The sequence below is a fragment of the Nonomuraea sp. NPDC000554 genome (assembly GCF_040300065.1).
GTDB lineage: Bacteria > Actinomycetota > Actinomycetes > Streptosporangiales > Streptosporangiaceae > Nonomuraea.
In genome coordinates this window covers 57672-114036 of the sequence record NZ_JBEPDC010000013.1, presented here as the reverse complement: position 1 = coordinate 114036, position 56365 = coordinate 57672, and the positions used below count along the sequence as shown (strand labels likewise).

52 protein-coding genes and 1 tRNA gene (2 of these 53 only partly in view) are annotated in these 56365 nt (G+C 71.4%); 26 read left to right on the top strand and 27 right to left on the bottom strand.

Annotation, left to right across the window (positions count from 1 at the left end):
* Positions 1 to 765: the 3' portion of a sugar kinase gene (locus ABT294_RS24510; protein ID WP_350808576.1), read on the top strand. 183 nt of this gene lie to the left of the window's left edge; only the last 765 of its 948 coding nucleotides appear in the window; its start codon lies beyond the left edge, outside the window; its stop codon occupies positions 763 to 765.
* A gap of 117 nt (positions 766 to 882) precedes the next feature.
* Here ABT294_RS24510 and ABT294_RS24505 read toward each other — a convergent pair whose 3' ends face one another.
* Together ABT294_RS24505 and ABT294_RS24500 are read right to left on the bottom strand one after the other, a co-directional pair.
* On the bottom strand, positions 883 to 1356 hold the full coding sequence (locus ABT294_RS24505) for a DUF4232 domain-containing protein (RefSeq protein WP_350808575.1): 474 nt from the start codon (positions 1354 to 1356) through the stop codon (positions 883 to 885).
* Between the two features lie 284 nt (positions 1357 to 1640).
* On the bottom strand, positions 1641 to 2546 hold the full coding sequence (locus tag ABT294_RS24500) for a dihydrodipicolinate synthase family protein (protein WP_350808574.1): 906 nt from the start codon (positions 2544 to 2546) through the stop codon (positions 1641 to 1643).
* Between the two features lie 119 nt (positions 2547 to 2665).
* Here ABT294_RS24500 and ABT294_RS24495 point away from each other — a divergent pair, with 119 nt between their 5' ends.
* Positions 2666 to 3952: an RNA-guided endonuclease InsQ/TnpB family protein gene (locus tag ABT294_RS24495; protein WP_350808573.1), complete on the top strand. Its 1287-nt coding sequence runs from the start codon at positions 2666 to 2668 to the stop codon at positions 3950 to 3952.
* Here ABT294_RS24495 and ABT294_RS24490 read toward each other — a convergent pair.
* Genes ABT294_RS24490 through ABT294_RS24475 form a run of 4 tightly spaced genes read right to left on the bottom strand, consistent with a single transcriptional unit; the run spans position 3895 to position 9387 of the window.
* A complete protein-coding gene (locus ABT294_RS24490) occupies positions 3895 to 4884 on the bottom strand; it encodes an ABC transporter ATP-binding protein (protein WP_350808572.1) in 990 nt (329 codons plus the stop codon). The two genes, ABT294_RS24495 and ABT294_RS24490, sit on opposite strands and share 58 nt — an antisense overlap.
* Positions 4877 to 6814 carry a dipeptide/oligopeptide/nickel ABC transporter permease/ATP-binding protein gene (locus ABT294_RS24485; RefSeq protein WP_350808571.1) on the bottom strand — a complete coding sequence of 646 codons (1938 nt, stop codon included), beginning with the start codon at positions 6812 to 6814 and terminating at the stop codon, positions 4877 to 4879. The genes ABT294_RS24490 and ABT294_RS24485 overlap by 8 nt, the downstream gene beginning before the upstream one ends.
* On the bottom strand, positions 6814 to 7773 hold the full coding sequence (locus tag ABT294_RS24480; protein ID WP_350808570.1) for an ABC transporter permease: 960 nt from the start codon (positions 7771 to 7773) through the stop codon (positions 6814 to 6816). Before ABT294_RS24480 ends, ABT294_RS24485 begins: the two co-directional genes overlap by 1 nt.
* 3 nt (positions 7774 to 7776) lie before the next feature.
* Positions 7777 to 9387, bottom strand: coding sequence for an ABC transporter substrate-binding protein (locus tag ABT294_RS24475; protein WP_350808569.1), 1611 nt, complete (start codon positions 9385 to 9387; stop codon positions 7777 to 7779).
* A 140-nt stretch (positions 9388 to 9527) separates the two neighbouring features.
* Between ABT294_RS24475 and ABT294_RS24470 the strand changes: the two genes are divergently transcribed.
* Positions 9528 to 10244, top strand: a complete 717-nt coding sequence (locus ABT294_RS24470) for a FadR/GntR family transcriptional regulator (RefSeq protein ID WP_350808568.1) — start codon at positions 9528 to 9530, stop codon at positions 10242 to 10244.
* 287 nt (positions 10245 to 10531) lie between these two features.
* A complete protein-coding gene (locus ABT294_RS24465) occupies positions 10532 to 11563 on the top strand; it encodes a TOMM precursor leader peptide-binding protein (protein ID WP_350808567.1) in 1032 nt (343 codons plus the stop codon).
* 216 nt (positions 11564 to 11779) lie between these two features.
* Here ABT294_RS24465 and ABT294_RS24460 read toward each other — a convergent pair whose 3' ends face one another.
* Genes ABT294_RS24460 through fxsA form a run of 4 tightly spaced genes read right to left on the bottom strand, consistent with a single transcriptional unit; the run spans position 11780 to position 17066 of the window.
* Positions 11780 to 14284: an FxsB family cyclophane-forming radical SAM/SPASM peptide maturase gene (locus ABT294_RS24460; RefSeq protein ID WP_350808566.1), complete on the bottom strand. Its 2505-nt coding sequence runs from the start codon at positions 14282 to 14284 to the stop codon at positions 11780 to 11782.
* A 50-nt stretch (positions 14285 to 14334) separates the two neighbouring features.
* Positions 14335 to 15984 (bottom strand): nSTAND1 domain-containing NTPase, encoded by a 1650-nt coding sequence (locus ABT294_RS24455; RefSeq protein ID WP_350808565.1) that lies wholly within the window; start codon positions 15982 to 15984, stop codon positions 14335 to 14337.
* Between the two features lie 10 nt (positions 15985 to 15994).
* Entirely contained in the window at positions 15995 to 16867 is an 873-nt protein-coding gene (locus tag ABT294_RS24450) for an SIR2 family NAD-dependent protein deacylase (RefSeq protein WP_350808564.1), read from the bottom strand.
* 34 nt (positions 16868 to 16901) lie between these two features.
* On the bottom strand, positions 16902 to 17066 hold the full coding sequence (fxsA, locus tag ABT294_RS24445; RefSeq protein ID WP_350808563.1) for an FxSxx-COOH cyclophane-containing RiPP peptide: 165 nt from the start codon (positions 17064 to 17066) through the stop codon (positions 16902 to 16904).
* Positions 17067 to 17253: 187 nt separating this feature from the next.
* Here fxsA and fxsT point away from each other — a divergent pair, with 187 nt between their 5' ends.
* Positions 17254 to 19749: an FxSxx-COOH system tetratricopeptide repeat protein gene (gene fxsT / locus ABT294_RS24440; RefSeq protein WP_350808562.1), complete on the top strand. Its 2496-nt coding sequence runs from the start codon at positions 17254 to 17256 to the stop codon at positions 19747 to 19749.
* Positions 19750 to 19804: 55 nt separating this feature from the next.
* Here the strand turns inward: fxsT and ABT294_RS24435 are convergent, their stop codons facing one another.
* Entirely contained in the window at positions 19805 to 20386 is a 582-nt protein-coding gene (locus ABT294_RS24435) for a helix-turn-helix domain-containing protein (RefSeq protein WP_350808561.1), read from the bottom strand.
* 51 nt (positions 20387 to 20437) lie between these two features.
* On the opposite strand from ABT294_RS24435, the gene ABT294_RS24430 reads away from it, so the two are divergent.
* A complete protein-coding gene (locus ABT294_RS24430) occupies positions 20438 to 20953 on the top strand; it encodes a GNAT family N-acetyltransferase (RefSeq protein ID WP_350808560.1) in 516 nt (171 codons plus the stop codon).
* A gap of 87 nt (positions 20954 to 21040) precedes the next feature.
* Positions 21041 to 21802 (top strand): alpha/beta hydrolase, encoded by a 762-nt coding sequence (locus ABT294_RS24425; protein ID WP_350808559.1) that lies wholly within the window; start codon positions 21041 to 21043, stop codon positions 21800 to 21802.
* A gap of 14 nt (positions 21803 to 21816) precedes the next feature.
* On the opposite strand, the gene ABT294_RS24420 is transcribed toward ABT294_RS24425, so the two are convergent.
* Both ABT294_RS24420 and ABT294_RS24415 read right to left on the bottom strand, forming a co-directional pair.
* A complete protein-coding gene (locus ABT294_RS24420) occupies positions 21817 to 22734 on the bottom strand; it encodes a 2'-5' RNA ligase family protein (RefSeq protein WP_350808558.1) in 918 nt (305 codons plus the stop codon).
* Between the two features lie 169 nt (positions 22735 to 22903).
* On the bottom strand, positions 22904 to 23446 hold the full coding sequence (locus ABT294_RS24415; protein ID WP_350808557.1) for an RNA 2'-phosphotransferase: 543 nt from the start codon (positions 23444 to 23446) through the stop codon (positions 22904 to 22906).
* A gap of 175 nt (positions 23447 to 23621) precedes the next feature.
* Between ABT294_RS24415 and ABT294_RS24410 the strand changes: the two genes are divergently transcribed.
* Positions 23622 to 23939 (top strand): hypothetical protein, encoded by a 318-nt coding sequence (locus tag ABT294_RS24410; RefSeq protein ID WP_350808556.1) that lies wholly within the window; start codon positions 23622 to 23624, stop codon positions 23937 to 23939.
* A gap of 60 nt (positions 23940 to 23999) precedes the next feature.
* On the opposite strand, the gene ABT294_RS24405 is transcribed toward ABT294_RS24410, so the two are convergent.
* The 3 genes from ABT294_RS24405 to ABT294_RS24395 form a co-directional block, all read right to left on the bottom strand.
* Positions 24000 to 24073: transfer RNA gene (locus ABT294_RS24405), tRNA-Lys, on the bottom strand.
* Positions 24074 to 24119: 46 nt separating this feature from the next.
* Entirely contained in the window at positions 24120 to 25040 is a 921-nt protein-coding gene (locus ABT294_RS24400) for a nucleoside hydrolase (protein WP_350808555.1), read from the bottom strand.
* Between the two features lie 463 nt (positions 25041 to 25503).
* The gene (locus ABT294_RS24395) at positions 25504 to 25896 is read right to left on the bottom strand and encodes an OsmC family protein (RefSeq protein WP_350808554.1); all 393 of its coding nucleotides are present in this window, start codon (positions 25894 to 25896) and stop codon (positions 25504 to 25506) included.
* Between the two features lie 52 nt (positions 25897 to 25948).
* Here ABT294_RS24395 and ABT294_RS24390 point away from each other — a divergent pair, with 52 nt between their 5' ends.
* Positions 25949 to 26647, top strand: a complete 699-nt coding sequence (locus ABT294_RS24390) for a ferric reductase-like transmembrane domain-containing protein (protein ID WP_350808553.1) — start codon at positions 25949 to 25951, stop codon at positions 26645 to 26647.
* A gap of 142 nt (positions 26648 to 26789) precedes the next feature.
* The gene (locus ABT294_RS24385) at positions 26790 to 27521 is read left to right on the top strand and encodes an FAD:protein FMN transferase (protein ID WP_350808552.1); all 732 of its coding nucleotides are present in this window, start codon (positions 26790 to 26792) and stop codon (positions 27519 to 27521) included.
* Here the strand turns inward: ABT294_RS24385 and ABT294_RS24380 are convergent.
* Positions 27518 to 27793: a hypothetical protein gene (locus tag ABT294_RS24380; protein WP_350808551.1), complete on the bottom strand. Its 276-nt coding sequence runs from the start codon at positions 27791 to 27793 to the stop codon at positions 27518 to 27520. The genes ABT294_RS24385 and ABT294_RS24380 overlap by 4 nt on opposite strands.
* Positions 27794 to 27914: 121 nt before the next feature.
* Between ABT294_RS24380 and ABT294_RS24375 the strand changes: the two genes are divergently transcribed.
* Together ABT294_RS24375 and ABT294_RS24370 are read left to right on the top strand one after the other, a co-directional pair.
* Positions 27915 to 28295, top strand: a complete 381-nt coding sequence (locus ABT294_RS24375) for a phage holin family protein (protein WP_350808550.1) — start codon at positions 27915 to 27917, stop codon at positions 28293 to 28295.
* 6 nt (positions 28296 to 28301) lie between these two features.
* Positions 28302 to 29633, top strand: coding sequence for an aromatic amino acid ammonia-lyase (locus ABT294_RS24370; protein ID WP_350808549.1), 1332 nt, complete (start codon positions 28302 to 28304; stop codon positions 29631 to 29633).
* Here ABT294_RS24370 and ABT294_RS24365 read toward each other — a convergent pair.
* Complete coding sequence (locus ABT294_RS24365) at positions 29620 to 30468, bottom strand: alpha/beta fold hydrolase (protein WP_350808548.1); 849 nt, start codon at positions 30466 to 30468, stop codon at positions 29620 to 29622. The two genes, ABT294_RS24370 and ABT294_RS24365, sit on opposite strands and share 14 nt — an antisense overlap.
* Positions 30469 to 30533: 65 nt before the next feature.
* Here ABT294_RS24365 and ABT294_RS24360 point away from each other — a divergent pair, with 65 nt between their 5' ends.
* Positions 30534 to 31130: a TetR/AcrR family transcriptional regulator gene (locus ABT294_RS24360; protein ID WP_350808547.1), complete on the top strand. Its 597-nt coding sequence runs from the start codon at positions 30534 to 30536 to the stop codon at positions 31128 to 31130.
* Here ABT294_RS24360 and ABT294_RS24355 read toward each other — a convergent pair.
* On the bottom strand, positions 31096 to 32085 hold the full coding sequence (locus tag ABT294_RS24355) for a LacI family DNA-binding transcriptional regulator (RefSeq protein WP_350808546.1): 990 nt from the start codon (positions 32083 to 32085) through the stop codon (positions 31096 to 31098). The genes ABT294_RS24360 and ABT294_RS24355 overlap by 35 nt on opposite strands.
* A 169-nt stretch (positions 32086 to 32254) precedes the next feature.
* On the opposite strand from ABT294_RS24355, the gene ABT294_RS24350 reads away from it, so the two are divergent.
* Positions 32255 to 33115, top strand: coding sequence for an amidohydrolase family protein (locus ABT294_RS24350; protein ID WP_350808545.1), 861 nt, complete (start codon positions 32255 to 32257; stop codon positions 33113 to 33115).
* A complete protein-coding gene (locus ABT294_RS24345; protein WP_350808544.1) occupies positions 33112 to 33642 on the top strand; it encodes a cysteine dioxygenase in 531 nt (176 codons plus the stop codon). The genes ABT294_RS24350 and ABT294_RS24345 overlap by 4 nt, the downstream gene beginning before the upstream one ends.
* Here ABT294_RS24345 and ABT294_RS24340 read toward each other — a convergent pair.
* Positions 33620 to 34267 (bottom strand): (2Fe-2S)-binding protein, encoded by a 648-nt coding sequence (locus ABT294_RS24340; RefSeq protein ID WP_350808543.1) that lies wholly within the window; start codon positions 34265 to 34267, stop codon positions 33620 to 33622. The genes ABT294_RS24345 and ABT294_RS24340 overlap by 23 nt on opposite strands.
* A 27-nt stretch (positions 34268 to 34294) precedes the next feature.
* Positions 34295 to 35467 carry a CynX/NimT family MFS transporter gene (locus ABT294_RS24335; protein ID WP_350808542.1) on the bottom strand — a complete coding sequence of 391 codons (1173 nt, stop codon included), beginning with the start codon at positions 35465 to 35467 and terminating at the stop codon, positions 34295 to 34297.
* Positions 35468 to 35536: 69 nt separating this feature from the next.
* Between ABT294_RS24335 and ABT294_RS24330 the strand changes: the two genes are divergently transcribed.
* Positions 35537 to 36517 (top strand): LacI family DNA-binding transcriptional regulator, encoded by a 981-nt coding sequence (locus ABT294_RS24330; protein ID WP_350808541.1) that lies wholly within the window; start codon positions 35537 to 35539, stop codon positions 36515 to 36517.
* Here ABT294_RS24330 and ABT294_RS24325 read toward each other — a convergent pair.
* On the bottom strand, positions 36506 to 37759 hold the full coding sequence (locus ABT294_RS24325) for an MFS transporter (protein WP_350808540.1): 1254 nt from the start codon (positions 37757 to 37759) through the stop codon (positions 36506 to 36508). The genes ABT294_RS24330 and ABT294_RS24325 overlap by 12 nt on opposite strands.
* Positions 37760 to 37889: 130 nt before the next feature.
* Here ABT294_RS24325 and ABT294_RS24320 point away from each other — a divergent pair, with 130 nt between their 5' ends.
* From ABT294_RS24320 to ABT294_RS24280, 9 genes are all read left to right on the top strand, one after another.
* A complete protein-coding gene (locus ABT294_RS24320) occupies positions 37890 to 38873 on the top strand; it encodes an ArsR/SmtB family transcription factor (protein WP_350808539.1) in 984 nt (327 codons plus the stop codon).
* Between the two features lie 126 nt (positions 38874 to 38999).
* Positions 39000 to 39950, top strand: coding sequence for a sugar-binding transcriptional regulator (locus ABT294_RS24315; protein ID WP_350808538.1), 951 nt, complete (start codon positions 39000 to 39002; stop codon positions 39948 to 39950).
* A 349-nt stretch (positions 39951 to 40299) separates the two neighbouring features.
* Positions 40300 to 41379, top strand: coding sequence for an ABC transporter substrate-binding protein (locus tag ABT294_RS24310; RefSeq protein ID WP_350808537.1), 1080 nt, complete (start codon positions 40300 to 40302; stop codon positions 41377 to 41379).
* Between the two features lie 9 nt (positions 41380 to 41388).
* Positions 41389 to 42180 carry an ATP-binding cassette domain-containing protein gene (locus ABT294_RS24305; RefSeq protein WP_350808536.1) on the top strand — a complete coding sequence of 264 codons (792 nt, stop codon included), beginning with the start codon at positions 41389 to 41391 and terminating at the stop codon, positions 42178 to 42180.
* Positions 42177 to 43406, top strand: coding sequence for a sugar ABC transporter permease (locus ABT294_RS24300; protein ID WP_350808535.1), 1230 nt, complete (start codon positions 42177 to 42179; stop codon positions 43404 to 43406). The genes ABT294_RS24305 and ABT294_RS24300 overlap by 4 nt, the downstream gene beginning before the upstream one ends.
* Complete coding sequence (locus tag ABT294_RS24295; RefSeq protein WP_350808534.1) at positions 43406 to 44899, top strand: FGGY family carbohydrate kinase; 1494 nt, start codon at positions 43406 to 43408, stop codon at positions 44897 to 44899. Before ABT294_RS24300 ends, ABT294_RS24295 begins: the two co-directional genes overlap by 1 nt.
* Positions 44896 to 46347 (top strand): FGGY-family carbohydrate kinase, encoded by a 1452-nt coding sequence (locus ABT294_RS24290; protein ID WP_350808533.1) that lies wholly within the window; start codon positions 44896 to 44898, stop codon positions 46345 to 46347. Before ABT294_RS24295 ends, ABT294_RS24290 begins: the two co-directional genes overlap by 4 nt.
* Positions 46344 to 46958 (top strand): histidine phosphatase family protein, encoded by a 615-nt coding sequence (locus ABT294_RS24285; RefSeq protein WP_350808532.1) that lies wholly within the window; start codon positions 46344 to 46346, stop codon positions 46956 to 46958. The genes ABT294_RS24290 and ABT294_RS24285 overlap by 4 nt, the downstream gene beginning before the upstream one ends.
* Positions 46955 to 47971, top strand: a complete 1017-nt coding sequence (locus tag ABT294_RS24280) for a 2-hydroxyacid dehydrogenase (protein WP_350808531.1) — start codon at positions 46955 to 46957, stop codon at positions 47969 to 47971. The genes ABT294_RS24285 and ABT294_RS24280 overlap by 4 nt, the downstream gene beginning before the upstream one ends.
* On the opposite strand, the gene ABT294_RS24275 is transcribed toward ABT294_RS24280, so the two are convergent.
* The 5 genes from ABT294_RS24275 to ABT294_RS24255 all read right to left on the bottom strand — a co-directional run bounded on the left by ABT294_RS24275 (position 47961) and on the right by ABT294_RS24255 (position 54834).
* Positions 47961 to 48830: a carbohydrate ABC transporter permease gene (locus tag ABT294_RS24275; RefSeq protein ID WP_502912118.1), complete on the bottom strand. Its 870-nt coding sequence runs from the start codon at positions 48828 to 48830 to the stop codon at positions 47961 to 47963. The two genes, ABT294_RS24280 and ABT294_RS24275, sit on opposite strands and share 11 nt — an antisense overlap.
* A gap of 20 nt (positions 48831 to 48850) precedes the next feature.
* The gene (locus ABT294_RS24270; RefSeq protein ID WP_350808530.1) at positions 48851 to 49738 is read right to left on the bottom strand and encodes a carbohydrate ABC transporter permease; all 888 of its coding nucleotides are present in this window, start codon (positions 49736 to 49738) and stop codon (positions 48851 to 48853) included.
* A 46-nt stretch (positions 49739 to 49784) separates the two neighbouring features.
* Positions 49785 to 51074: an ABC transporter substrate-binding protein gene (locus ABT294_RS24265; protein WP_350808529.1), complete on the bottom strand. Its 1290-nt coding sequence runs from the start codon at positions 51072 to 51074 to the stop codon at positions 49785 to 49787.
* Positions 51075 to 51190: 116 nt separating this feature from the next.
* The gene (locus ABT294_RS24260) at positions 51191 to 51967 is read right to left on the bottom strand and encodes an AMP-binding protein (RefSeq protein ID WP_350808528.1); all 777 of its coding nucleotides are present in this window, start codon (positions 51965 to 51967) and stop codon (positions 51191 to 51193) included.
* A gap of 506 nt (positions 51968 to 52473) precedes the next feature.
* The gene (locus tag ABT294_RS24255; protein ID WP_350808527.1) at positions 52474 to 54834 is read right to left on the bottom strand and encodes an ATP-binding protein; all 2361 of its coding nucleotides are present in this window, start codon (positions 54832 to 54834) and stop codon (positions 52474 to 52476) included.
* An 84-nt stretch (positions 54835 to 54918) separates the two neighbouring features.
* Here ABT294_RS24255 and ABT294_RS24250 point away from each other — a divergent pair, with 84 nt between their 5' ends.
* On the top strand, positions 54919 to 56365 hold the 5' portion of the coding sequence (locus ABT294_RS24250) for an ABC transporter ATP-binding protein (RefSeq protein ID WP_350808526.1). Its footprint extends 416 nt past the window's final position; only the first 1447 of its 1863 coding nucleotides appear in the window; the start codon lies at positions 54919 to 54921; the stop codon falls past the right edge of the window.

The window sequence follows — 56365 nt, the reverse complement described above, 5'->3', positions numbered from 1 at the left end:
GGCGACCTGATCCGCTCGGCGCTCCTGGGCGAAGGCGTGGACGTGCGCGCCATCCCCGACCCCGACGCGCCGACCGGTCTGATGATCAAGGGCAGGCGCACGGCCGACCTCGTGGACGTCCGCTACTACCGCAAGGGCAGCGCCGGCTCCCGGCTCTCGCCCGACGACCTCGACGCCGACCTGATCAGGGGCGCCCGGGTGCTGCACGTGTCCGCGATCACGCCCGCCCTGTCCGGCTCCGCCCGCGAAGCCGTCCGATACGCGATCGCCGAGGCGCGGGCGGCCGGGGTGCTCGTGTCGCTCGACGTCAACTACCGCAAGGCCCTGTGGACGCCGCAAGAGGCGGGCGCGTGGCTGCGCGACACCATCGGCGAGGTGGACGTGCTGTTCGCGACCGAACAGGAGGGCCGCCTGATCACCGACGCGGCGGGCACCGCCGACGACCTGGCCAAGGCCCTCGCCGCGCACGGGCCGCGCCACGTCCTGGTCAAGTTCGGCGCCGAGGGCGCCCTGGAACTGTCGGACGGCCAGGCCCGCCGCGCGCGCCCGTACCGGGTGACGGAGGTCGACCCGGTGGGTGCCGGGGACGCCTTCGCGGCCGGCTGGCTCGCCGACTGGCTCGCCGGAGCCGACCCTGCGCAGCGCCTGGACACGGCCTGCGCGGCGGGCGCGTTCGCGGTCACCTCGCAGGGCGACTGGGAAAGCCTCCCCCGCCGCTCCGACCTCCGCCTCCTCCAACGCCCAGCGGACGGCGTCAGCCGCTGACCTCGCAGCCCCAGGAGTTCAGCGTGGAATGCCGCGATCAACCTCGGTTGTTCGAGGCCCGGCCGTCATCGGCTCTGCCGTTCTCACCCTGACCGCACCTTAGGATCCGAGAACTCTCTAGGAGAGCGGGGTCACGTCGAGACGGCCGTCGTCGCAGACTCGGCCGGCGGGGAAGCCGATCGTCAGGTACGACCGCTCGTCCGGGGGGATGACCAGGAGGCGCGTCGCGGTCGGGCAGGTCTTCTCGGCGCCGGTCTCGACGACGGTCCAGTGCAGGGTGGCGCGGGCGCTCGCCCCCGGCTTCAGCGTCAGCTCCCGCTCCGCCTCGGTCCCCCTGCGGACGCGGGTACGCAACGCGTCCCCCTTGCCGTCGATCATGACCAGGCCGGGGTGACCGTACAGCGTGCAACTCGCGCCGGACCGGTTGGTGAACACGAGCGGCGCGTATCTGTTGCCCGCCCCCGGGTCCACCCTGTCCAGTCGTACCTGGAGCCGACTCGCCGTGCAGCGTTCCGGGGTCTGCTGCGCCAGCGCGGGCGCGGCGCCGCCCGCCAGCAGCAGGCCGCCCGCCATCAGGGCGGCAATCCGCATCGTTCTCATACATATATGGACGCCTGGAACGCCCAAAGAGTTATGACGAAATAGCCTCTATCTTCACCAGCTCCGGCGGATCACCACGAACAGTGGAGGGAGCGCCTGGCGGTGGCGGGGGCGGGCTGCCCAACGGAGGGGTGGGCCTTCCGATGGCGGGGGCGGGCCAGGCGATGGCGAGGGTGACCGTCGGACCCGCCCGAAGGCTCGCATTACAGCAGGCCGGCGGACCCGCCCGAAGGCTCGCATTACAGCAGGCCGGCGGACCCGCCCGAAGGCTCGCGTTACAGCAGGCCGGCGGTGGCCAGGTGCTTGCCGATGGCGGCGATCTCGTCGCCGTTCAGCGGCACCTGCGGCAGGGCCGTGGTCGGGTGGGCGATGACGCCGCGCAGGTGGAGCGCCGCCTTGAAGGCGCCGAGCCCGGAGGAGCTGCCGCCCATGCGACCGCCCCCCACCCGGACGATCTCGAAGAGCCTGACCAGGCGCTCCTGTTCCGCCCTGGCGGCCTCCCAGTCGCCCTGCCGTGCCGATTTCACCAGGTTGACGTACCCGTGGGGGTCCACGTTGCCCAGTCCGGGCACCACGCCGTCGGCGCCCATCCACAGCGCGCAGTCGACGGTCACCTCCGAGCCGGTGAGCACGCTGAACGGCGCCTGGCGGCCGAGGATGACCTGGCGCAGGCCGCCGTCGTCGCCGCTGGAGTCCTTCACGCCTGCCAGCACCCCGTCGGCGGCCAGTTCGAGCAGCAGGTCGGCGCTCAACTTGGTGTGGACGGACACCGGCAGGTCATAGGCGTAGACCGGCAGTCCGCTCTCGGCGGCAAGGGTCCGGAAATGGGTGCTGATCTCGGTGGGGTGGGTGCGGGTGTAGAACGGCGCCGTCGCCACCAGGGCCGACACGCCCGCCGCCTCCGCCACCCGGGCGTGTTCCAGCACCCGGGGCGTCGTCATGTCGATCACCCCGGCGAGCACCGGCACCTGCCCGGCCACATGTCCCACCACAGTGTCGAGCACGATCCGGCGCTGGGGGTCGGCCAGGTAGGCCACCTCCGACGACGAGCCGAGCACGAACAGCGCGTCCACGCCGCCTTCCAGCAGGTGGTCGACCAGCCGGGTGAGCGACGCGGTGTCCACCTGGTAGTCGGGGGTCATCGGGGTGCACACCGGGGGGATCACACCGGTCAACATCATCGAAACTCCTTGAGCGTGGAGACCGCCGCTTTCAGGCAGGGGCGGAATCGCGGCACGGTGCCGCATACTTTGGTTCGAACTTGTGCACGAAGCTTTACTGACCGTAGTAACTTGTGCGCGTGGCGCAGTTGGTCAAGCGGGCGTTCAAGTACCGCTTCTATCCGACCCCCGAGCAGGCTGAGGAGCTTGCCCGCACGTTCGGCTGCGTCCGCCTGGTCTACAACAGGGCGCTGGAGGAACGCACCCGCGCCTACGCGGAAGGCCGCAAGGTCTCCTACGTGGAGTCCTCGGCAACACTCACGCAATGGAAGCGCACCGAGGAACTGGGCTTTCTGACGCAGGTGTCGTCGGTGCCACTGCAGCAGGCGCTGCGCCACCTGCAGGCGGCCTTCGCCAACTTCTTCGCCAAACGAGCCAAGTACCCGACCTTCAAGTCCCGCAAGAAGTCGCGCCTGTCGGCCGAATACACCCGCTCGGCCTTCACCTACCGGAAAGGCCGGCTCACCCTGGCGAAGATGGACACGCCGCTGGCCGTCGTGTGGTCGCGTTCTCTCCCAAAGGGGGCACAGCCGTCCACCGTGACCGTCTCCAGGGATGCGGCCGGACGCTGGTGGGTGTCCCTGCTGTGCGAGGACACGATCCACCCACACGACCCGGCCGAGAACGCCGTGGGCGTGGACGCGGGCATCACCGCCCTGGCGACACTCTCCACCGGCGAGAAGATCGCCAACCCCCGGCACGAGCGGACCGACCGGCGCAAACTGGCCAAAGCCCAGCGGGCGCTGGCCCGCAAGGAGAAGGGATCGGCGAACCGGGCCAAGGCCAGACTCCGCGTCGCCAAGGTCTACGCCCGGATCGTCGACCGCAGGCGTGATCATCTGCACAAGGTCAGCACACGGCTTGTTCGCGAAACCCAAGTGATCGCCGTGGAAAACCTGACCGTCCGCAACCTGCTCAAGAACCACCGCCTGGCCCGGGCCATCTGCGACGCCTCCTGGCGGGAACTGCGCTCGATGCTGGAGTACAAGGCCGCCTGGTACGGGCGAGAACTCGTGGTCGTCGACCGCTGGTTCCCCTCCTCCAAACGGTGCTCGGCATGCGGCACCATCCAACCGTCCATGCCGCTGAACGTCCGGACCTGGCAGTGCGCCTGCGGCGCATCCCACGACCGAGACGTCAACGCCGCAAAGAACATACTCGCCGCCGGGCTGGCGGAGAGGCGAAACGCCTGTGGAGCTGATGTAAGACCTCAGCAGGAGAGCACCTCCTCGACGGGGCAATCGGCGGTGAAGCAGGAACCCTCACGGGTGACTGTGGGGACTCCCCCTCGTTCACGAGGGGGAGGATGTCAAGCGCGCTCCTGGATCAGTTCGAGGTCGGTCGCTCCCGCCGCCACCGGGTGGTAGCAGTGGAAGAGGTGGTCGTCGGTGGTCTGGGCGGCAGGCCAGGCGGCCGCGCACTCGTCGTCCGCGCGCCAGCAGCGGGTGCGGAACGGGCAGCCGCTCGGCGGCCTGGTCGCCGAGGGCACGGAGCCCACGAGCGGGATCGGGTTGATCGGCGAGAGCAGACCGGGAGTGGCGGAGAACAGCGCCCGCGTGTACGGGTGACGGGCCTGGTGCGGGACGGCGTACGCGGGCGTCTGCTCGACGATCCTGCCCAGGTACATGGTCACCACCCGATCGCTCATCCGGCGCACGGTCTGGATGTCGTGGGAGACGAACACCAGCGCCAGTCCGAGCCGCTCCTTCAGATCCAACAGCAGGTTGAGGATCTGCGCCCGCACCGACACGTCCAGGGCGCTGGTCGGCTCGTCGGCGATGAGCAGCGCGGGTTCGAGCGCGAGCGCCCTGGCCACGGCGACGCGCTGGCGCTGGCCGCCGGAGAGCTGGCTCGGCAGCAGGTCGGCGACGCTGGCGGGCAGGCCGACGAGGTCGAGCAGCTCGCGCACGCGGGCGTCACGCTGCTCGGCGGTGCCCCGCCTGTGGACGGTGAGCGGGTCGCGCAGCACCTGCCTGATCGGCAGCCGCCGGTTCAACGCGGTGGACGGGTCCTGGAACACCAGCCCGACGCTGGAGCCGATCAGCTCGCGCCGTTCCCGCTCCGACAGCGCCCACAGGTCCTTGCCCTGGAACAGCACCGTCCCCGAGGTGGGCCGCTGCAGCCCGACCAGCACCTTGGCCAGCGTGGACTTGCCGCACCCCGACTCACCCACGACCCCGACCGTCTCGCCGGGGCTGACGGTCAGGTCGGCGGCGGTCAGGGCGTGGACGCGGTCGCGCGAGAACAGCCCGCCCGAGCGCGCCTTGTGCACGACGTGCACGTCTTTCAGCTCAAGCACGTTGATCACTTCCCACGAGGGCGACCGCCGGGTGATGGCAGGCGACGGCGTGCCGGTGCGTGTCGCCTTCCAGCGGCGGGGGGTCGGTCCGGCAGAGGTCGGTGGCCATCGGGCAGCGGTCGGCGAACCGGCACCCGGCGGGGAAGTCGGCGGGCGACGGCACCACGCCGCGGATCTGGGTGAGCCGCTCGGCCCCCGACTCCAGCGACAGCACTGAGCCGAGCAGCCCGCGGGCGTAGTGGTGGGCCGGGGCCCCGACCAGGGTGGCGGTGACCCCGGCCTCGACGATCTGCCCGCCGTACATGACCACGACCCGGTCGGTGACGTCCGCGACCAGCGCGAGGTCGTGCGAGACGAGGATGAGCGCGAAGCCCAGCTCCTCGCGCAGCCGCAGCAGCAGCTCGATGACCTGGGCCTGGACGGTCACGTCCAGCGCGGTGGTGGGCTCGTCGGCGACGATCAGCTTGGGGTCGCGCGACAGCGCCATCGCGATGAGCACCCGTTGCCGCTGGCCGCCGGACAGCTCGTGCGGGTAGGACGACAGGGTGCGCTTGGCGTCGAGCCCCACCAGTTCGAGCAGTTCCTCGGGCGAGCGCCGACCGCCGCGCCGGGTGACCTGCTTGAGCTGGGCCTTGATGGTCATGGCGGGGTTCAGGGACGACAGCGCGTCCTGGTAGATCATCGCCATCTCGTGGCCGAGCAGGCGGCGGCGGGCCCGGCGCGGCAGGGAGAGCAGTTCCTTCTGGTCGAAGCGGATGTGGCCGCTGACGCGGGCGCCGCGGGGCTGCAGGCCCATGACGGTCAGCGCGGTCAGCGACTTGCCGCAGCCGGACTCGCCCACGAGCCCGAGCACCTCGCCCGGACGTACCTCGAAGGCGATGCCGTCGACGATGTCCACGCCCTCGGCGAAGCCGATCCGCAGCCTTTCGACCGCGAGGATCGGCGGGCCCGAGGGCAGCGGGCGGGCCCGTTCCGCCAGCCTGCTGGCGGCCTCGGCCAGCCCTGGCAGCTCGACGACCTCGCCGGAGCCCGGCCGGGCCTGCTCGAAGGCGTCGTCCTTCTTCGCGGCGGGCGCCCGGCGGGCGGCAGGGGCGGCCCAGGCGTCGGAGATGCCCTCCGACAGGATGTTCAGCGCGAGCACGGTGATCAGGATGAGCAGGCCGGGGAAGACGGTGGCCCACCAGCCGCCCACCAGCACCATGTTCCTGCCGTCGGCGATGACGCTGCCCCACGACGGGTTCGGCGGGCGCACCCCGGCGCCGATGAACGACAGCGACGCCTCGAAGACGATCACGTCCGCCACCATGACGGTGCAGAACACCAGCACGGGCGCGGCGCAGTTGGCGGCCACGTGCCTGAGCAGGATGTACGGGGTGCGGGCGCCGATGATCCGTTCGGCCGCGACGTAGTCCTCGCCGTACTGGGCGAGCACGTTGGCGCGGACGACCCTGGCCACGGGCGGCATGTTGAGGAAGGCCATCGCCATCACGAGCACCGGGATGCTGCCGCCGAACACCGCCACCAGCACCGCGGCCAGCGCGATGCCGGGGAAGGCCATGAACACGTCGAGGACCCGCATGATGACCTCGTCGACGGGTCTGCGGGAGGTGGCGGCGACCGCGCCGACGACCGCGCCCGCGACGAGGGCCAGCCCGGTCGCGCCGAGGCCGATGAGCAGCGACCAGCGGGCGCCGTACAGCAGCCTGGACAGGATGTCGCGGTTGGCGCTGTCGAGGCCCATCCAGTGCGAGGCGGACGGGCCGCCGCCGGTGACCTCCTGGAAGTACGGCGAGTGCGGCGCGATCAGCGGCGCGAACAGTGCCGCCAGCACGACCACCGCGAGGATGCCCACGGCCAGCCACGACAGCGGGCGCAGCCTCCTGAAGCCGATGCCCGGCCTGGACAGGCGTTCCGTCAGTCTGCGTCTCATCAGGCGGCGCTCCTGAGCCGGGGGTTGACCAGCAGGTAGAGGACGTCGACTACGAGGTTGACGACGATGAAGCCGATCGCGACCGTCAGCACCACGCCCTGCACCACCGCGGGGTCGCCGTCACGCACGGCGTTGATCATGAGCTGGCCCATGCCGGGCAGGCCGTAGATCTGCTCGATGACGACCGCGCCGCCGAGCAGGTAGCCGACGCGCAGGCCGAGCACGGTCAGCGGGTTGATCAGCGCGTTGCGCAGCACGTTGCGTCCGACGACCACGACGGGTGGCAGGCCGCTGCCGATCGCGGTGCGCACGTAGTCGCGGTCCAGCTCCTCCACCATCGAGGTGCGGACGATGCGGGTGAGCTGGGCCGCCACCGGCAGCGACAGCGACAGGGCGGGCAGCGTCATCGAGCGCAGCCAGCCGGACGTCGAGTCGGCCGGGTTGATGTAGCCGCCGGTCGGGAACAGGCCCTGGCCCACCGCCAGCCACTGGATCATCAGCAGCGCCAGCCAGAACGCCGGTGCGGCCACCCCGACCAGGGAGACCACTCGGATCACCTGGTCGGGCCAGCGGTCGCGGAACACCGCCGCGGTGACGCCGAAGACCAGCGCCAGCACCACCGCCACGACCAGGCCGAGGAGGGTGAGCTGGAGGGTGAGCGGCAGCGCGGTCGTCACCGACTCGATCACCGGCTTCTTGGTGAGCACGCTGGTGCCCATGTCGCCCCGCGCCAGGTCCGCGACGAAGCGGACGTAGCGCAGGGGCAGCGGGTCCAGCAGGCCGTTCTCCACCTGGAACTGGTGGATCTGCTCGGGGGTCGGGTTGGCGCCCTGGAAGTAGGCGTACTCCGGCTTGCTGTTGGAGAAGCGCATCACGATGAACACGAACGCGACGACCCCGAGCACCAGCGGGACCAGGATAAGGACCCGCCGGAGCAGCATTCTGGCGATCAGGACCATGACCTACTGGGTTCTCTGGGCCTGGAGCAGGTTGATGCCCGGGTACGGCTGCGCGCGGACGCCCGACAGCTTCTTCGGATCCCAGGCGGTCATCAGCTCGGTGTGGACGACCGGGTACATCACCGCCTTCTCGGCGATGAGGTCGATGTACTTGTGGACGAGCTCGCTCTTCTTGGACTTGTCCGATTCCTTGGTGGCCTCGTCCATCATGGTGAAGAGCTGTTTGGCGTCCTTGCTGCCGTCCCAGTGGCTGTACTTCATCCACAGGCCGCCGGGGACGAAGTTGTAGCGCATGATCAGGTCGGCGTCCATGCCGAACTGGTTGGGGTTGGAGGCGGCGACTACGGCCTGGTAGTCCTGCATCTGGTCCATCTTGGCGAACAGCGCGGCCGTGTCCTGCGGCTCCAGCGTGGTCTTCACGCCGATGGCCTCCCAGGAGGCGGCGATGGTCGGCAGGCAGTCGGCGACCCAGCTGACGTTGACGGCCATCAGGTTGATCGTCAGGTTGGTGACGCCCGCCTCTTTGAGCAGCGCCTTGGCCTTCTCCGGGTCGTAGTCGTAGACGACCGAGGCGGGCTTGTGGTCGGGGTGCCCCTCGTTGAGGAAGGAGCTGGAGGCGGTGCCGTGGCCCTTGAGCGCCACCTCGATCATCTTCTTGGTGTCGATCGCGTAGTGCAGGGCCTGCCTGACGCGGATGTCGTCGAACGGCTTGGCGCTGGTGTTGAACATCAGGAACATGTGGTTCATGCCCTTGCCGCCTTCGACGCTCAACCCCTGCTGCTTGAGCTGCTCCACGTTGGCGTACGGGATGTTGTCGGCGATCTGCGCCTCGGCGGAGCCGCCGGAGATCTTGGCGACGCGGGCCGCGGCGTCCACGATGGTCAGCCAGTTCATCTTCTTGACGACGGGCTTGCGCGGGCCGTTGTAGCCGTCGAACGCCTCGAAGGTGGTGTTCGACTTGGGGTTGTGCGCGGTCTGCTTGTAGGGGCCCGAGCCGACGGCCTTGCCGGTCTTGGCCTGGTCCCAGGCGCCCGGCTGGCTGAACACGTGCTTGGGCATGATCTTGGCGATGGTCAGCCTGGGGGCCGCGTCCGGGAAGGGGAACTTGAAGACCAGCTCGACGTTGCGGTCGTCGACCTTCTTGACCTCCTGCAGCCACGACTTGAAGAAGTTGCCGGTGAGCACGTTGGCCTGGGTGTCGAGGATGCGCTCGAAGGTGAAGACGACGTCGTCGGCGGTGACCGGCTGGCCGTCGTGCCACTTGGCGCCCTCGCGCAGGGTGAACTTCCACGAGGTGGCGTTCAGGTCGGCGGGCAGCGCGGTGGCCAGCGCGGGGTAGGGCTCGCGGGTGATGGGGTCGGTGTCGAGCAGCCCCTCGTAGATGTGCTGGATGCCGGCCATCGCGAAGGCCGAGGCGGTCTGCGTCGGGTCCCAGCTCTGGTCGTTGCCGTAGCCGATGACGGCGGTGATGAGGTCCTTGTTCGATCCTGCCCCGACCGAGCCGGTCGAGGCCGGCCCTCCCGAGCAGGCGGACAGAGTGGCCGCGATCATCGCGGCCGCACCCGTCGCTCCGCTGTAGCGCAGGAAGTCGCGGCGGCTGAACTCAAGGCTCACGGATGCCTCCCAGGGGGTAGAACGTGGGACATCCCATGTCCTATCTTTTGCGTAACGTGGACGCTAGAGGCCGTAGGCGCTTGTGGTCAACAGGAGATTTCCGGAATGTTACACAAGTGCTTACCAGAGAGGGATCATTCATGAGCACTGCCCCGCGCCCTCGGCCCAGCCGAGCCGTCGAGGCCCAAGAGGGCGTCAAGGAGCTCATCCTCCGGCGCGGGTTGGTGGCAGGCGACCCGCTGCCCACCGAGTCGGAGCTGATGGAAGAGCTGGGCATCAGCCGCAACTCGGTGAGAGAGGCGCTGAAGGCGCTCCAGGCCGTCGGCATCGTCGACATCCGCCACGGTTTCGGCATGTTCGTCGGACGGATGTCGCTCGCAGGACTGGTGGACGAGCTGGCCTTCCACAGCCGCATCACCCTGCAGGGCGGCATGAACAACCTCGCGCACCTCACCGAGATCCGCGAGCTCCTGGAGAGCAGCCTCGTCCAGCGCCTCATCGACCTCGGCGACGAGGCGGACCTGTCACCGGCGGCCGAGGTGATCGCCCGCATGGAGGCCGAGGCGCTGCTCGGCCAGGTCTCCCCCGAGATCGACCGGCTCTTCCACGACCTGCTCTACCGCCCCGTCGGCAACCCTCTGGTCAGCCAGCTCCTCGGCGCCTTCTGGGACGTCTTCGACCAGTTGCGTGATCACCTCGGCGCTCCCGACGAGTCGCCCGCCGACGTGGCCAGACGACACCGCGACATCCTCGACGCCGTCACAGCGGGTGACCGGACGGCCGCGGTAAAAGCCGTTTACGCGCACTTCAACGGCGTGCGGAACCGGCTGGCCCGGCTCGGCCCTAAAATTGACTAAAACATGATCTAGGGCTGGACACCAACTTTACTCCACTCTAGTTTCTTACCTTGAGCGGTATTCAGCACCCCCGACCACAAAATGCCGCTGCTTCGCCCGGCCATACCACAAGGGGAGGACAGATGGAGTTCACGATCACTCAGGTCGAGGAAGTGGAACCGACCTCCTGCGGTAACAGCAACAGCTGACAACCGGCGCGGGATTGGCGGCCGAACCGCCGATCCCGCGACTTCCCCTCGACGTGGAGCGCACTATTGTCACGCGTTCTGGTTAATCCGGCTTTCCCCTTGTTCGTCGACGACCGCGAAGAGACGGTTCGACTCGGCGACCTGCCGCGAACCGGAAAGGTCCTGCGGGCGGCGTCCCCGGCACTGCGCGCGTTGCTCCGCCTGTGCGCCTCCTCCCCCGTCGACCGCGACGAGCTGGCCGAGCGCACCCCCGCCCCCGCCGAAGAGGTCGACCAGGCCATCACCGCCCTGCTCGAAGCGCGCGTCCTGGTCGAGGAGCACGACGTCGAGGCCCTCACCAGGGACGAGCGGTCCTCCAGGCAGGCCCTGTTCTTCTCGATGTTCCAGCCGGCCGCCCGCGCGGCCGAGATGACCGCGAGCCTGTCGGAGCGCACGGTGGTGATCCTCGGCGTCGGCGGGATCGGCAGCTCGGTGGCCACGCAGCTCGCCACCGCGGGCGTGGGCACGCTCAGGCTCGTCGACCGCGACCACGTGGAAGCCTCCAACCTGCACCGCCAGTACCTCTACAGCACGGCGGACGTCGGCATGCCCAAGGTGGACACGGCCGCCCGCCGGCTGGCCGAGCGCTGCCCGTCCCTGCGGGTGGAGGCGCGCGACCGGACGCTGGCGGGCGCCCGCGACGTCACCGAGGTGGTGGCGGGCGCGGACCTGGTCGTCGCCACCGCCGACAGCCCGCAGCCGGACATCCGCCGGTGGGTGAACGCGGGCTGCCTGGCGGCCGGGGTGGCGTTCCTGCCCGGCGGCTTCACCCAGCACCTCGGCATCGCGGGGCCGCTGGTCGTGCCGGGCGAGTCCGCCTGCCTGGCCTGCCTGGACGAGCAGCTCCGCGCCGGCAACGGCGGTCACGAACTGCCCGCCGTGGAGAACAGGGACCGGCGTGTCCCGGCCTTCGGGCCGCTCTGCGCGATCGTGGCCGGGCTGCTGGCGGCCGAGGCGATCCGCTTTCTCACCGGAGTGGTGCCGCCCGCGCTGCTCAACCGGATGAGCTACTTCGACCTGCTCGGGATGGAGACGTCCGAGCAGCCGGTCGCCCGCTCGGCCACCTGCCCCGCCTGCGGCGCGGCCTCGTGATGTTTCACGGAGGCAGGCAATTTCGAGTCGCACCCTGCCGGCGAAAACTAATTTCCGGAACAGGGCGGGCACGGGGTTCACACACGCCTTGACCGGCCTTCCCGAGCCCGCTGTCAGTCCGCGAATTCGTCCGCTCCCGGCTGCTTATTCGCGGATATCTCGGCGCATTCGGCGGGCTCGGGAACGGCGTCACGCTCCGTACCGTCGGCGTCCCGGTCAGGACAGGTCGGCCGCGCTCCTGTTGTTGCGCGCCTGCCAGAGCGCGTGGTGACGCTCCGCCGCCTGCCTGGCCATGGCCGTCGCCTCGTCGGGGACCGGCTCGCCCGCCCAGGCGTCGAGCTGCTCGATCATCCGCCCGACGAACACCTCCCCCGGCTCCGTCAGGCCGCCGCTGCCCAGGATGGTGCCGCTGACCATGCGGGCGGCCTCCCGCCAGCGGGCGAACTCGCTGGACGCCCTGATCAGCGCGGCGCCGTCCTCGTGGTGCCGCTGCCGGCGCCAGAAGTCGGTGACGCCGAGATAGGCGTAGGCGCCCTGGAGCAGGCCGGGCACCGGACGCGGGTCGTCGCGCCACGGCGCGTAGTAGCGGGAGCCGTCGTCGGGCCTGGTCAGCGGGACGATGTCGAGCAGCGCGGACAGCTTGGCGTGCTGGGTCTCGTGCGTGAGCGTGACCGCCATCTCGTGCGCGTCGGGCGGCGTGGACAGCGCGATGCAGCCGAACGTCTCGCGCGAGGTGGCGCTCGACAGCCCCTGCGGCGGCGCGGCCAGCGGGGTGAGCACCCTGATGGCGGCGGCCACCTCCTGCGCGACCGTGCCGTGGTTGGCGACCAGCATGCCCCACGCCTCGTCGAGGAGGCCCTGCCAGACGGCGGCCTCCTCGCGGGTGAGCCGGCCGCGCAGGTTGGCCGAGCCGGGCATGCGGTGCGGGTCGAGGTCGTCGATGAGCACCCCGAAGCGCAGCCCGCCCGCCTCGGCCGTCAGCGACCGCAGCCCCTGCCACCCCGGCAGCTCGCTCGCCAGGACGTCGCTGACCTGTAGGAAGATCCCGTTCGCGCTGACCTCGACCGCGTCGCCCGAGCAGTGGACGGTGGCCGTCGAGACCGTGGCGGGCAGCGTGATCTGCCCCAGCGAGGGCAGCGTGATCACGCCGTCGGCGACCGGCACGTCCACCTCGCAGGTGAAACCCGCGCGGATGGCCGCCGCCGCGGCCAGCGCGGCGAGCTGCTCCGGAGCCTCCAGCGTGCGCACCGCGTGGCGGGCCCAGGCCCCGACCGACGGGTGACGGACGACGGTGTCGACGGCCTCCGGGTGCCGGGACTCGATCGTGGCCAGCAGGTCGTAGGCGCGGCGCACCTCGGCCCAGCGCGGATGGTCGGCCCGGTGGGCGGCGTCGAGCACGCCCCTGACGAGCAGCAGGTGCTTGCTGCGCTCCGCGGCGACCAGCCGCTCCACCGCCTGTGCCCCTCCGCCGCCCGTGGCGAGCGCGGCGAACACGTCCGCCGGGACGCGGTGCTCGGTCAGGTTCATGGCCGGCTCCTTCACTCGGACCGCCAGGTCGGCCTGGACGGCGCTGCCGATATGCCTGATCAGGCGCAGCAGGTCAGGGCAGTAGACCGATGGGTTGCGGAACCCGGTCGCGGGGCGGTACCGGTGCGCGTACTGGCCCCCACCACAGATCATGCCGACTGGGCATACCGTACACGTCGGGGCCAGCGCGAGCGGGCCGATCTGCCGCGCGGCGGTCGACGGAAGATGCAGCAGCTCGTCGAAGCTGTCGTGCGTGACGTGCAGCCCGGTGCGGCCGGCGCCGTCGAAGGCCGACTTCAGGATGTCGGACTGCTCGATCTCGCCGTCGGTCTCGATCACCGCCATGGCGACCGGCGACAGGCCGACCTGCTCGCTGGCGGAGCTGCCGCCCAGCAGCAGGTGGATGATCTCGTCGAACAGCCGCACTCCGGCGGGCCTCGGGTCGGTGGCGTACCAGCGGTCGAAGATCGCGATCAGCCAGTCGGCGTACGGCGTGCCCTCCGCGCCCGCCTCACGCCCCGGCGGCGGGGCCGCCCAGTTGCCGTGCGGGAGCAGGAAGTCGACGGTCGGCGGGGAGAAGGCGAGCAGCGCCTCGTAGGTCTCCAGCGGGTCGTTGCGCAGGTCGACGGTGCAGAGCAGGCCGCGGAACAGGTGCCGGTAGGCGGGCGCGGTGAGCCGTTCGAGCGCCGCGGCGACCTTCGCGTAGCTGCCGCGCCCGTCGGCGGTGCGCCTGGCCCGGTCGTGCGCGTGGCGCGCGCCGTCGAGGCTGACGCCCACGCCGACGCCGAGCCGGGCGAACAGCCGCAGGAACGTATCGTCGAGCAGGGTCGCGTTGGTCTGCACCACGACGTCGACGGGGACGGCGACGGCGGATCTGATCAGTTCGACGATCGCGCCCAGCTCGCCGGCCCCGGCCAGCAGCGGCTCACCGCCGTGCAGGACGACCTGGACGCCGGGCAGGCCGTGGGTGCGCGCGTGCTCGGCGATCCGGGCGGCGGCGGCCTCGGCCGTGACGCGGGACATCCGCTTGGGACGGGACCGCCAGCTCTGGTCGGCCATCTCGTACACGTAGCAGTACGAGCAGGCGAGATCACAGCGGCTGTGGACCTTCAGAACGAACTGTCTCAGCGGGGTCGGCTGCCAGCCCCCGGCGAGCAAAGCATCGACGTCGAGGGTCGATGGCCACTCAGGCACCACGGAACAGCCTCCACGTTGAGACTCGTGACGGGCCAAGCATAGACCCGCTAATCGGTCTCCAGAAGCAGCTCCCTGGCCTGTCTCAGCAGGTGCGCCGGGAGCCTGTCGGCCACCCCTCTGACCACGGCGGCCGCCGCCCGTGGCGTGCCCGACCTGCGCAGCGCCTCGGCCAGCGCGAGCTGGGCGGACATGTCGTTCGGCGCCCAGCTGAGCGCGGCGCTGATGCGCCGGATCGCCATGCTGTGGTCGCCCTGCGACAGCCACAGCTGGCCCTCCATGGTGAGCACCCTGGCCACCCCGTCGAAGCGCCGCCACTTGGCGTACAGGTCGGCCGCCTGCGTGCAGTAGAGCAGCGCCGCCTCCACGTCACCCTGGGCGGCGGCCACCTCGGCGAAGACCTCGGCCGCCTCGGCGCGCACCCACTCGTCGCCGTACGCGGAGGCCCGTACCGCCTCGTCGGCCAGCCGCTGCGCGGAGTCCCATGCCCGCCTGGCCAGCGCCGCCCTGGCCTCGCGCAGGTAGACGGCGGGCGACTCGGAACGCCTGACGGGACTGATGAGCCGGTCGTGCGCCAGCTCGTACCACCGGATGCCCAGCCGGTGCTCGCCGCGCAGGACGCGCCGGTCCTCCAGCGCGCGGGCCACCGCGTTCGGCATGCCCTGCGTCAGTTCGAGCCCCTCGTAGACGGTGTTGCGGGTGCCGTGCTCGGTGATGAACGTGTTCCGCAGCCAGAACTGGATCTCCACGGACGACATCGCGAACTCCTCGGCCACGTTGTCGATCGCGCGCCTGCAGAACCCGGACAGCGCCTCCTCGATGTCGGAGTACTGGCGGGCGTGGTCGACGGTGATCTCGTGGACCTCCGGCGGCAGCGACTCCCAGAGCGCGGAGCAGACCACCTGGAGCTGCACCGGCTCCACGGTGTCGAGCTCGATCTTCGAGCTGACCCCGGCCTCGTCGGAGACCACCACGCTCCGCAGCCCGTCGACGATCAGCTCGGCGGCCTCGTGGCTGATCGTGCGGTCGGTGTGCTCCAGCGGCTCGGTGACGGCCTCCAGGGCCGCGTCGCGGCTGAGCGGCTGCAGGTGGAACCGGGTCCGCGCGCCCTGCCCGAACGGCCGCTCGTAGGGCAGGATCATGAACAGGTACTCCTCGCGCATCGACAGCAGCAGGTGCAGCCCGGTGTTCTGGCGCACCGCGGTGGCGAGCTGGTCGAGGAAGGCGCGCCGCTCCTTCTCCCTGGCCGGGACGGTCTGGAACATCTCCTCCGCCTGGTCGATCGCGGCCAGGACGGGCACCGGGTCGTCGTACTCGTCCTTGCGCTCGGGGCGTCCTTCGAGGAACTCCGTGAGGGTCAGTTTCGCGAGGTCGCGCTCGTCGCGGTCGGGGGCCCACGCGGTCAGCAGCGCCATGACGTACGGGTTGCCGCGCCCGGTCGGGACGCGCATCCGCGGCGCGATCCGCGCGATCGGCAGCAGGTCGACCCGCCCGGGGTCGAGCCGGGGCAGCACGCCCGCGTTCAGCAGCGAGGTCTTGCCCACCCCCGAGGCGCCGTACAGGACCGTCAGCCCTACGGCCTGCCAGAGCGTGGCGATTTCCCTGGCCTCGTCGTCACGGCCGCGGAACAGCTCGCTCTCGTCGCGGTTGTAGGGGCGCAGCCCGACATAGGGGTGGGTGTGCGCACCGCTGACGGTCATGGCCAGGACCTCACATTCTGTCGAGAAGCTCCCTGAAGAAGTCCTCGGTGGTGCCTATGAAGATCGAGATGTTCCAGCCATCGAGGTAGCGCTCCATGTAGTGCTGGGCCTTGGCCTGAGCGTCGGGAACGGTCCCGTCGAGGTCAGGCATGAGCTGGACGCTCACGTGCCGTCGTTTCATGTTGGGCGGGATGGCCCGGATCAGGCCGTGGAAGAGCACCCGGAAGTTCCAGTCCTGCAGGCTGTAGCCGACGAAGAGGAGCGGGCTGGCCGTCATCGCGCCGAGCACGCAGGTGGGCAGCGGCCGCCTGCTCTGCGAGGCCTGCCAGTCGACCATGTTGACCAGGTAGTTCAGGTAGTCGTCCTCAGTCAGGACGAGCGAGGGCGGGTCTTCCCAGCTGCCGTGTAAGTGGTAGACGAGCGGCTCGTCGGGAGTGGGGTCCAGGATCCGCGGCTCGTCGGCGTTGCCGTCCCACCAGGTGGAGGTGCTGGCGCGGGGGGACTTCTGCCCGTCTTGAGCACGGTTCAGCGCCTGCAGCATGAAGTTGTCATAGTTTGTGGTGAGAAATGTACTTATGGGGAATTCAGCTAAGATCTCGTGCGGATCCGGCGCCGTCCCGGGCTTGGCGACATACTGTTTCAGGTAAGTACAGATCTCGTGTTTGAGATCTACCGGATCCTGTTCACCGACGGACGCGGCATATTGCGTCACTCGGGCGAGATTGTCGCGGTCGGCGAACGGGTAGTCATACAGGTCGGCGAAATGCCGGCTCAGCTGCCTGGCATTCGGAAGGCGGCCGAAACACGCACCGGCCCCGAGAAGGGGCGTGCAATCACCCCGACCGAGCTGCTTGACAAGTCGGTTCCAGTCCCCGTTGTTCACAGATCATCCCGGCGGTTCGTCCAATAAACCGTCCTTACATCGCGGATTGGAACCCGGCGACCGGACCGGAGTCCGTCTCGAGTACCCGCCGCAAGGCCGCGGCGAGTACGGACTCGCCGATCCCGTCGAGCGCGCGCAGGTCGAGATCCTGCACATCGACAAGACCACCACCGTACTCGGTCACTGAGTCCTCGCCCATAACTCTCTCCCTGGAGCCGTATGACCTGGAGACTTCCATCTTGGCATGATGCCCGATCAACGGCGACAGCAGTCTGCCCGGTTTGTTTATTCAACAGAAGGTCCTGAGGAGTCTAAGATGCTGCGAAAGACAACTGAGCTGGGGCGGTAGCGTGTCTGTGACGAGCTCTTCCCAGGATTCTGGGCGAGTGCCCTCAATATGGGGCAAAGTTCCGCAGCAGAACAAGAACTTCACCGGTCGCGAAGACCTCCTCGACAAGTTGCATTCCGGCCTCAGATCCGACGTCACCGCCGTCGTCCCGCACGCCCTGCACGGGCTGGGCGGTGTCGGCAAGACGCAGCTCGCCATCGAATACGCGCACCGCTTCAGGCACGAATACGACGTGGTGTGGTGGATTCCCGCCGACCAGTCGGTGCTGGTGAAGTCCTCGCTGGCCGGGCTCGCGCGCGAGCTGAACCTGCCCATCGCGGCCTCGGCGGGCGTCGACGAGGCGGTCGACGCGGTGCTCGACGCGCTGCGGCGCGGCGAGCCGTACGAGCGCTGGCTGCTCATCTTCGACAACGCCAACGAGCCCGAAGACGTCAACGCCGTCATCCCCCGCGGCTCCGGGCACGTCCTGCTCACCTCGCGCGACCAGGGCTGGCAGAGCGTCGTCGACACGATCGTCGTCGACGTGTTCCGCCGCGAGGAGAGCGTCGCGTTCCTGATGAAACGCGTCCCCAGGGGCATCACGGAGCCCGACGCGCACCGCCTCGCCGAGGCGCTCGGCGACCTGCCGCTGGCGCTCGAGCACGCGGGCGCGCTCCAGGTCGAGACCGGCATGCCCGTCGACCAGTACCTGCGGCTGCTGGAGAACGAGACCACCCGGCTGCTGGGCACGAGCAAGCCGTCCGACTACCCGATGTCCATGACGGCGGCGTGGGCGCTGTCGGTGTCGCAGCTCATGGAGCGCTCGCCCGACGCGGTCGAGCTGCTGCGCTGCTGCGCCTTCTTCGGCCCCGAGCCGATTCCGCGCGACCTGCTCGACCGGCTCCCCGAAGACTTCGCGGGCGGGTCGAGGCTGGCCGGCATGCTGGGCGACCCGATCCGGATGATCCCCGCCATCCGCGAGCTCGGCCGGTACGCGCTCGTCCGCATCGACTCCGAGACGCGCACGATCACCGTGCACCGGCTCGTCCAGGCGCTGCTGCGCGACGAGCTGCCGGAGCCCGAGCGGGCCTCGTTCCGGCGTGAGGTGCACACCCTGCTCGCCGCCGCCGTGGCCGAGGAGAATCCCGACGACAACGCCGCATGGCCGCGCTACCAGGCGCTGCTCGGGCACATCAGCCCGTCGCGGGTCGTGCAGAGCACCGACCCGCGCATCAGGCACTTCGCGCTGAACGTCGTCCGCTACCTGTACTCGTCCGGCGACTTCAGGTCCGCGCGGCAGTTGGTCGAGCAGTTCCTCGAGCGCTGGCAGGCGGTCAGCGGCGACGACGACCAGTACGTCCTGTCGGCCCAGCGGCACCAGGCGATCGTCATCCGCGAGCTGGGCGAGATCCAGGAGTCGTACGAGCTGAACCAGCGCACCGCCGCCCGGATGCGGCAGGTCCTCGGCGAGGACCACGAGGAGACCCTGCTGCTCATCAACAGCCACGGCGCCGACCTGCGCTTCCGCGGCGAGTTCGCGCTGGCCTTCGAGCACGACCAGGACTCCTTGCGCAGGCACCAGGCCAAGTTCGGCCCCACCCACCGGCGGACCCTCCGGGCGATGAACAACCTGGCCCTCGACTACCTGCTGCTCGGCGACTACGCCAAGGCCCGCGAGCTGCAGGCCGAGACGTTCATGTACCAGCGGCAGGCCGGGTCGGGGTCGAGCGCGCAGAACGTGCTGTCGTCCTGGAACGGGCTGGCCCGCATCGTCCGGCTCAACGGCGACTACCGCAGGGCCTGCGACATCGGCGAGGACGCCTTCGAGTACGGCGTGGAGCAGCTCAACTCCGAGCATCCGTGGACTCTCCGCGTCGCCAAGGACCTCTCGATCGCCCGCCGCCGCAACGGCCAGCTCGAGGAGGCGCTGGATCTGGCCGACCACACCTTCGACGCGCAGAAGCGGAACGTCGGCATCAACCACCCCGACACCCTCGCCGCCGCCCTCTGCCTGGCCAACGCCCAGCGCGCGGCCGGCCAGCTGACCGAGGCCCTCGAACTCCTGGAGGACATGGCCCCCCGCTACCCGCGGATGTACGGCGACGACCACCCCTTCAAGTACGGCTGCGACACCAACCTGGCCCTGCTCCTGCGGGTGAACGGCCAGCTGGAGCGGGCCCTGGAGATCGACAGGCGGGCCCTGCGCGGCCTCGACGGCAGGCTGACCCGCGAGCACCACTTCACGCTCACCTGCGCCATCAACCTGGCGAGCGACCTGGCGGCGCTCGGCGACACCGAAGAGGCCCGCGAGCTGGGCGTCAGCACGCTCGAAAGCCTGCGCAACGTCCTCGGCGACGACCACCCGCTGACCCTGGCCGGGGCCGCCAACCTGGTGGTCGACCTCCTGGCGCTGGGCCGGGAGGACGAGGCGGCCGGGCTCAAGGCCGAGACGCTCACCCGCTACGAACGCCAGCTCGGCACCGACCACCCCGACGTCAAGGTCGCCCGCGAGGCCCGTCGCCTCGACTTCGACTTCGACCCGCCGGTGCTCTGAGCGCGCCGGAGGCTCGCACGTCGCCGGCCGGGGCACGAGCCCCGGCGGCGTGGCGTCAGCGGCCGGTCGGGCGTGCCGACGGGCGGCGGGGGCGCATGACGAGCGCGGCGACGGAGTACGTGCACGGTTCGGAGCCGGGGTTGGCGTAGGCGTGCACCACGTCGGCGGCGAAGTACACCGAGTCTCCCGCCGCCAGCTCGACCGGCCGGTCTCCGATCGTCAGCCGCAGGACGCCCGACTCGACCACCACGTACTCGTGCGAGCCGGGAGCGTACGCCGGGTACCGGCCGGCGTCGCAGCCCGGCGGCAGGGTGCTGCGGATCCACTCGAAGTTCACGCCCGGCACGACCGGTGTCAGGATCGTGCGCTGCCAGCCGCCCGGCTCGTCCACGTGGTCCTGGTCGGCGGCGCGGCGGACGATGACGCGGTCCTGGTCGGGCTCGGCGACGAGCTCGGCGAGCGGCACGCCGAGGCCGGCGGCGATGCGGGCGAGCACGACGACGGTGGGCGCCTTCTGGCCGCGCTCGACCGATGACAGCATGCTCACGCTCACCGACGCCGCCGCGGCGAGCTCCTGGAGCGTCAGCCCGTGGTCGTGGCGGAGCGCCTGCACGCGGCCGCCCAGCTCTTCCAGCATTCCTCTATAATAGCGACCAATTACGCTATAGCGAAAGCAAGGAGCCGCCCCATGTCGCCTCCCGAGATGGCGGTCCGTCCCGCGACGGCCGCTGACCTGCCCGCCGTGGCCGCGATCTACGAGCACTACGTCGCGCACAGCGTCGCCACCTTCGAGGAGGTCCCGCCCACCGTCGACGACTGGCGGCGGCGGCTGGACGAGCTGACCGGCCGGGGCCTGCCGTTCCTGGTCGCGGCGGAGGGCGACGAGGTGGCCGGGTACACCTACGCCGGGCCGTGGCGTCCCAAACCGGCCTACCGGCACACCGTCGAGGACACCATCTACATCGCACCCGGCCGCACCGGCCGCGGGCTGGGCAGGCTCCTGCTCGGCGCGCTGCTGACAGACCTGGAGAAGACGGACACGCGGCAGGTCATCGCGGTGATCGCCGACACCGGCAGCGGCGCCTCGGAAGCCCTGCACCGTCACTTCGGCTTCAGCCCGGCGGGGCGCCTCACCGGCGTGGGGCACAAGCACGACCGGTGGATCGACACGTCCCTGATGCAACGCGACCTGACGACCACCTGAGCGACCGTCGTGTCCACTCCGGCCATGGGGTGAACTCTCCGCCCCGAAAGGTAGGGTGAGCGCCATTCCCCCCATCGGAAGGCAGAGATGACCGAGCACCAGTTGTGGCCCGTGCCGACTCCGGCGACGCTCACCGCCTACCCGGTGGAGGGCGGCGGGCCGGCGATCGTGGTGCTGCCCGGCGGCGGGTACGCCAGGCAGGCCGGCCACGAGGGGGAGCCGGTCGCCCGCTGGCTCAACACGCTCGGCATCGCCGCTTTCGTCCTGCGTTACCGGGTCGCGCCGCACCGCCATCCGCTGCCGCTGCTGGACGCCGCCAGGGCGATGCGGTTCGTCCGGCACCACGCGTCCGAGTGGGGGGTGGACCCGCTTCGCGTGGGCGTCCTCGGTTTCTCCGCCGGAGGCCACCTGGCCGGGCTGCTCGCCACCGAGACCGCCGCCATGCTGCCCGAAGGCCCCCACGACGAGATCGACCGCAAAGACGCGCGGCCCGGTGTGGCCGTCCTGTGCTACCCGGTGGTGACGCTCAGCGGTGCGCCCGCCCACCAGGGGTCCGTCACGAACCTCCTCGGCCCGGAACCGGCGGGGGCGCAACTCGCGGGGCTGTCGCTCCAGCACCGGGCCGGCCCGGCCACCCCGCCCGTGTTCCTCTGGCACACCACCGAGGACGACGTGGTTCCCGTCGACAACTCACTGCTCCTGGCCTCGGCACTGGCGGCCCACCAGGTCCCGGTCGAGCTGCACGTGTACCCGAACGGCAAGCACGGCCTGGGCCTGGCCGAGGCCGAGCCAGGCGCCGGCGAGTGGACCACCGCCTGCGCCAGATTCCTCCGCACCCAGGGCTGGTGACCAGCTCCACGCTCCTAGAACCGTTCGAGGACGCGGAAGCGCTCGGTCACCACGAGCGTGTCGTCGTCGATCACCGGGGTGTGGCCGAGAAAGGCGGTCATCTCGGGCCCCTGCCAGAACCGCTCGTGCACGGCACGCCACTCGGCGGCCGTGGCGTAGCCCTCGCCTTCGGCCTGGGCGAACGCGTCGTCGACGGCCCTGATGGGCAGTACCCGCACCTCGACCGTCTCGATCAACGCGGCGGGCCGGCCGTTCGAGTCGACGACCGCGCCCCACTGCCCCGCCGACGGCAGCGGATCACCGGAGTGCTCGTAGTCGGCCGGCAACCCCGTGGTCGCCGTCTTCTCGCCGCTCAGGATCGCCGCGACCAGCTTGTCGCGGAGCGGGCCGGGGAAGGCGAACTCCGTGGGCGGCAGTTCACCGAGCGGGAAGAACGCCTCCGCCCGCCAGGCCGTACCGTCGAAGACCAGCAGGGTCACGCCGGACGCGCGCGCGGTGACCGGGAGCGTCAGAGCCGCCTCGATCGCCGCCAGCGTGTCCGCGTCGTCGGTGTCGGCGACCGTCAGGTGCGGGACGACCTCGCCGTACTTCCCGCCGTACGGCGGCGCTTCCGGCCAGCGCCGCACCACCAGGTCGGTGAGCTCCCGTAGCGCGGTGTCGGGCTGGGGCGCGAGGTAGAGCAGGCCCGGGAACCGGGCGGTCCGCTCGAATCTGACGTCGAACGGTTCCCGTGCGGCGAACAGCTGGCGCAGTTCGGCCATGACCGCGTCGTCGAGCCGGTCGCGGCGCAGGAAGGGGGCGAGCACGGTGACATGGGCGGAGACGCCGTACGCGGCCGAGCGGTCGTAGCGCTCGCGCCACACCCCCACCACCGGCTCGGCGGAGGGGACGTTGACCACGAGCGCGGTCTCACCCACTGGATAGGCAGTCATGGGCCGACATTCTGCACGACCGCGAGCGTTCCCAGCGGTGAACGACGTCTCGGGGCACAGGTCAGCTGGGGAAACGGATGAGGGCCGTCGAGACGCACGGTCAGCGCGGGACCTGTTCACTTCGCGCGGCGCGCATCAGCTCCCGGGACGCGGTCGCTCGGGGCGCGGGTCAGCTCGGGAAGCGGATGAAGGCCGGCGGGACGTGGTCGGCCAGCCAGACGCCGTTGGCGCTGAGGTGGAACCGGTGCCCGGCCCGGTGCATCGCCCCGGCGTGCACCGCCAGGACGACCGGGGCGCCGCGGCGGGCGCCGACCCGGGTGGCGGTCTCGCGGTCCGGCGACAGGTGGACGTGGTGGCGGTTCATCGGCCGCAGCCCCTCTGCCCGGATCGCGGCCAGGCTTCTGGGCACGGTCCCGTGGTACAGGTACTCCGGCGGGTCGGCGGGCGGCAGCTCCAGGTCGACGCGTACCGAATGGCCCTGGCTGGCCCGGATCCTCCCGACCTCGATGGCGTACCGGCGCTTGTCGTTGCCGGCGACGACCTGCTCCAGCTCGGCGCGGGAGATCGTGAACCCGTGCTCGGCCGCCGCCGTGAGCAGCGCCTCCACCTCCACCCAGCCGTGGGCGTCGAGGGTGATGCCGATCCGTTCCGGCTGGTGCCGTAGGTGCTTGGCCAGGTACTTGGAGATCCGCACCATCCGCCGCTCGTCCATCACACCCGCTCCACCGGAATGCCTGCCCTTGGAGCAAGGGTAGCGCGGCCCAATAGGGACGCATCTGCATTTATCGCGAAACCTGCCTTGAGCTGCGCGGACACCGTATATCCCGCATTCTCTCGGGCCGAACTTTCATGGACAACAGCTCGGATCGGTTATCGATAATGTCCACGTGAATGAAACGCGTTGTGAACGGTGCGACCTCCCCATCGGACTCGGCTGCTCATGCGCGGGCCCGCCGGTGACCGCGTTCGTCCCCTTCGAGATCCTGATCTCGCCCAACCAGTGCGCGCACCTGCCGGAAGGGTGCAACCACACGGCCGGCCGGGAGCGCATGGAGAGCGCCTGGGGCTGGATTCCCCGCCCCCGCCCGGGCCTGTGGACCAGCATCGGCCCGGACAATCCCGTACGCGCGCAGGCAGGAAACCGGGACCGGATCGCCGACCGCCGATGCGGAGACTGCGACCACACATTTCCCGACGCCAACTGATAGCCGCAGCCGAAAGAGAGAAAGCCCAGGCCGGAAATACCAGCCTGGGCTTTCTGTCTGTGCGCCGCCAGGGACTCGAACCCCGGACCCGCTGATTAAGAGTCAGCTGCTCTGACCAACTGAGCTAGCGGCGCTTGCGACAGGAATAACTGTAGCAGCCACCGCACACTCCCTTGCACATCAGCCGAGACGCTCAGCCAGCTTCTCGTACGCCCCCAGCACCAGCTCCCAGAAGCATTCCACGTCCACGGAGGTCGCCACCAGGGCGTTCGGCCGGCCGCCGGGCACCTTGAAGTCCGTGACCGTCATGCCGGACGTGTACGTGCCGGTCGTCTCCACGTTGACCACCGCCGGAGCGCAGCCGAACAGCGTCGGGTCCATCACGTACGCCACCGCGCAGGCGTCGTGGATAGCCGGGCCGCTGTCCTCCGTGATCGCTCCGTAGAAGCCCGCCGCCGGGACCAGGAGGTCGGCGAGGCGGCCCAGCGGGCGCATGCGGTCCAGGACGGCGCGGGTGACCACGGCCTTCAGGGTCACGTCCAGGCCGAGCATCTTGACCGTCCAGCCGGCGTCGAAGGCGATCGCGGCCGCCTCGGGGTCGGCCAGCATGTTGAACTCGGCCGCCGGGTTGTGGTTGCCGCGGGTGTACGAACCGCCCATGATGACGAAGTCGCGCGCCCACTCGACGATGCGGGGCTCGCGGCGCACGGCGAGGGCGATGTTCGTCAGCGGGCCCGTGGCCACGAGCGTGATCTCGCCGGGGGCGGCTCTGAGGGTGTTCACGATGAAGTCCACGGCGTGCCCGTCCGCGACGGGACGGACGGCGGGCGGCAGGACGGCCTCGCCGAGGCCGGAGACGCCGTGCACGTGCGCCGCCCGGACGGTCTGCCGGACCAGGGCGCCGGCGCTGCCGGGAGTGACCGGGACGTCGCCGAGGTCGAGGAACTCCCTGAGCGACAGCGCGTTCGCGGTGGTCAGCGCGAGGTCGACGTTGCCGCCGACGGTGGTGATGCCGACCAGCTCCAGGGAGGACCCGGCCAGGAGCGCCAGAGCCAGCGCGTCGTCGATGCCCGGATCGCAATCAATAAGGACCTTTGTCACGTAACCGAACAATACGCATGATTTGGAGCGAGAGTCCCCAGAACGGATGGAAATGGGGCGCGGACGAAGCGCCCCCGCGCCGCCCTGACGCGAGCGCCACATGGACTCCGCGCCGGTCGGGCCTCTGCGATGGCCGGGCCGGGTGGGCTGATGCGACGGTCGGCCTCATGACGCGGCCCAGCGGTGGACACGAGGCCAACTCGCAACGATCGGGTCATGCGACGGTCTGGCGGTGGACATGCGTCGGGGTCGGGCAGTTTCCCCCAAACCTGCCCGACCCCGACCGACGGCGGTCCAGGCCAATGTCTTCCCCCAAAAACATCGGCGGTCCCGCACTGCAGACGGCGGTCCCCCTCCGCGTCCGCTTCGGCAAAGAGCTCATCGGTCCCTTGACCTGCTTCGACACTACCGAGAGGAATGCAACGGACGCGTCATAACCGAGTCGAATGTCGGCCTAATCCGGCTACGGAACCTCCAAACGGACCTCCGTCCCTTCCTGAAGGGACCGGCTGACCGTGCAGTACTTCTCATGGACGCGCTCCGCCACCGCCCTGAAGACCTCGTCGGCCTCCTCGGAGGGGACCTCCACGTCGTAGGTCACGGTGACGGGCCCGAGCAGGTTCGGCTCGACCTTCTCCGACGCGACGGTCATCGCCAGGCGGACGAGCCGATGCCCGCGCTTCGCCGTGAGGGGTTCGACGGTCACGATGTTGCACCCGCCCACCGCCGCCAGCAACAGCTCGACGGGGGTGAAGACGCCGTCCTGGTCGCCGCCCCCGATCTGCACTTCCGCACCTCGGGCGTTGGTCGCCCGGAATCCACCGTCTTCGGTCCGCTCAACACGCACGTTAGCCATGTTTCAGACCTTACTCAGACGGCTCTCATGTTCGGCACGCATCGTCGAAGGCATGGCTAGCGAGGTGAAGACGAATCAGTGGCCCATCCTCTTCTGGTGCGGCGTCGCGGTCGCGGAGTTCGGGGCGATCCAGCCGGGATTCGGTTACCCGTGGCGTCCCACGGCGTACGCCGTCGCGGCGCTGCTCGTCGCGCTCGGCCTGCTCTCGGTCAGGGCGGCGGACCTGTTCAGGTCCGAGCAGGCCAGGCAGCGGCTGCGGCTCGGCGGCTACCTCGCGGGCGGGCTGCTGCTCGTCCACCAGTTCAGCTCGACCGCGTACGTGACCAGCCTCAGCCGCACCGGCTCCCTCCTCCTGTACGGCATGGCGGCCGTGATGGCCGTCTGGAGCCACACCGTCCCCGCCACGAGCGGCGCCCTGCTCGTCGCGACGGGCATGGCCCCTGCGAGACTGCGGGAGCTGCTCGTCTCGCGCGAGGACCTGGTGGTCGTCTACCGCACCGACGCCGCCACCCCCGAGCTGCGCGAGCTGGCGGCCAGGCACGGTCTGGTGCTGGTGGTCGGCCAGGAGCACGACCCGCGGGCCAAGGAGCGGCTGAGCGCGTCGGGCCTGCGCAGGCAGGTGCCCGACATCGCCCGGCGCGAGGTGCTCGTCGCGGGTCCGCGGCCGTTCCGGCGGTACGTCCGCGGAGCCTTGTCGCGACTCTCCGTGCCCGCCACGCAGATTCATACCAAACCTGTACAAAAACTTTAACCTATCGTTACCTTAGCCTCCTGTTCCATGACAAGCCAGGGCAAAGGGTTTAACCCGCCATTACGCAGCCCGTGGGACGGTTGCTGCGGAAGAGGAGGCAAAGGTGATGACTTTCCCCGGAAGCGCCCGTGTGGAGATGGTCATGGGCAGGCCCGTAAGCGTGGACATCCGCACGGCCCTGCCGCCCCGAGAGCTGACCCCCCTGCTCGACAACGCCTTCGCCTGGCTGCGCTGGGTGGACGCCACCTTCAACCCGAGCAGGGAGAACAGTCAGATCGCACGCCTCAACCGGGGCCAGACCATCGAGCAGATCCCCGAGCTCATCGAGGTGCTGCACCGCTGTGACGAGCTGAGCGTCGCCACGGACGGCTGGTTCGAGTCGCGGATCGGCGGCGTCATCGATCCGTCGGGCTACATCAAGGGGTGGGCGCTGGAGCGGCTGTCTCGCGCGCTCACCCAAGCCGGGGCCGTCGACCACCGGATCAACGCGGGCGGCGACATCAGGGTGCGCGGCTCGGCCACTCCGGGCAAGCGCTGGCGGGTCGGCGTCCGCGACCCGCGCACCGGCCTGGTCCGCAAGGTCGTCTTCGGCCACGACCTGGGCATCGCCACCTCGGGTGACGCGAAGATCGTGGACCCGCGCACCGGCGAGCTCCAGGACGCGCTGAGCTCGGTCACCGTGATCGGCCCCGACCTGGGCGTCGCCGACGCCTACGCGACAGCCGTCTACGCCATGGGCCCGGTCCTGGGCAGGCGCTTCGCCATGGAGTTGACGGAACCGTACGAGACACTGATCGTCGGCCGGGACGGACAGGAGTTCAGCACGCCAGGTTTCGCGATGTACGGCGGGGCGGAGGCCCGCCTGGCGGGTTAGGCGTCAGGGTGCTTGCTCAGATACTCGATGTAGATGGGGCGCAGAGCCTCACCGAGATCGCCCTCGCCGGCGGCGAGGGCGTCGCTGAGCAGCGCGGACACGCGGGTCAGGTCGTTCGCCGTCTCTGTGTCGTGACCGCTCGCGGCCTCGGCGGCCGGGATCACCGTCAGCAGTTTCCACAGGAAACCGAGGTCCCCATGGTGCACGGCGTAGCGCACCGCCCGGTCGTGCAGTTCGCTCGCCGTCAGCGACTCGAGCTCCTTGGCGTCCATCGCACTTCCTCCTTGCACCCCTGTTCCCTCAATACCGCCCCAGATAACGCCAGAACGATCCCTCTTCCCGGGCACCGCACCCCTATCGGAACCCCGAGCGGTAATGGGAGTATCAAGCAGCGTGAGATTCATCATCAGATTGCTGGCGGCCGCGGCCGCCCTGTGGGTGGCCATCCAGTTCGTCCCCGGCATCGCCGTCAACACCGCCCAGAACTCCCCCAAGTACTGGGGCACGCTCCTCATCGTGGCGCTGATCTTCGGTGTCATCAACGCCATCGTGAAGCCGATCGTCAAGACCCTTGGCTGTGCGCTCATCGTCCTCACGCTCGGCCTGTTCCTGCTTGTGATCAACGCGGCCATGCTGCTGTTGACGAGCTGGATCGCCGGGCAGTTCAGCGTCCCCTTCCACGTCGACAACTTCTACCCTGCCGCCTTCTGGGGCGCGATCATCATCAGCGTGGTGAGCTGGCTGCTGGGCCTGTTCATCCCCGACAACGACTGAACACTCATGAAACTCGACGGCGCCGGCCTGACATGCGCGCAGATCCACGAGGTCGGTTACGACGGTGCCCGGGTCACGATCTCGTCCCTGGATCGGGCCCGGGAGGCGTGGGGCGCGGCCCAGGAGCTGAGGGGCCCCGTGTACGGGCAGAGCACCGGGGTGGGCGCCAACAAGGACACCGACGTCGAGGACGGCGGGTTCGACCTGCTGCGCAGCCACGCGGGCGGCGTGGGCGCGCCGGTCGAACCTGAGCGCGCCCGGGCGATGCTGGTCGTCCGGCTGAACCAGCTCCTCGCGGGCGGCTCCGGCGTGGACCCGGGCGTGCTGCCCGTCCTCGCCGACGCCATCAACGGCGGCTTCACCCCGCCGATCAGGACGTACGGCGCGATCGGCACGGGCGACCTCACCGCCCTGGCCACCACCGCGCTGTGCCTGCTCGGCGAGCTGCCCTGGAACTCGCCGTCGCCGGGCGCGGCCGGGCCGCGCTACCCGCTGGCCTCCCGCGACGCGCTGCCCTTCATCAGCTCGGGCGCCGCGACGCTCGCCGACTCGGCGCTGGCCTGCCACCGGCTGCGCAGGCTGCTGGAGGCGGCGGTGGACGTCGCCGCGTTCAGCTTCGCGGCCGTCGAGGCGTCGGCGGAGCCGCTGGCCGCGGTCGTCCAGGAGGCGCGTCCGCACTCCGGGCAGGCGGCCACGGCGGCCCGGCTGCGCGGCCTGATCGCGCACGAGCCGTCCCCGCGCGTCCAGGACCCGTACGGCTACCGCGCGTTCGCCCAGGTGCACGGCGCGGCGCTGGACACCCTCGACCGGGCGCGCGACGTGGTCGAGACCGACGTGAACGCCGCCACCGAGAACCCGCTCATCGCCGACGGGCTGGCCTGGCACAACGGCAACTTCCACGCGGCGCCGGTGGCGCTCGCGCTCGACGCGCTGCGCGCGGCGCTGGCGCAGACGGCCCAGCTCAGCACGGCCCGGCTGGCCACGCTCATGGAGCCGTCGTACACCGGGCTGCTGCCGTTCCTCGCGGCCAGCCCTGGTGGGTCGGGGGCGATGATCCTGGAGTACGTCGCCCAGGACGCGCTGGCCGAGCTGCGCCATCTCGCCACGCCGGTCACGACCGGAACCGCCGTGATCTCCCGGGGCACCGAGGACCACGCGAGCTTCGCCACCCAGGCCGCCAGGTACGCGCTGCGCTGCCTGGAGCCGCTGGAGATCGTGCTGGCGTGCGAGCGGGTGGCCGCCACCCGCGCCCTGTACCACCGCCGCCAGATCGCGACCCCGGACCGGGTGCTCACGTCCGACATCGAGGACGCCCGCCGCGCCCTCACCTCGTCGTGAGAGGGGTCTGCATGAAGGTGTGGATGGCGGCCGCCAGCGCCTCGGGCCGGTCCTCCGGGATCAGCGTGTAGCTGTCGTCGATCTCCACCAGCGTGGCGTCGGGGAACAACTCGGCGAGCCTGCGACCGTGGGCGCGGGGCATCAGCCGGTCCTCGGTCGCCCAGGCGACCAGGACGGGGCCGTCGAACGTGCGCATCCGTTCCGCCCAGTCGAGCAGCACGGCCTTCGGCGGGGTGGAGCGGGCGTACTTGCCCAGGTCCCGGCGGATCGCCCGGTGGGTCGTCGCCGGCCGGAACCAGCCGTCCATGACGTCGTCGGGGACGGGCCGCTTGCTCATCCACCCCCAGCTGCCCGGCGCGCGGCGCATGGCGCGCAGCCGGAGCAGCCGCATGGTCAGCCAGAGCCCGCCCGGGATGCTCGCCGCCGTGGCGATGGCCCGCCCCGGCAGCCCCGGCGGATAGTTGTCGAACGCCTCGCAGGCGGTGAGCACCAGGCGGCCCACCCGCTCGCCCCCGCCCTCGGCGATGAGCACCTGCCCGCCGCCCCAGTCGTTGAGCACCAGGGTCACCTCGCGCAGGTCGAGCCGCTCCAGGAACTCCCCCACGAGCAGCGCGAGCCCGCGCAGCGACAGGTCCGCGTCGGCGCGCATGGGACGCCGGTGGCTGCCCAGCGGCAGCGTCGGCAGCACGCACCGGTAGGCGCCCGACAGCTCGGGCAGCACCTTCCGCCACACCGTGGAGTCGATGGTCAGCCCGTGCAGGAAGACGATGACGGGCCCGTCGCCTCCGGTGTCCTGGTACTCGACGACCCCCGCGCTCAGCTCGATCTCGGGCACGCCCGCCTCCGCTCTTGATAGATCGCTCTAGCGATAGAGTAGCGGCCACCGACGAAGGGGGACGGATGCCACCGACCAAGGACCGCATCATGGACGCCAGTGCCGGGCTGTTCAGGCGTCAGGGGTACACCGGCACCGGGCTCAAACAGATCGTGGCCGAGGCGGGCGCCCCCTTCGGCTCGATCTACCACTTCTTCCCCGGCGGCAAGGAGCAGCTCGGAGCGGAGGTCGTCCGCCGCTCGGGCGCCCTGTACGGGCAGCTGTTCGCCGCCGTCATGGACGCGGCCTCCGACCCCGTGACCGGTGTCCGTGACTTCTTCGCCGGAGCGGCCCGGACCCTCGTGGACACGGGCTACGCCGACGCCTGCCCGATCGCCACCGTGGCCCTGGAGGTGGCGAGCACCAACGAGCCACTGCGCCAGGCCACGGCGGAGGTCTTCACCGACTGGATCGCCACCGGCACCGCCTTCTTCACCAGGGCCGGAGTCTCGCAGCGGGAGGCGCGCGAGCTGGTGGTCGCGATGCTGGCCGCGTTGGAGGGCGCGTTCGTGCTGAGCAGGGCGCTGCGCAGCACCGAGCCCCTGAAGATCGCCGGAGAGACGATCGCCGCCAGGGCCGCCGGGCTGCTCACCTCAGATCGGCGACCGAACCGCGCTCCCTGAGGGTCGGCTGCTGGACGACCCGGCGGCGCCGGGCGCCCCCGTCGGCGGCGGCCGACACCAGCCGGACCGCGGCCTTGACGATGCCGTCGATGTTCCAGTCGACCGTGGTCAGCCCGGGGGTGAGCAGGCCGGACATGGGGTGGTCGTCGTACCCCATGACCGAGATGTCGCCGGGGATCGACAGGCCGAGCTCGCGGGCCGCCGCGTAGACCCCGTAGGCGATCGAGTCGGCGAAGCAGAACACCGCCGTGGGCGCCCCCTCGCGCAGCACGTGGTGCGCGGCGTCGGTGGCGACGGTCAGGTCGTGCAGGGCGGGGACCACCTCGATGCCGAGCCCGAGCCGGTCGGCCTCGGCCGTGACGTGCACGTCGGCCGGACGGTCGGGGGTGCTGACCATGGTCGGGGTCAGCACGGTGACGCGGCGGTGGCCGCGGTCACGCAGGTGCTCGAGGGCGAGCGTGACGCCGCGCCGGTTGTCGAAGACGACCTCGCCCGCCGTGCCCGCCAGCGAGTCGCCGATGGACACCACCGGCAGCGACTCGCACAGCTCCGGCCAGAACGGCGCGGCGGGATCGACCGGCTGCACGATCATGCCGTCGACCCGCTGGTCGCGCAGCTGCTGGGCCAGGGCGCGCTCCCTGGCGGGATCGCCGACCGCGTCGAGGATCAGCGCGTAGCGGTCCTTCTCCCGCAGACCCCTGCTGATGCCGACGGCCAGCGACTGCTGCCACAGGTCTTCCAGCGAGCCGCACAGCAGGCCGATCATGCCGGTGCGCCCGCTGGCCAGGGCCCTGGCGATGGGGTCGGCCTCGTACCCCAGCTCGGCCGCCGCGGCGCGGACCCGTTCCATCGTCTCTTCCGACACCTGCAGGCCGCGCAGCGCGTAGGAGACGGCGGCCGGCGACAGGCCGGTCGCCTGGGCCACTTCCCGGATGGTCGCTCTCTTGCGAGGCATCCTGCCAGCTTATTGCGTGCCACCGACAGAAGGCCGCAGCTCCATTGACAACAAGGAGGTGAAGCGGTTCACTGAACCGTATCACTGAATCGCTTCACCTAGGGTCCGAGCGTTAGAGGTGATCTGTTAACCTATTATGCCAGTAGGAAATGCAGGGAGGTGAGCGGCCGTGACGATCGATGTCCATCAGCATCTGTGGACGTCCGGGTTCGTGAGCGCGTTGCGCGGCCGCACGTCCTCGCCCCGCCTCGACGGCTGGACGCTGATCCTCGACGGGGAGCCGCCCTACCAGGTGAACCCCGCCGACCACGACGAGCGCGACACCACCGGCCTCGAACTGGCGCTGGTCTCGCTGTCGAGCCCGCTCGGCATCGAGTTCCTGCCGCCGGAGGAGTCCTGGCCGCTGCTCGACGCGTACCACGACGGCGCGCTCGGCCTGCCCGAGCCGTTCCGGGCGTGGGCCTCGACCTGCCACAGCGAGGTCGACCCCGACCGGCTGGCCAAGGACCTCGACCGGGGCTTCGCCGGCCTGCAGATCCCGGCGACCGCGGTGCCCGACGACCGGCTCCTCGAGGTGCTCACCGACAGGGACCTGCCGCTGTTCGTCCACCCGGGGCCGGCCGCGAGCGCGCCCGGCACTCCCGCCTGGTGGCCCGCGCTGGTGCCGTACGTGCAGCAGATGCACGCCTCGTGGCACCACTTCCACGCCGTCGTCAGGCCCAGGCACCCGAGGCTGCGCGTGTGCTTCGCGCTGCTCGCCGGGCTGGCGCCGCTCCACTCGGAGCGGCTGATCGCCAGGGGCGGCACCGGCCGCGGCCTGGTCGATCCCGGCTTCTACGTGGAGACCTCCTCCTACGGCCCGCGGGCGATCGACGCGATCGTCCGCGAACTCGGCATCGACGTCGTCGTCAACGGCTCCGACGCCCCCTACGCCGTCGCACCCGACCCCGGGCTGGGCGAGGCCGCCGGCCACGCCATCCGGGTCACCAACCCCCGTCGTCTACTCGGCAGAAAGGAGACTCGTACATGAGCGCCACCCACATCCAGGACGGGGGCACCTGCGCCCGGCTCCCCGAGCGCACGCTCGACCGCCGCGAGCTGCGCGCCCTGGTGAACGATCTGGCCGCCAACCCGGCGGAGTGGCAGAACCAGGTGGACTTCCCCGCCGATGGGGGCCGCCACTACGCCTCGCTCTACCGCGACGCGTACGTGGACGTGTGGCTGCTCTGCTGGCGTCCCGAGGACGACACGGGCTGGCATGACCACGACATCTCCTCGGGCGCCGTCCACGTGGTGCAGGGCGCGCTGCGGGAGTGCAACCCGCGCATCGGCGGCGAGCACCTGGAGACCGTGGTCGCGGAGGGCCAGTCGTTCTCGTTCGGCCCCGACCACATCCACCGGCTCACCGGCGCCGTGGACAGCAGCGTCTCGATCCACGCCTACTCGCCGCCGCTGTGGCGGCTCGGCCAGTACTCCATCGACGACACGGGCGTGATGCGCCGCGTCTCGGTGAGCTACGCCGACGAGCTGCGTCCTATGGACGACGCGGTGGCCTGAGGACGCAGCAGGTTCCGCAGGGCTCCACGCCGGGCAGCGTGATCCACAGGCAGCAGGTCCTGCGGAAGAACCCGTCGGGGGCGGGCTCGATCAGCCCGTCGACGGGCGGGCCGAGCTCGCGCAGCAGCGCCATGTAGTCGGCGGGCACGATGTGGGTCAGCGGGTGGGCGAACGCCTCGGCCGTCGAGCCCCAGAGGGTCCGCTCGCCCACCTTGGCCAGCTCGCTGATCGCCGTGACCAGCGGCTGCTGCGACTCGGCCAGCGCGCCCCTGATCGCCGCGGCGCCGGACGCCCAGCTCACGCCGGACGCGCCGATCGTCACCCCGGCCTCCGACTCCTTGACGTACGTCTCGGCCAGCCGCATCAGCGGGACTCTGCCGTCGAGGGCCCAGCCGAGCGCCAGTGGCATCGTGTGCCAGTACCCGTAGGTCTTCCAGAACAGCGCCGAGCCGACGTGGCGCGGCGCGTTCCACCGCGCCGCCGTCTTGTCGACCAGCTCGGCCAGCAGCCCTGACGGCTCCCGCAGCAGCTCGGACGCGGGAGTCCAGCTCTCGTCGGGCTCGATGACCAGGCGCGGCACGATCCCGAGCACCCCGCCACGTTCGGCGGCCAAGCGTTCGAGCACCTCGGTCAGCACACTGGGAGCCCTTCTCTATAGGTTAGCCTTACCTAAGATAGCAGGGCGGCCGGCGAACCAGCCAGCCACGAGCTGCGCGCCCAGCACGGCCATCCCGGCCGCCAGCGGCACCGTCCAACCGCCGGAGACCTGCCTGAGCAGCCCGAACAGCAGCGGCCCCAGCGCCGCCACCACGTACCCGACCGACTGGGCCACGGCCGACAGCGCGGTCACCGAGGCCGGGTCGGGCGCGCGCAGCGCGATCAGCAGCAGCGCCAGCGCGAACGACGCCCCCTGCCCTACCCCCAATACCACCATCCACAGCCAGGGCGCGCTCGCCGGGGCCAGCAGCACGCCCAGGTACCCGGCGACGGTCAGCGCCCCCGCGCCCATCACGTACGGGACCTGCGACGCGCGCCGCCCGGCCAGCACCGGCACCGCCAGGGTGGCGCCCACCTGGACCAGGTTCGTCAGGCTGAGCAGGTAGCCCGCCTGGTCGGCGGGCAGGCCCGCGTCCAGGAAGATCGTCGGCAGCCAGGCCAGCATGACGTAGAAGGTGAACGACTGCAGGCCCATCAGCGCGGTGACGTACCAGGTCACGCGGCTGCGCAGGACGGCGCCGAAGGGGCGCGGCCCGTTCGGCCGCCCGTCCTGTTTCCCGAGCGCCTGCGGCAGCCACAGCAGCGCGGCCGCCAGCGCCGGGACGGCCATCAGCGCCGACATGCCCCGCCACCCGTACCCGGTGACCCGCTCCAGCGGGATGACCAGCGCGGACGCCGTCGCCGCGCCCGCCACCACGGCCGAGCTGTAGACGCCGGTCATCAGGTTCACCCGTGACGGGAAGTGCTGCTTGACGATGCCGGGCATGGCGACGTTCATCACCGCGATGGCCGTGGCGGCGATCGCGGAGCCCGCGTAGAGCGCGGGCGCGCCGTCGAGGGCGCGCAGCACCACGCCGAGGGCCACCACGAGCAGCCCGGCCAGCAGCGTGCGGTCGAGCCCGACGCGGCGCGCGAGCAGCGGCGCGAGCGGCCCGAACACGCCCAGGCAGACCACCATGACGGTGGTGATCGCGCCGCCGGCGGCGGGGGTGAGGCCGGCGTCCTTCATGATCTCGTCGAGCAGCGGGGAGACGCCCGCGATCGCCGGGCGCAGGTTCAGCGCCGCCAGCACGAAACCGGCGACGAGCAAGGCGGATCTCAGCGACATAGGTCACCCACTCTCGCACAACGTGCTGACAACGTTGTCCACACGTCCTGCTTGGGAAATGATCCAGGGGTGAGACCGACGATGAAGGACGTCGCCTCGGCCGCGGGAGTAGCGCTCAAGACCGTCTCCCGGGTCGTCAACGGCGAACCCGGCGTCAACCCGGCGACCGCCGAACGGGTGCGCCTCGCGATCGAGCGCCTCGGCTACAGCCGCAACGAGAGCGCCCGCGTGCTGCGCAGGGGCACGACCTCGACTGTCGGCCTGGTCATCGAGGACGTCGCCGACCCGTTCTACTCCAGCCTCAGCCGCGCCGTCGAGGACGTCGTGGTGGGCCACGGCTGCCTGCTGCTCAGCGGGTCGTCGGGCGAGGAGCCCACCAGGGAGCGGGAGCTGGTGCGCACCTTCTGCGCCCGCCGGGTGGACGGGCTCATCGTGGTGCCCGCCGGTGACGACCACTCCTACCTGCGCCCCGAGCTGGACGCGGGCACGCCCGCGGTCTTCGCCGACCGCCCGCCCGGCCCCGGCCTGGACGTCGACACCGTCCTCACCGACAACGCGGGCGGCGCGGCGCTCGCCACCCGCCACCTCCTCGCCCACGGCCACCGCCGGATCGCCCTCCTGGCGGACCAGCCCTCGATCTTCACCGCCGCCCAGCGCCTCGAAGGCTACCGGCGCGCCCTCGGCGTCCTGTACGACGACCGGCTGGTGGCCATGCGAGCCCCTTCGCCGGAGGCCGTCCGCGCGGACCTGGAGCGCATGCTCGCCCTCGACGACCCGCCCACCGCCCTGTTCACCGGCAACGGCCGCCTCACGGTGACGGCCCTGCGCGCCCTGGCCGGACACCGGATGGCCCTGGTCGGGTTCGACGACTTCGAGCTGGCCGACCTGCTGTCGCCGGGCGTCACGGTGGTGGCGCAGGATCCCGCCGGCATGGGCCGCACGGCGGCGGAGATCCTCTTCCGCCGGCTGTCGGGCGACACCGGGCCGGCGAACCACGTCCGGCTCCCGGTGACCCTCGTCCCTCGCGGCTCCGGCGAGCTACCTCCCTGACGGCCCGCTCGGCTCACCGGCCCACGCCGGTGCCGGTTCCGGGCGCAGGTGGCGGTGGAGGGCCAGGGCGACGAGGATGCCGGCGACGCCCGTCACGGCGATGGCCATCCGGGCGCCTGCCACCTCCGCGAGGGCGCCGATCAGCGCCGCCCCGACGGCCTGGCCGGTCATCAGCCCCGCCGACTGCAGCCCGAACGCCTGCCCGCGCACCTCCTCGGGCACCGCCTCCAGGAAGCGCCGCTGCAGACCCAGCTGGTAGGACAGCCCGGCGGCGGCGACCGCCGCGAGCACCGCCGCCCATCCCACGCCCGGCCCCATCAGGAAGGCCGGCCACGGCAGGCCGATCAGCGCCGCGAGCGGCAGCGACAGCCGCTCCCTGAGCGCCGGGGCCGCGAACCTGCCCACCGCGAACTCCCCGGCCGCCATCCCGCCGGCGGCCGACGCCAGCACCACGCCCGCCTGCCCCTGCCCGCCCAGATACGGCACGATCATGGCCTCCGCTCCAGCCAGGCACATCGACGGCAGCCAACTGGCCAGCAGCAGTCCCCGAACCCGCCGATCCCGCAGCAGCCGCCCGTTGACCCGCACGGTCGCCCGCACCGCGCCGCCCTCCGCCGAGGTGGGCTGCGTCGTGCGCCCGATCGGGGTGCCGCGGGCGGGGCGGGCGGGGAGGCCGAGCCGCAGCACCGCCGCCGCCACCGCCGACAGCGCCGCCGTGACAGCCAACGCGCCGTGCGGGCCGGTGGCCGCCAGGAAGGCGCCTCCCACCGCGAGGCCGGCGATCTGGGCGCTCGCCGAGGTGACCCCCAGCAGCGAGCGCCCGAGGACGAAGGCGTCCCCCGGCAGGACGTCCGGGAGCAGGGCGCTGCGCGCGGCGCCGAAGACCGGCGAGAACAGGCCGGTGACCAGCACCAGCGCCAGCATCGCCGGCACCGGCAGGCCCGCGTACGCCAGCAGCAGGCACACCGCCGCCCTGACCAGCTCTCCGGCGACCATCACTCCCCGCGGCGGCAGCCGGTCGGCGAGCGACAGCAGGAACATCCCGCCCACGATGTACGGCAGCCACCCCACCATGTACGCGGCGGCCGACAGCCCCGCCGACCCGGTCTGCGCGTACACGAGCACCGACAGGGCCAGCATCTTGATCGAGTCGCCGGAGACCAGCAGCGCGAAGCTGCCGAACAGCACCCGGAACTCGGGGACGGCGAACACGTCCCTGAAGGTCGCCCCGCGCTCGCTCATCCTGCACTCCTCATCCGTCAAGGAACCCTGCCACCGGAAAGGCGGCCCCGGAGGGAGGTCGCGGGGCCGCCTGGAACCGATGGTGGTGGGGCCCGCCGCCGCAGGCGATTGTTTCGGATATAACCGAAAGGTGACGAGGATCGAGGTCACCTCCCAGGACGTGGCGGCCAGCAGGTTCGCCATCTCGCCGCTGATCGAGACCATGCACGCGCAGTGGGTCCTGGAGGGCAGGGCGGAGACGGTGGTGCACCACCGCTGGGCCGAGCGCCGGCGGGCGACGTACCGGGAGCTGGAACGGCGGCATCCGGTGCTGCGGACGCTGGCGGCGATCACCGGCAACAAGGGCACCGACAACGTCGACTTCATCGCGCCCCCGCCCGCGGGGCTGAGCGTGCCGTTCGAGACCGAGCTGGCCGCGATGCGCGAGACGCCCACGGAGCAGGCGCACGAGGAGATCGCCAGGTCGCTGGCGCGCAGGCCGCCGGTCTCCGCCCACACGCGGGCGCTGCTGCTCGGCCCCGACGTGGTGCGGCTCGTCGCCGACGCGTACGAAGCGCTGTGGCGGGAGATCATCTCCGCCGACTGGCCGCGCTTCCACGCGATCCTGGAGCGGGACGTGGTGCAGCGCGCGGGGCGGCTGGCGACCTACGGCTGGGCGGCCGCGCTGGACGACCTCAGCGAGCAGGTCCGGTGGCACGGCGACGGGCACATCCAGCTCGGCCTCCGCAGCCTGGACCGCCTGCACCGGCTCGGCGGCAGGGGCCTGCTGTTCCTGCCGTCGGTGTTCATCAGCGCGGTCGGCGCCTACCTGGAGGAAGCGTGGCCGTACGCGCTGGTCTACCCCGCGCGCGGCATCGCAGCCGAGCCGCCCGGACGCACGGCGGGGCTGGCCGTGCTGATCGGACGGACCCGCGCCCGCATCCTCGAGGAGCTGGCCGCGCCCGCCACCACCACGCATCTGGCGGCGCTGCTCGGCCAGAGCGTGGGCACCACCGGCGGGCACCTGTCCGCACTCCGCAGTACCGGCCTGATCAGCGGCACGCGTACCGGGCGCAGCGTGCTGTACGCCCGCACGCCGCTCGGTGACGCCCTGGTGGCGGGAGCTCTCGCGTAGGTTTCGCCCGGGATCGCTAGCCTTTCCCTCGGAGAGCACGAGGGTATAGTCGATGCGCATCCGTTCAGCACAAGTGTTCACGCACCTGACTCACGCACCTGACTCACGCACCGAGGGAGCGCGCGCATGCATGCCGACGTCGTACCGGAGGCCCGGTTCCCTCAGGAGCTGATGTACGCCGCGGCGTCGCAGTACTACCTGGAGGACGCCACCCAGGCCGACATCGCCAAGCGGCTCGGCGTCAGCCGGGCGACCGTGAGCCGGCTGCTGACCGAGGCGCGCAGGCAGGGCATCGTCGAGATCAGGGTGCACCGGCCCGCCACGCTGGAGGAGGGCCCGCTGGCCGCCGAGGTGGCCGAGGCGCTGCACCTCCAGCGGGTCTACCTGGTGCCCAAGGTGAGCGGCCCGGCTCTGGGCCCGTGGCTGGCTCCCGGGCTGGCCAGGGCGCTGACCGGAGTGGGCCTGCGATCGGGCGACGTGGTGCTGGTGTCGTCCGGCAGCACGGTGTACGAGTGCGCACGCGAGGGGCTCGGGCAGTTCCCCGGCGTGACGATCGCCCCCGCCGTGGGCGGCCAGGAGGACCCGCAGCCCTGGTTCCAGACGAACGAGACCACCCGGCTGCTCGCCGAGCGGGTCGGCGGCGTCCCCAGCTACCTGTACGCGCCCGCCCTGCCGGGCCCCGAGCTGTTCTCCTCGCTCCAGCACGAGCCGTCGGTGCGCCGCGTCATGGACCTGTGGGCGCACGCCAAGTGCGCGATCGTCGGCGTGGGCTCGCCGCCGCTGATGCGCCAGGTCGTGCCCGCCTTCGTGCCGCGCGACGCGCCCAGCCTGCGCCAGGCCGTCGGGGACGTGTGCTCGCGCTTCTACGACCGTGACGGCGAGCCCGTCGGCTACCCGGGCAGCGAGCGGCTGGTGGCGACCGGCCTGGAGGAGTTGCGCCGCATCCCGGTGTCGATCGCGATCGCGGTCGGCGCGGAGAAGGTCCTCTCGATCATCGCGGGGGCCAAGGGCGGCTACTTCAACCAGCTCGTCACCGACGCGCTCACGGCCGAGAGCCTGCTCGCCGCCACCCGCTGACCGCCGTAACCGCCGCTCACCCCGAGCGACCGACCGCCGGATCCCCGAGCCGCTGACGCCTGGAACCCAGGGCTCCGCCACGTCCCCGCGGACGCCTGGGAGGCACGCCACGGGGCGCGCTCCTGGTGCCCGCGCGGCGGCTCGACGCTGTCCGCCGGGGTCCCCCGCCTGGATGAACAGCAGGTCACGCGCACGGAAAGACCGTGAACACTTTTGCTGGACAAATATTCCGACCGCGCGCTAGCGTGAGCCGCACCACAGGTCACCGCCGTGTGTGAGCGGCGCTGTGGCACTCGGGGGAAGCGATGCAACCGGCTCCGCGAGGACGAAGCGAGTGAGGAAACAACCCGTGAACAGAACTCAGATGCGGACCGCCGCTCTCGCCGCAGTGGCGGTTCTGGCAGGCTCGGCGCTCTCCGCGTGCGGGTCCGGCTCCAGTGGCACCGGCCAGAGCGCGGGCGGCGCGGAGAACGCCAAGGTGGCCTTCCTCATGCCCGACCTCGCCTCGACCAGGTACGAGCTGGCCGACAAGCCGCTGTTCGAGGCCAAGATGAAGCAGCTCTGCGCGGGCTGCACGGTGATCTACCAGAACGCCGACTCCGACGCGGCCAAGCAGCAGCAACAGGCCAACTCGGCGCTGGCGCAGGGCGTCAAGGCGATCGTGATCGACCCGGTCGACTCCGCCGCCGCGGCCACCATCGTCAAGTCCGCGCAGGCGCAGAACGTGCCGGTGATCGCCTACGACCGGCCGATCCCCGCGACGCCCGCCGACTACTACATCTCGTTCGACAACGAGAAGATCGGCGCGATGATCGCCCAGTCGCTGGTCGACCACCTCAAGAAGGAGAACGCCCAGGGCGGGATCCTCCAGGTCAACGGCTCGCCGACGGACGCCGCCGCCGGGCTGATCAAGAAGGGCATCCACAGCGCGGTCGACCCGAGCGGCTTCAAGCTGCTGGCCGAGTACGACACTCCCGACTGGCAGCCGGAGAAGGCGCAGAGCTGGGTCAGCGGCCAGGTCACCCAGTTCCGCGACCAGATCGCGGGCGTGGTGGCGGCCAACGACGGCACCGGAGGCGGCTCGATCGCGGCGTTCAAGGCGGCGGGCGTGAAGGTCCCGCCGATCACCGGCAACGACGCCGAGCTCGCCGCCGCGCAGCGGATCATCAACGGCGACCAGTACAACACGATCTCCAAGCCGATCAAGATCGTGGCGGAGGCCTCCGCCGACGTCGCCTACCAGTTCATGCAGGGCAAGAAGCCCGCAGGCAAGACCACGCTCTACAACACCCCCTCGCAGCTGTTCGTCCCGACGGTCGTGACCAAGGAGAACATCAACGAGGTGCTGTTCCAGAGCGGGATCATGAAGGCCGCCGACGCGTGCAAGGGCGAGTACGCCAAGGGCTGCGCCGAGCTCGGCATCAAGTAGGGAGCAGCCTTGTCCCCCACACAGCAGACGGACAGCGTCCTGTCCCTACGCGGGATCAGCAAGACCTTCGGAGCGGTCGCCGCGCTCACGGGCATCGACCTCGACGTGGCGGCGGGGCAGGTCGTCGCCGTCGTCGGGGACAACGGAGCGGGCAAGTCCACGCTGGTCAAGATCCTGTCGGGGGTGCACCCGCCGGACTCGGGCACGATCACCTTCGAGTCGCGCGAGGTCGAGATCCCGACCCCGGCGGCGGCGCACAAGCTCGGCATCGCGACCGTCTTCCAGGACCTGGCGCTCTGCGAGAACCTCAACGTGATCCAGAACCTGTTCCTGGGCCAGGAGGTCCGGCCGTTCCGGCTGAACGACGTGGCGATGGAGACCCGCTCGTGGGAGCTGCTCAGGCAGCTGTCCGCGAAGATCCCCAGCGTCCGCGTCCCGGTGGCCTCCCTGTCAGGAGGCCAGCGGCAGACCGTGGCCATCGCCAGGTCGCTGCTCGGCGACCCGAAGGTGATCATCCTGGACGAGCCGACCGCCGCGCTGGGCGTCGCCCAGACGGCGGAGGTGCTCAACCTGGTCGAGCGGCTCCGCGAGAACGGCCTCGGCGTCATCATGATCAGCCACAACATGGCGGACGTGAAGGCCGTCGCCGACACCGTGGCCGTGCTCAGGCTCGGCCGCAACAACGGGGTCTTCGACGTGGGCGAGGTCTCCACCGAGGACATCATCGCCGCCATCACGGGCGCCACCGACAACGTGGTGTCCCAGCGCCAGTCGCGCCGAAAGGAAGGGTTCACCTCGTGAACGTGACGACCGACCGCCAGGACGAGCGGCTGCAGAGCCGCGAAGGGCTCCGCGGCGCGATCACCGACATCGTCGAGCGGGCGCGCGGCGGCGACCTGGGCGTGATCCCCGTCGTGGTCGGGCTCATCGTCATCTGGACCGTCCTGCAGATCCTGAATCCGATCTTCCTGTCGAGCGCGAACCTGGTGAACCTCACGCTGGAGTCGGCCGCGGTCGGCATCATCGCGCTCGGCATCGTCTGCGTGCTGCTGGTCGGCCAGATCGACCTGTCGGTGGGCTCGGTCAGCGGGCTGTCGGGCGCGGTGCTCGCGGTGCTCTTCGTGAGCCAGGGGCTGCCCGTCTGGCTGGCCATCGCCGCCTCAGTGATCATGGGAGCGGTGATCGGCTGGGTGTACGCGCAGCTGTTCAACCGCTTCGGAGTGCCGAGCTTCGTGATCACGCTGGCCGGTCTGCTGGCCTTCCTGGGCCTGCAACTGTACGTGCTGGGCAGCAAGGGCTCGATCAACCTGCCGTTCGACTCCGGCCTGGTGAACTTCGCGCAGCTCGACTTCGTCCCCGACTGGCTGTCGTACTGCTTCGCCGTGATCGCCGCGGCGGGCCTGTTCGCCAGCGGCTTCTTCCACGCGCGGGAGCGGCGGCGGGCCGGGCTGTCGGCCAGGAGCCTGTCGACGCTGATCGTCAGGAGCGTGGCGCTGCTGGCCGTGCTGGCGTTCGTGGTCTGGTACCTGGGCCAGACGCGCGGCGTCGGCTGGATGTTTGTCTTCTTCGTGGCCCTGGTGCTGATCATGCACTACCTGCTGTCGCGGACGAAGTGGGGCAGGGCCGTCTACGCCGTCGGCGGCAACGTCGAGGCCGCGCGCCGGGCGGGCATCAACGTCAGGGCGATCTACACCTCGGTGTTCGTGCTCTGCTCGACGTTCGCCGCGGTGGGCGGCATCCTGGCCGCCGCCCGGCTGGCCGCCGCCAACCAGAGCAGCGGCTCGGGCGACGTCAACCTGAACGCCATCGCGGCGGCCGTCATCGGCGGGACGAGCCTGTTCGGCGGGCGCGGCACCGCGTTCGGCGCGCTGCTCGGCATCATCGTCATCCAGTCGATCTCCAGCGGCCTGACGCTGCTCAACCTCGACTCGTCGATCAGGTTCGTGGTCACGGGCGTGGTGCTGCTGCTCGCGGTGGTCGTCGACTCGGTCGCGCGCAAGTCGCGCACCTCGCACGGACGCGCCTGATGGCCGTCATCTGCGTGGACGCGGGCACCACGGTGATCAAGGCCGTCGGCTACACCGGGTCGGGCGCCGAGGCCGTGGTCGTCAGGCACGAGACCGGCGTGTCCCGTCCCGCGCCCGGCTGGGCCGAGCAGGACATGGACGCCGTCTGGGACGCGGTCACGCGCACCGTGCGCGAGGCCGCCGCCCAGCTCGACGGTGACGGCCCAGGGCATGACAGGGTGGACTTCCTCGCCGTGACCGGGCAGGGCGACGGGGTCTGGCTGGTCGACCAGACGGGCGAGCCCACCGGGCCGGCGATCCTGTGGAACGACGGCCGGGCCGCCGCGACCGTCGACTCCTGGACCCGCTCCGGGGTCGCCGAGCGCGCCTTCCGGCTCAACGGCTCGTCCGCCGCGTCGGGGCTGCCGCACGCGATCCTGGCCTGGCTGGCCGAGCACGACCCCGACCGGCTCGCCCGCTCCGCCGCCAACCTGACGTGCGGCGGCTGGATCTTCTTCCGGATGACCGGCCTGCTCGCCGCGGACGAGTCCGACGCCTCCGCGCCCTTCATGGACCTGCGCGCCCGCGCCTACTCCCCCGAGCTGCTCGAACTGTTCGGCCTGGAGTGGGCCGAACGGCTGCTGCCCGAACTGCGCGACGACACCCGGCGCGTCGCCGAGCTGACCGGCCGGGCCGCCGAGCAGCTCGGCCTCCCGGCAGGCACCCCGGTGGTCATGGCCCCGTACGACATCGTCTCGACCGCGCTGGGCGCGGGCGCGGTGCGGGCCGGGCAGGCGTGCAGCATCCTGGGCACCACGCTGTCCACCGAGGCCGTCGTCGAGCGGCCCGACCTCGACGGCGACCCCGTCGGCATCACCATCGCCATGCCCGGCGGCTACCTGCGCGCCTTCCCCACCTTCGCCGGGGTCGAGGTGATCCAGTGGGCCTGCCGCCTGCTCGGCCTGCGGACCCCCGACGAGCTGGGCGAGCTGGCCGCGTCGAGCCCGCCAGGAGCGGGCGGGCTGGCCTTCCTGCCTTACCTGTCGCCCGCCGGGGAGCGGGCGCCGTTCTCCGACCCGCTGGCCAGGGGCGCGTTCCAGGGCCTGTCGTTCGAGCACGGCCGCGAGCACGTCGCCAGGGCCGTCCTCGAAGGGCTGACGCTGGTCGTCCAGGACTGCCTGGCCGCCTCCGGCCACCGGCCGGAGGAGCTGCGGGTGAGCGGCGGCGGCTCGGCGAGCGCCGTCTGGCTCCAGCTCATCGCCGACGTGACCGGCCTGCCCGTGCTCCGCTCGGCCGACGCCGAGGTCGGCGCCAGAGGCGCCTTCCTCGTGGGGCTGGCGGCGACGGGCGCGGCAACGGGCGTCGAGCAGGCGGCCGACACGCACGTGCGGCTGCGCCCCGCCGTCCACCCCCGGACCGGCCCGTACGGCGACGCCTATCGGGACTTCCTCGCCCTGCGCGAGGCCGGCGCCCGGTCCTGGCCGCTGCTGGCCGAGATGCGGAGCCGCTCATGAGCGTCTGGATCGGCATCGACCTCGGAACCCAGAGTGTCAAGGCGATGGCCGTCGCCGGCGACGGGCGGGTGCTCGGCGCGGCCGGCAGGCCGCTGACCAGCCACCGCGACGGCCCCCGCCACGAGCAGGACCCCGAGCAGTGGTGGCGCGAGCTGGCCGCCGCGACCCGCGAGGCGCTCCGCGACGTCCCACCCGGCCTGGTGCGCGGGGTGGCGGTGGACGCCACCTCGGGAACGGTCCTGCTCGCCGACGGCGACGGCCGGGCCCTGACCCCCGGGCTGATGTACGACGACCGGCGGGCCGCGGCCGAGGTCGACCGGGTCAACGCGGCGGGCGCGCACGTCTGGCGGCAGCTCGGCTACCAGCGCATGCAGGCCAACTGGGCGCTGCCCAAGCTGCTGTGGCTGCTCCGCGACGCGCCCTCCGGCGTGCGGCTGGCGCACCAGAACGACTTCGTCAACCGGCGGCTGGTGGGCCGCGAGGTGGCCACCGACCTGAGCAACGCGCTCAAGACGGGCGTGCACCTGATCGACGAGCGCTGGCCGTCGGACGTGTTCGACGCGCTGGGCGTGCCCGCGGAGATCCTGCCGGACGTCGTCCGTCCCGGCAGCGTGCTCGGCACGGTCTGCGCCGAGGCGGCGGCCGAGACGGGCATCCCCGAGGGGACACCCGTGATCGCGGGCACCACCGACGGGTGCGCGGCGCAGCTCGGCGCGGGCGCGACCCGGCCCGGCAGCTGGAACTCGGTGCTGGGCACCACCCTGGTACTCAAGGGCGTGACCAGGGAGCTGATCCACGACCCGCTGGGCGTCGTCTACTCCCACCGCGCCCCCGACGGGTCGTGGCTGCCGGGTGGAGCGTCGAGCACCGGCGCGGGCGTCCTGGCCCGCGACCTGCCCGGCCGCGACCTCGACGCCCTCAGCGACGCGGCCACCGCCCGCTACGGCCCGGCCCGGCGCCGGTCCGTCCCCACCACCTATCCGCTGGTCTCGCGGGGTGAGCGGTTCCCGTTCGCCGCGCCCGAGGCCGAGGGGTTCACGCTCGGCGAGCCCACTGACGACGTCGAGCGGTACGCGGCGATCCTGCGCGGGGCCGCGTTCGTCGAACGGCTCTGCTTCGACTACCTCGACCTGCTCGGCGCCCCGGTCGACGGCGAGATCATCCTGACCGGCGGGGCGACCAGGAGCGTGTTCGGCAACCAGCTCAGGGCCGACGTGCTGGGCCGGCCGGTGACGCTCAGGGAGAACGCCGAGCCCGCCCTGGGCATGGCGATGCTGGCGGCCGGCCCGGCCGAGTCCTCCGCCGGGATGGTCCGCACCCGCGAGATCGTCGAACCGTCCGGCGCCGACCTGGACGAGCCGTACCTGCGCTTCGTCGAGGAACTGGAGAAACGCGGCTGGCTTCCCCCGAACGCCGCCGACCACGCCCGTGAGAGGACCGCGCGATGACGAACCTGGTTCTGGTGCGGCACGGCGAGACCGTCTGGCACGCGGAGAACCGCTACGCGGGCCTCAGCGACGTCGAGCTGACCCCGCGCGGCCACGCCCAGGCCGGGCAGCTGGCCGGGTGGGCGGGGAAGGCGGGCCTGTCGGCGGTGTGGTCGTCCACGCTGAGCAGGGCCCGCGTCACCGCCGAGGCCAGCGCCGCCACCGCGGGAGTCGAGCTGCGTACCGACGCCCGGCTGCGCGAGCTGGACTTCGGCCAGGGCGACGGCCTGACCTCGGCGGAGATGCACGAGCGCTTTCCCGCGGCCCGCGCCGCCTTCGAGGCCGACCCCGCCGAGCACCCGCTGCCGGGGGGCGAGGACCCGGACCTGGCGGCGGGCCGCTTCGTGGCCGCCCTGACCGACATCGCCGGCGCCCACCCCGACGGCCGGGTGCTGGTGGTCGCGCACACGACCGCCATCAGGCTGGCGCTGTGCCGGCTGATCGGGGTGCCGCTCGGCGAGTACCGGCGGCTGTTCCCGCGCCTCGACAACTGCGCCGTCACCGAACTGCGGCTGCGTGCGGGGCAGGTCGCGATCCTGCAGTACAACTCCCCGATTGGAGCCCTTCGTTGACCACCCGAGTCCTCGCCGCCGGCGACCACTTCGTGCAGAACCGCCTGTTCATTGACGCGCTCAGGCGCGAGGTTCCCGGCGAGGTGGAGATCCGCGAGCTCACCCTGCCCTGGCCGGTGGTGCCGTTCGGCCGGGTGGGAGAGGTCGACGAGGCGTCCGACGTGGAGGAGGAGCTGATCGAGGCGCTGCGCGGCGTCGAGGTGTGCGTGACGCAGATGGCCCCGCTGACCCAGCGCGTCCTGGACGCCTGCCCCGACCTGAAGCTGTTCTGCGTCAGCCGGGGCGGCCCGGTCAACGCCAACCTGGAGGCGGCCACCAGCGCGGGCGTCACCGTGACCTTCGCGCCCGGACGCAACGCCGTGGCCACCGCCGAGCACACGCTCGCGCTGCTCCTGGCCGCCACCCGCCGCGTCCCCCAGACCCACGCGGACCTGGCGGCCGGGGTCTGGCGGGGCGACTACTACACCTATGACAACGTCGGCCCGGAGCTGGAGGGCAGCACGGTCGGCCTGGTCGGCTACGGCGCGATCGGCAGCCGGGTGGCCCGGATGCTGGAGGGCTTCGGCGCGCAGGTCCTGGTCTACGACCCCTACGTGCAGATCTCCGGGCAGGTCGAGCTGGACGAGCTGCTGGCCCGCTCCCGCTTCCTGTCCCTGCACGCCCGCGCGACCCCCGAGACCGCCGGCATGATCGGCGCCGCCCAGATCGCCGCGATGCCGCCCGGCTCCGTGATCGTCAACTGCGCGCGCGGCTCGCTGCTCGACTACGACGCGCTGTGTGACGCCCTCGACTCCGGCCACCTGTTCGGCGCGGCCGTGGACGTCTTCCCCGAGGAGCCCATCCCCGCCGGCTCGCGCCTGCTCCGCACGCCGAACCTGGTGATGACCCCGCACCTGGCCGGCGCCAGCAAGGAGACGGCGATGAAGGCGGCCGCCATCGTGGCCCGGGACGTGGCCCGCTACGTGCGCGGCGAACGGCCGAAGCACGTGGCGAACCCCGCCCTCATCCCTTGAGCGCGCCCGCCATCAGCCCGCGCATGAAGAACCGGCCGAGCAGGAGATAGATCAGCATCGTCGGGATCGACGCCAGGATCGCCGCCGCCATCTGCTGGCTGTACGGGGTGGCCTGGGCGCCGGCGATGTTGTTCAGCGCCACCGTGGCCGGCCAGCTCGTCGGCCCGGTGAGGAAGACGGCGAACAGGAAGTCGTTCCACATCGAGGTGAACTGCCAGATGATGACGACCGCGATGGCGGGCGCCGAGACCGGCAGCACCACCGACCAGTACGTGCGCAGCATGCCCGCGCCGTCGACCCGCGACGCCTCGATCAGCTCGTCCGGGATCGTCACGTAGTAGTTGCGGAAGATCAGCGTGCAGATCGGGATGCCGTAGACGACGTGCGCCAGCACCAGCCCCGGGATGCCGCCGTAGAAGACGCCCTGCAGCCCGGTCAGGTCGTTCAGCCCGACGAGGAGCCGCACCAGCGGGATCATGACGCCCTGGTACGGGATGAACATGCCGAACAGGAAGAGCGTGAACAGCACGTCCGCGCCGGGGAAGCGCCATTTCGACAGCACATAGCCGTTCATCGAGCCGAGCACGCACGACAGCAGCGACCCCGGCACCGCCAGCAGCACGCTGTTCCACAGGCCGGGCCCCAGTTTCTCCCAGGCGACCCGCCACGCCTCGAACGTCCAGGTGTGCGGCAGGTTCCAGGCCTGGGTGGGGTCGGCCTCGGTGAGCGGCTTGAAGCTGGTCACCAGCAGCACGTAGATCGGGATCAGGAAGACGACCGCGAAGACGATCAGGGCCGCGAGGCGCACCCAGGGACGCGGCTTCCGGCGCGCGGCCACCGTCGTCATGGGCCTCGTCATGGGCGTCGTCATGGGCGCCGTCATGAGCGCCTCTCCTTACGCACGGACCAGATCAGGTACGGGATCACGAAGACGGCCACGCTGAGCACGATGTACGCGGCGATCGTGGCTCCCTTGGCCGGGTCGTGGGAGTCGAAGACCGCCACCCACATGAAGACCGCGGGCACGTCCGTGATGATCTGCTTGCCGGACACCGCCACGATCAGGTCGAACACCTTGAGCGAGATGTGCCCGAGGATGATCAGCGCCGACAGGGTCACGGGCCGCAGCATGGGCAGCACCACGTACCGGTAGACGCCCCACTCGGTGCACCCGTCGACCCGCGCGGCCTCGCGCAGTTCCTCGGGCACGCCGCGGAACCCCGCCAGGAACAACGCCATGACATATCCGGACATTTGCCAGACTGCTGGCAGGGCCATCGCGGCCATCCCCCAGTCCGGGTCGCGGAACCACTGCCACTGCGGCAACCCGATCGCGTCGAACAGCCGGTTCAGCCCGACCGCCCGCTCGTCCATCCCCGAGTTCATCAGCCACCGCCACACGATGCCGGTCGCGACGAACGAGATGGCCATCGGGAACAGGTAGATCGCCCGGAACGTGCCCTCCCCGGCGATCCCCTTCTCCATGAGGAACGCCAGAAGCCAGCCGAGCAGCAGCGCGCCCAGCACGAACACGACCGTGAAGACGATCGCGTGGTTGACCGAGATGTGCCACCTGGGCAGGTCCCAGAGGTCGATGAAGTTCTTCAGCCCGACGAACTTCCCCTCGGCCACCTCGCTGTGCTTGTCGGTCATGGCCAGCTGGAAGTTCCAGCCCAGCATGCCGTACACGAACACGCCGATCGCGATGATCGACGGGGTGACGAGGAGCAGTCCCGGCAGCCAGCCGCGTGCCCGCCTCACAACCATTCCCTCCATGGGTACGGCAGGCGCGCGGCCTGCCGTACCCGTGCTGTCACTGCGCGTTGGCCTGCGCGGCGTCGACCAGGCCCTTCTGCAGGGCCGCGACGTCCTTGCTGCCGATGAACAGGCCGACCGCCTCGGTGATCGCCGCCAGCCACGGCTGGTTCACCGACACGCCGTGCTGGATGGAGCCGGCGAGCTTGTTGCTCGACCAGTCCTTCAGCGCGTCGGCCAGGTAGTCGGTGTAGAGCGCCTGGTCGGCGTCCTTGCGGGCGGGGATGGAGCCCTTCTTCGGGTTGAACGCGTCCTGGCCCTCCTTGCTGGCCGCGACCTTGAGCCAGGCGATGGCCCCGTCGCGGTTCTTGGCGCCCTTGGGCAGGGTGAAGCTGTCGGACAGCCACAGGTACGTGCCCTCGGTGCCCGGCGCGGGCGCCCAGTCGAAGTCCTCCTTCGACTTCTTGCCCAGGCCGCCGTCAGGCGGGTTGTGGAAGTAGCCGTAGGCCCAGTCGCCCATGATGGTGAACGCGGCCTGGCCGTCGGCCACCTGCTTGGCCGCGGGCTGCCAGTCGTCCTGCGGGTCGCCGGCGAACGACATGATCGTCTTGAAGTTCTCCAGCGCCTTGGTCACCTCCGGGGCGGCCCAGTTGCCGCCCGGCTTGAACAGCGCGTTGTACGCGTCGGTGCCGAGCGAGCCGAGGAGCACGTTCTCCATCAGGTGGACGACCGTCCACTCGGAGCCGATCGACAGCGGGATCTTGCCCTTGGCCTTGACCTTCTGCAGGTCGGCGATGAACTCGTCGACCGACTTCGGCGCGGCGGCGATGCCCGCGTCTTTCAGCACCTTCGGGTTGAACCACAGCACGTTCGAGCGGTGGATGTTCACCGGCACCGAGTAGATCTTGCCGTCGACGCTGATCTGGTCGATGAGCTGGGAGGGGAAGACGTCCTTCAGCTTCAGCTCGTCGTACAGGGAGTTCAGGTCCTCCAGGTCGCCGGCCTTGATGTAGCCCTGCAGCTCGGCGCCCGCGTGGCCCTGGAAGGTGTCGGGCGGGGTGTTCGCGTCGAGCTTGGACTGCAGCAGCGCCTTCGCCTTGTCGCCCGAACCGCCGGCGACCGCGGCGTCGAAGAAGGTGAAGTTGGGGTTCTGCTTCTCGAAGATCTCCTTCATCGCCTTCAGGCCGTCGGCTTCGCCGGGGCCCGTCCACCAGGAGAAGACCTCCACCTGTTTCTTCCCGCCGCCACCTGCCGGCGTCTGCGCCGCCTTGTCGCCTCCGCCACACGCGGACAGGCTCAGCACGCTCGCCATAGTGATCGCGACGGCCGCCAACCACCGTCGTCGCATCGCACACCGTCCCTTCGAAGCCCCGAATGGGTGGGTTGACAACGTTGTCAGTGGGGCTAATCAACGCACTAATCACTGGGGCCGTCAAGGAGTGCGCGGATAACAGGTCCGCATACTCAGCCGAGCCGCTCCAGCGCGCCCGCGCGGTCGCTGACCGCGGTGACGCCGAACTCGCGGACGAGGCCGGGCAGCCTCGCGGCGTCGAGGCCGCCGGCGCAGACCAGCAGCGCGCCCCTGCTCACCGCCAGGCCCACCAGCGCGACGAGGCCGCAACCGCCGTCGGGCGGCCAGGCGACCAGCACCGCGTCGGACTCGCTCAGCCGTACCGGCAGGTCCAGCTCCTCCATCAGGCCCACCAGGTCGGCGTGCGCCAGCCGGTGGCCGCCGGCGAGCACCAGCGCGTCCTGGCGTTTCGGATCGAGCACCGGCAGCGCGGTGGGCTCCAGCGCGAGCAGGTCGCCGAAGTCGAGCGCGTCGAGCGCCGTTCCCAGCGAGATCACCTGCCGCACCCGCGACTCGTCGGCCGCCAGCGCCGCGCTCTCGGCCAGGTCGGGGGTGACCACCAGGGTGCGCGCGTCGCACTCGCGCAGCAGCGCGGCCACCTCGCGGACGGGCAGCGCCGGGTCGATCGGCGCGGCCACCCCGCCCGCCGCCAGCACGGTGTGCACCGCCAGGGTCTGCGCGCCCGCCGTGGACACCTGCACGCCCACCACCTGGTCCCGCCTGGCGCCCCTGCGCACCAGCCCCGAGGCCGCCCTGGTCACCTCGGTCACCAGCGCGCGGTAGCCGTAGGCCAGCCCCGCCCCCACGTCGACCAGGGCCGGCCGGTCGCCTCGCTCGTAGGCCCGGCCGAACACCTCGTGGATGACGGTGGACGAGGCGGACGGCTTCATATTTGCGAAGCGTACGGCGGGCATCGGGGCCCCAGCATCCGCCGATGTATGTAGAGCCATGTGCAACACGCCACCGCGGGTCGCGTGCTCACGCCGGGCTCGCCCAAGCGGCACGGCGGGCGATGCGGCGTCGCGACCAGGCGCTGCGTCGTGGCGGCGAGATGAGGCGGCCGGGCGGTGTGGTGTCGCGGGCCGGGTAGCCGGGCGCGGCGGCGGGATGAGGCGGCCGGGCGGTTGCGGCGTCGCGGGCGGGCCCGAGCCCTGCGCGGCTCGAGCCCGCTGTCACGCGCCCGAGGCCGGGCCCCCACCCCTCCGAGGAGGCCCAGCCCTTCCGGGACGCGTGACGTCCCCGGCGGACCAGCCGCGGCGCGGGCCCGCACGGGCGCGCGGGTGCGGCGGATCACACGCCAGAAACGGTAGGCGGGCGGACCGGAACGGCACATGCGTCGAGATGGCCATTCGAGGGTGTAACCCGGCGGGCCGGAAGATGTGTAGAGACGTCCAGGTCAGCGGCTGGCGACGACCCACGCCGCGATCTGCGTACGCGTGGAGAAGCCCAGCTTGGACAGGATGTTGGCGACGTGGCGGGCGGCGGTGGCCGGGCTGATGACCAGCTCGTCGGCGATCGCCCGGTTGCTCAGGCCCCTGGCGACCAGCTCGGCGATCTCGCGCTCCCGCGCGGTGAGCCGGCTCTCCTGCATGACGGGAGCGAGGTCTTCGGGGACCACGTCGGGCACGGGGCCGCCGAGCGCGCAGGTGACGGCCCCGTCGGCGGTCATGGCCGTGCCCTCGGCCCAGAGCAGCGCGACCACGGCCTCGCCCAGCCGGTCGCGGGCGGGCCGCAGGATCTCCTCGGTTCCGGCGTCGGGCCGGCGTCCGCGCAGCGCCAGGGAGGCCGCGGTGAGCAGGACCGCCCGCCGGTGGTCGCCCTCCGCCGCGACCAGGCTCGCCCACGCCGCCAGCCGCCGGGCGGTGCTCTCGCGCAGCCCCGCGTCGCGGCTGAGCAGCAGCGCCTCGGTGAGCCTGGCCCTGGCCTCCCCCAGCTCGCCCGCGTCGAGCGCGACGCCGCCGAGCCCGGCCAGGCAGCTGATGATCTGCTGCCTGGCGTCGACGTGGCGCAGCAGGCGCAGGCTCGACTCGTAGTGCCGCCGGGCCGAGGCCGTGTCGCCGGTGCGGCGCGCCACCTGCGCCAGGCCGATGTGCGCGTTGGACCGCGCCCAGTGGTTGTCGAGCCGCTCGCTGAGTGCCAGCACCTCCTGGAAGCCGCGCTGCGCCTCGTTCAACCTGCCCTGGTAGAGGCCGATGAGCGCCCTGGTGCCCTGGACGATCGACTCCAGGATCGGGTCACCGCGCTGCCTTGCCGACTCCAGCGCCGCGCCCAGGGGTTCCTGCTCGCCCGTGGAGCGGGCCTGCAGGATCATGCCGACCGCCTGGCCGTACTCGTCGCCCGCCGACCTGCACAGCTCCAGCCCCTCCCGCGCGGACCGGGCAGCCGTCTCCAGGTCTCCGCGCGGAACGGCCAGCTCGCCGCGCAGGATGGCGGCCTGCCCGCGCAGACCGGGCGGCACGTGGGGCGCGTCCAGCGCGAGCAGCCGGTCGAGGCGGCCTTCCAGGCCCGTGATCCGGCCGGCCGCGACCAGCAGGTAGCGCAGGTCGGTCAGCAGCTCGAGCGCGGCCTCGGGCCGTCCGGACGCGATCGACCAGTCGAGGGCGGCGCAGATCTCGCTCCTGAGCCCGTCGAGGAGGGTGCCGTAGCGCTCGATGACCGGCCAGTGCGTGCGCGCGCCCGGCGACACGGACGCTCTGAACCCGGTGGCCAGCCTGGCGATCGCCGTCAGGTGCGCGCGGCGCAGCGCGGTCTCCTCGCCCGACTCTTCGAGCTGCTCCAGCGCGTACTCGCGGACGGTCTCCAGCAGCCGGTAGCGGGCCTCGCCCGCGATCTCCCCGTCGAGCACGACCAGGGACTTGTCGACCAGGTCGCACAGGCGGGGCAGGACGTCCTCCTCGGGCAGGCCGTCGCCCGCGCAGGCCCACTCGGCCAGGTCGAGGGTCCAGCAGGCGCGGAAGGCGGCGACGCGGCGCAGCAGCAACCGTTCCTGCGGGCTGAGCAGCCGGTAGCTCCAGTCGACGGCGGCGCGCAGCGTGCGCTGCCTGGCGGGGGCGGTGCGGGCGCCGCCGGCGAGCAGTCTGAAACGGTCGTCGAGCCGGTCGACGAGCTGCCTGACCGACAGCACCCTGACCATCGCGGCGGCCAGCTCGATCGCGAGCGGCAGCCCGTCGAGCGCCCGGCACAGCTCGACCACGTGCGGCAGCACCTCGTCGGTGAGCTCGAAGCCGGGCCTGGCCGCCACGGCTCTGGCCTGGAAGAGCCGCACCGCCTCGCACCGCGCGGGGTCACCCGACAGCGACAGCGGCGGCACCCGCCACACGGTCTCTCCAGGAACGCGCAGCGGCTCGCGGCTGGTGGCCAGGATGGTCAGGCCGGGACACGCGCCGAGCAGGTCACGGGAGAGCTCGGCGCACTCGGCGATCACGGTCTCGCAGTTGTCGAGGACGAGCAGCACGTGCCTGCCGCCGATCGCCTCCGGCAGGTCGCCCGCGACGCCGAGGGCGGCGCAGACCTGGCCGTGCAGGGCGCCCTTCTCCAGGTCGGCCAGCTCGACGAGACGCACGCCGCCGGTGTGTTCGGGCGCGACCCTGGCGGCGAGGCGCAGGGCCAGCCGGGTCTTGCCGATGCCGCCCGCGCCACAGAGGGTGACGACCCTCGTGACGCGCATCAGGTGGACGAGCTCGTCCACATCGGACTCCCGGCCCACGAACAGGTTGGGCTGGGCCGGCAGATCGCTGGGGTCGGCGGATCGCAGCATCACTCAGAGTGTGACACCAACTACGTCTCGCGCCCATACGTAATTCGTCTGAGAACTGTCGGTGCCTGAGGGCACACTCAGAGTATGCCTGAAGAGCCCCTCGAATTAGGCGAGATCTCCCTTTCCGAGTGGCACGCCCACACGGACAAGATGGCTGAAGTCGGTTTCCTCACCATTGCCAGGCGGCTGCCGTCCCTCGTGGGCCAGGCGATGGGCATGGCCTGGCGGGCCAGCCCTCGCGACACCGTGGCCACCATCGTCCTCAACCTGCTCAGCGGCGTATTCACCGCGTTCGGGCTGCTGGCGACCACCGGCGTGCTCAACGCGCTGTTCCAGGAGGGCCCCACCCCCGAGCGGGTGCTGGCCGCGCTGCCGAGCCTGCTCCTGGTCGGCGCGGCGGCCGTGCTGCGCACCACCCTGCAGGCGGGCGCGGGCTGGGCCCAGGCGCGCCTCGACCCGCAGGTGTCCCGCCTGACCGAAGAGCGACTGTACGGCCTGACCAGCCAGGTCGACCTGGTGGCCTACGACGACCCCGACTTCCACGACGCGCTCCAGCGGGCCAGGGCGCGCGGCGTGGCGATGGCCGACTCCGTGGTGACCTCGGCGATCAACGTGGTCACCGCCCTCGTCGGGCTCACCGCCGTGGCGGGGGTGCTGGGCGTGCTGCACCCGGTGCTGCTGCCGCTGCTCGTGCTCGCCGTCCTGCCCGACGCGTGGGCCACCGTGCGCAGCGCCCGCATGCGCTACTCCACCCTCTACACGCTCATCCCCGCGCACCGCCGCAAGTGGATCATCGCCGAGCTGCTCGCCGACCGCGAGCCCGCCGGCGAGGTCCGCTCGTTCACCATGCGCGGCTTCCTGCTGCGCATGTACGACGCGGTGGCACGGGCCGAGCAGGACGTCATGCTCGGCCTGGCCAAGCGGCAGACCACCGCGCGGCTGGTCGGCGAGGCCCTCGGCGGGGCGGGCACCGGGCTGGTCTACGTGGCGCTCGGCGTCCTGCTGTCGATCGCGGCGATCCCGCTGGCCGTGGCGGGCACCGCCGTGCTGGCGATCAGGTCCGGCCAGACGTCGCTGTCCAACCTGTTGTTCGCCACGAACCGGCTCTACGAGGAGGGCCTGTACTTCACCGACTTCCTGGAGTTCTGCGCCGCCGCCGAACGCCGCCTGGCCGGGCCCCGCCCCGTCCCCGCCCCCGAGTCCTTCGAGCGCATCACTGTCGAGAACGCCACCTTCACCTACCCCGGCGCCGGCTCGCCGGCGCTGCGCGGCGTCTCCATCGAGATCAAGAAGAACGAGATCATCGCGTTCGTCGGCGAGAACGGCTCGGGCAAGTCCACCCTGGCCAAGATCCTCTCCGGCCTGTACGAGCCCGACTCGGGCACGGTGGCCTGGGACGACGTCGACCTGCGCGAGGTCAGCCCCGAGGGGCTGCGCCTGCGCACCGCCGTCATCGCCCAGGACCACACCCGCTGGCCCCTGACCGCCCGCTACAACATCACGATGGGCACCGACAAGGGCGAGGAGGCGT

What these genes read in the sequence shown, in the direction of transcription:
- ABT294_RS24505 (WP_350808575.1), bottom strand. Translation starts at nt 1,356, where the DNA reads ATGCGGATTGCCGCCCTGATGGCGGGCGGCCTGCTGCTGGCGGGCGGC.
- ABT294_RS24500 (WP_350808574.1), bottom strand. Translation starts at nt 2,546, where the DNA reads ATGATGTTGACCGGTGTGATCCCCCCGGTGTGCACCCCGATGACCCCC.
- ABT294_RS24485 (WP_350808571.1), bottom strand. Translation starts at nt 6,814, where the DNA reads ATGAGACGCAGACTGACGGAACGCCTGTCCAGGCCGGGCATCGGCTTC.
- ABT294_RS24480 (WP_350808570.1), bottom strand. Translation starts at nt 7,773, where the DNA reads ATGGTCCTGATCGCCAGAATGCTGCTCCGGCGGGTCCTTATCCTGGTC.
- ABT294_RS24470 (WP_350808568.1), top strand. Translation starts at nt 9,528, where the DNA reads ATGAGCACTGCCCCGCGCCCTCGGCCCAGCCGAGCCGTCGAGGCCCAA.
- ABT294_RS24455 (WP_350808565.1), bottom strand. Translation starts at nt 15,984, where the DNA reads ATGACCGTCAGCGGTGCGCACACCCACCCCTATGTCGGGCTGCGCCCC.
- fxsA (WP_350808563.1), bottom strand. Translation starts at nt 17,066, where the DNA reads ATGGGCGAGGACTCAGTGACCGAGTACGGTGGTGGTCTTGTCGATGTG.
- ABT294_RS24435 (WP_350808561.1), bottom strand. Translation starts at nt 20,386, where the DNA reads ATGCTGGAAGAGCTGGGCGGCCGCGTGCAGGCGCTCCGCCACGACCAC.
- ABT294_RS24430 (WP_350808560.1), top strand. Translation starts at nt 20,438, where the DNA reads ATGTCGCCTCCCGAGATGGCGGTCCGTCCCGCGACGGCCGCTGACCTG.
- ABT294_RS24425 (WP_350808559.1), top strand. Translation starts at nt 21,041, where the DNA reads ATGACCGAGCACCAGTTGTGGCCCGTGCCGACTCCGGCGACGCTCACC.
- ABT294_RS24420 (WP_350808558.1), bottom strand. Translation starts at nt 22,734, where the DNA reads ATGACTGCCTATCCAGTGGGTGAGACCGCGCTCGTGGTCAACGTCCCC.
- ABT294_RS24415 (WP_350808557.1), bottom strand. Translation starts at nt 23,446, where the DNA reads ATGGACGAGCGGCGGATGGTGCGGATCTCCAAGTACCTGGCCAAGCAC.
- ABT294_RS24395 (WP_350808554.1), bottom strand. Translation starts at nt 25,896, where the DNA reads ATGGCTAACGTGCGTGTTGAGCGGACCGAAGACGGTGGATTCCGGGCG.
- ABT294_RS24390 (WP_350808553.1), top strand. Translation starts at nt 25,949, where the DNA reads ATGGCTAGCGAGGTGAAGACGAATCAGTGGCCCATCCTCTTCTGGTGC.
- ABT294_RS24385 (WP_350808552.1), top strand. Translation starts at nt 26,790, where the DNA reads ATGGGCAGGCCCGTAAGCGTGGACATCCGCACGGCCCTGCCGCCCCGA.
- ABT294_RS24380 (WP_350808551.1), bottom strand. Translation starts at nt 27,793, where the DNA reads ATGGACGCCAAGGAGCTCGAGTCGCTGACGGCGAGCGAACTGCACGAC.
- ABT294_RS24370 (WP_350808549.1), top strand. Translation starts at nt 28,302, where the DNA reads ATGAAACTCGACGGCGCCGGCCTGACATGCGCGCAGATCCACGAGGTC.
- ABT294_RS24360 (WP_350808547.1), top strand. Translation starts at nt 30,534, where the DNA reads ATGCCACCGACCAAGGACCGCATCATGGACGCCAGTGCCGGGCTGTTC.
- ABT294_RS24355 (WP_350808546.1), bottom strand. Translation starts at nt 32,085, where the DNA reads ATGCCTCGCAAGAGAGCGACCATCCGGGAAGTGGCCCAGGCGACCGGC.
- ABT294_RS24345 (WP_350808544.1), top strand. Translation starts at nt 33,112, where the DNA reads ATGAGCGCCACCCACATCCAGGACGGGGGCACCTGCGCCCGGCTCCCC.
- ABT294_RS24335 (WP_350808542.1), bottom strand. Translation starts at nt 35,467, where the DNA reads ATGTCGCTGAGATCCGCCTTGCTCGTCGCCGGTTTCGTGCTGGCGGCG.
- ABT294_RS24325 (WP_350808540.1), bottom strand. Translation starts at nt 37,759, where the DNA reads ATGAGCGAGCGCGGGGCGACCTTCAGGGACGTGTTCGCCGTCCCCGAG.
- ABT294_RS24315 (WP_350808538.1), top strand. Translation starts at nt 39,000, where the DNA reads ATGCATGCCGACGTCGTACCGGAGGCCCGGTTCCCTCAGGAGCTGATG.
- ABT294_RS24295 (WP_350808534.1), top strand. Translation starts at nt 43,406, where the DNA reads ATGGCCGTCATCTGCGTGGACGCGGGCACCACGGTGATCAAGGCCGTC.
- ABT294_RS24290 (WP_350808533.1), top strand. Translation starts at nt 44,896, where the DNA reads ATGAGCGTCTGGATCGGCATCGACCTCGGAACCCAGAGTGTCAAGGCG.
- ABT294_RS24285 (WP_350808532.1), top strand. Translation starts at nt 46,344, where the DNA reads ATGACGAACCTGGTTCTGGTGCGGCACGGCGAGACCGTCTGGCACGCG.
- ABT294_RS24275 (WP_502912118.1), bottom strand. Translation starts at nt 48,830, where the DNA reads ATGACGAGGCCCATGACGACGGTGGCCGCGCGCCGGAAGCCGCGTCCC.
- ABT294_RS24270 (WP_350808530.1), bottom strand. Translation starts at nt 49,738, where the DNA reads ATGGTTGTGAGGCGGGCACGCGGCTGGCTGCCGGGACTGCTCCTCGTC.
- ABT294_RS24265 (WP_350808529.1), bottom strand. Translation starts at nt 51,074, where the DNA reads ATGCGACGACGGTGGTTGGCGGCCGTCGCGATCACTATGGCGAGCGTG.
- ABT294_RS24260 (WP_350808528.1), bottom strand. Translation starts at nt 51,967, where the DNA reads ATGAAGCCGTCCGCCTCGTCCACCGTCATCCACGAGGTGTTCGGCCGG.
- ABT294_RS24255 (WP_350808527.1), bottom strand. Translation starts at nt 54,834, where the DNA reads ATGCTGCGATCCGCCGACCCCAGCGATCTGCCGGCCCAGCCCAACCTG.